The sequence below is a fragment of the Mesorhizobium sp. AR07 genome (assembly GCF_024746815.1).
GTDB lineage: Bacteria > Pseudomonadota > Alphaproteobacteria > Rhizobiales > Rhizobiaceae > Mesorhizobium.
Map to the genome: position 1 here is coordinate 5817641 of NZ_CP080525.1, position 55910 is coordinate 5873550.

At 63.5% G+C, this 55910-nt stretch carries 52 protein-coding genes and 1 pseudogene (2 of these 53 running past the window's edge); 35 read left to right on the forward strand and 18 right to left on the reverse strand.

What is annotated here, in order from left to right:
• A protein-coding gene (locus tag BPNPMPFG_RS28875; protein ID WP_258591971.1) for an extracellular solute-binding protein crosses the window boundary here: on the forward strand, window positions 1–424 show its final stretch. 707 nt of this gene lie to the left of the window's left edge; 424 of the gene's 1131 nt are visible here — the last part of the coding sequence; its start codon lies off the left edge, out of view; it ends in the stop codon at window positions 422–424.
• A gap of 10 nt (window positions 425–434) precedes the next feature.
• On the opposite strand, the gene BPNPMPFG_RS28880 is transcribed toward BPNPMPFG_RS28875, so the two are convergent.
• On the reverse strand, window positions 435–1256 hold the full coding sequence (locus BPNPMPFG_RS28880) for an IclR family transcriptional regulator (RefSeq protein ID WP_258591972.1): 822 nt from the start codon (window positions 1254–1256) through the stop codon (window positions 435–437).
• A 78-nt stretch (window positions 1257–1334) separates the two neighbouring features.
• On the opposite strand from BPNPMPFG_RS28880, the gene BPNPMPFG_RS28885 reads away from it, so the two are divergent.
• Window positions 1335–2465 carry a mandelate racemase/muconate lactonizing enzyme family protein gene (locus BPNPMPFG_RS28885; RefSeq protein WP_258591973.1) on the forward strand — a complete coding sequence of 377 codons (1131 nt, stop codon included), beginning with the start codon at window positions 1335–1337 and terminating at the stop codon, window positions 2463–2465.
• A gap of 3 nt (window positions 2466–2468) precedes the next feature.
• On the opposite strand, the gene BPNPMPFG_RS28890 is transcribed toward BPNPMPFG_RS28885, so the two are convergent.
• From BPNPMPFG_RS28890 to BPNPMPFG_RS28905, 4 genes and pseudogenes are all read right to left on the reverse strand, one after another.
• On the reverse strand, window positions 2469–3638 hold the full coding sequence (locus tag BPNPMPFG_RS28890; protein WP_258591974.1) for a mandelate racemase/muconate lactonizing enzyme family protein: 1170 nt from the start codon (window positions 3636–3638) through the stop codon (window positions 2469–2471).
• A gap of 7 nt (window positions 3639–3645) precedes the next feature.
• Complete coding sequence (locus BPNPMPFG_RS28895) at window positions 3646–4401, reverse strand: SDR family NAD(P)-dependent oxidoreductase (protein ID WP_258591975.1); 756 nt, start codon at window positions 4399–4401, stop codon at window positions 3646–3648.
• A gap of 178 nt (window positions 4402–4579) precedes the next feature.
• A pseudogene (locus tag BPNPMPFG_RS28900) lies at window positions 4580–4762 on the reverse strand (aldehyde dehydrogenase family protein); the annotation flags it as partial.
• Window positions 4763–4819: 57 nt separating this feature from the next.
• Entirely contained in the window at window positions 4820–5458 is a 639-nt protein-coding gene (locus BPNPMPFG_RS28905; protein ID WP_258591976.1) for a TetR/AcrR family transcriptional regulator, read from the reverse strand.
• A gap of 396 nt (window positions 5459–5854) precedes the next feature.
• Between BPNPMPFG_RS28905 and BPNPMPFG_RS28910 the strand changes: the two genes are divergently transcribed.
• From BPNPMPFG_RS28910 to BPNPMPFG_RS28940, 7 genes are all read left to right on the forward strand, one after another.
• The gene (locus BPNPMPFG_RS28910; protein WP_258591977.1) at window positions 5855–6964 is read left to right on the forward strand and encodes a sugar ABC transporter substrate-binding protein; all 1110 of its coding nucleotides are present in this window, start codon (window positions 5855–5857) and stop codon (window positions 6962–6964) included.
• 111 nt (window positions 6965–7075) lie between these two features.
• Window positions 7076–8041, forward strand: a complete 966-nt coding sequence (locus BPNPMPFG_RS28915) for an ABC transporter permease (RefSeq protein ID WP_258591978.1) — start codon at window positions 7076–7078, stop codon at window positions 8039–8041.
• Between the two features lie 6 nt (window positions 8042–8047).
• Entirely contained in the window at window positions 8048–9553 is a 1506-nt protein-coding gene (locus BPNPMPFG_RS28920) for a sugar ABC transporter ATP-binding protein (RefSeq protein WP_258591979.1), read from the forward strand.
• Between the two features lie 14 nt (window positions 9554–9567).
• On the forward strand, window positions 9568–10512 hold the full coding sequence (locus BPNPMPFG_RS28925) for an ABC transporter permease (RefSeq protein ID WP_258591980.1): 945 nt from the start codon (window positions 9568–9570) through the stop codon (window positions 10510–10512).
• A gap of 17 nt (window positions 10513–10529) precedes the next feature.
• Window positions 10530–11549 (forward strand): zinc-dependent alcohol dehydrogenase, encoded by a 1020-nt coding sequence (locus BPNPMPFG_RS28930; RefSeq protein ID WP_258591981.1) that lies wholly within the window; start codon window positions 10530–10532, stop codon window positions 11547–11549.
• An 86-nt stretch (window positions 11550–11635) separates the two neighbouring features.
• A complete protein-coding gene (locus BPNPMPFG_RS28935) occupies window positions 11636–13135 on the forward strand; it encodes an aldehyde dehydrogenase family protein (protein WP_258591982.1) in 1500 nt (499 codons plus the stop codon).
• Window positions 13132–14733, forward strand: coding sequence for a GMC family oxidoreductase (locus tag BPNPMPFG_RS28940; RefSeq protein ID WP_413776814.1), 1602 nt, complete (start codon window positions 13132–13134; stop codon window positions 14731–14733). The genes BPNPMPFG_RS28935 and BPNPMPFG_RS28940 overlap by 4 nt, the downstream gene beginning before the upstream one ends.
• A gap of 68 nt (window positions 14734–14801) precedes the next feature.
• Here the strand turns inward: BPNPMPFG_RS28940 and BPNPMPFG_RS28945 are convergent, their stop codons facing one another.
• Window positions 14802–15620: an aldo/keto reductase gene (locus BPNPMPFG_RS28945; RefSeq protein WP_258591984.1), complete on the reverse strand. Its 819-nt coding sequence runs from the start codon at window positions 15618–15620 to the stop codon at window positions 14802–14804.
• A 207-nt stretch (window positions 15621–15827) separates the two neighbouring features.
• On the opposite strand from BPNPMPFG_RS28945, the gene BPNPMPFG_RS28950 reads away from it, so the two are divergent.
• The 3 genes from BPNPMPFG_RS28950 (at window position 15828) to BPNPMPFG_RS28960 (ending at window position 18584) form a co-directional block, all read left to right on the forward strand.
• Complete coding sequence (locus BPNPMPFG_RS28950) at window positions 15828–17420, forward strand: acyl CoA:acetate/3-ketoacid CoA transferase (protein ID WP_413776815.1); 1593 nt, start codon at window positions 15828–15830, stop codon at window positions 17418–17420.
• Window positions 17420–18190 (forward strand): enoyl-CoA hydratase/isomerase family protein, encoded by a 771-nt coding sequence (locus tag BPNPMPFG_RS28955; RefSeq protein WP_258591986.1) that lies wholly within the window; start codon window positions 17420–17422, stop codon window positions 18188–18190. The genes BPNPMPFG_RS28950 and BPNPMPFG_RS28955 overlap by 1 nt, the downstream gene beginning before the upstream one ends.
• A gap of 82 nt (window positions 18191–18272) precedes the next feature.
• Window positions 18273–18584: a Dabb family protein gene (locus BPNPMPFG_RS28960; RefSeq protein WP_258591987.1), complete on the forward strand. Its 312-nt coding sequence runs from the start codon at window positions 18273–18275 to the stop codon at window positions 18582–18584.
• 123 nt (window positions 18585–18707) lie between these two features.
• On the opposite strand, the gene BPNPMPFG_RS28965 is transcribed toward BPNPMPFG_RS28960, so the two are convergent.
• Window positions 18708–19175: a MaoC family dehydratase gene (locus BPNPMPFG_RS28965; RefSeq protein WP_258591988.1), complete on the reverse strand. Its 468-nt coding sequence runs from the start codon at window positions 19173–19175 to the stop codon at window positions 18708–18710.
• Window positions 19172–20188: an aldo/keto reductase gene (locus tag BPNPMPFG_RS28970; RefSeq protein WP_258591989.1), complete on the reverse strand. Its 1017-nt coding sequence runs from the start codon at window positions 20186–20188 to the stop codon at window positions 19172–19174. Before BPNPMPFG_RS28970 ends, BPNPMPFG_RS28965 begins: the two co-directional genes overlap by 4 nt.
• Window positions 20189–20352: 164 nt before the next feature.
• On the opposite strand from BPNPMPFG_RS28970, the gene BPNPMPFG_RS28975 reads away from it, so the two are divergent.
• The 4 genes from BPNPMPFG_RS28975 to BPNPMPFG_RS28990 are packed head-to-tail and all read left to right on the forward strand — an operon-like array spanning window position 20353 to window position 24330.
• Window positions 20353–21498, forward strand: a complete 1146-nt coding sequence (locus BPNPMPFG_RS28975) for an acyl-CoA dehydrogenase family protein (protein ID WP_258591990.1) — start codon at window positions 20353–20355, stop codon at window positions 21496–21498.
• Window positions 21495–22277: a 3-ketoacyl-ACP reductase gene (locus BPNPMPFG_RS28980; RefSeq protein WP_258591991.1), complete on the forward strand. Its 783-nt coding sequence runs from the start codon at window positions 21495–21497 to the stop codon at window positions 22275–22277. The genes BPNPMPFG_RS28975 and BPNPMPFG_RS28980 overlap by 4 nt, the downstream gene beginning before the upstream one ends.
• Window positions 22278–22311: 34 nt before the next feature.
• On the forward strand, window positions 22312–23460 hold the full coding sequence (locus tag BPNPMPFG_RS28985) for a dihydrodipicolinate synthase family protein (RefSeq protein ID WP_258591992.1): 1149 nt from the start codon (window positions 22312–22314) through the stop codon (window positions 23458–23460).
• Between the two features lie 9 nt (window positions 23461–23469).
• A complete protein-coding gene (locus BPNPMPFG_RS28990) occupies window positions 23470–24330 on the forward strand; it encodes a sugar phosphate isomerase/epimerase family protein (protein ID WP_258591993.1) in 861 nt (286 codons plus the stop codon).
• A 175-nt stretch (window positions 24331–24505) separates the two neighbouring features.
• Here BPNPMPFG_RS28990 and BPNPMPFG_RS28995 read toward each other — a convergent pair whose 3' ends face one another.
• Both BPNPMPFG_RS28995 and BPNPMPFG_RS29000 read right to left on the reverse strand, forming a co-directional pair.
• Entirely contained in the window at window positions 24506–25180 is a 675-nt protein-coding gene (locus BPNPMPFG_RS28995; protein ID WP_258591994.1) for a GntR family transcriptional regulator, read from the reverse strand.
• Between the two features lie 184 nt (window positions 25181–25364).
• Window positions 25365–26918, reverse strand: a complete 1554-nt coding sequence (locus tag BPNPMPFG_RS29000; RefSeq protein WP_258591995.1) for a winged helix-turn-helix domain-containing tetratricopeptide repeat protein — start codon at window positions 26916–26918, stop codon at window positions 25365–25367.
• Window positions 26919–27107: 189 nt separating this feature from the next.
• On the opposite strand from BPNPMPFG_RS29000, the gene BPNPMPFG_RS29005 reads away from it, so the two are divergent.
• Window positions 27108–27809, forward strand: coding sequence for an alpha/beta hydrolase (locus tag BPNPMPFG_RS29005; protein WP_258591996.1), 702 nt, complete (start codon window positions 27108–27110; stop codon window positions 27807–27809).
• A gap of 179 nt (window positions 27810–27988) precedes the next feature.
• Window positions 27989–28153: a hypothetical protein gene (locus tag BPNPMPFG_RS29010; protein WP_258591997.1), complete on the forward strand. Its 165-nt coding sequence runs from the start codon at window positions 27989–27991 to the stop codon at window positions 28151–28153.
• A gap of 120 nt (window positions 28154–28273) precedes the next feature.
• On the opposite strand, the gene BPNPMPFG_RS29015 is transcribed toward BPNPMPFG_RS29010, so the two are convergent.
• The 4 genes from BPNPMPFG_RS29015 to BPNPMPFG_RS29030 form a co-directional block, all read right to left on the reverse strand.
• Window positions 28274–29278: a LacI family DNA-binding transcriptional regulator gene (locus BPNPMPFG_RS29015; RefSeq protein ID WP_258596963.1), complete on the reverse strand. Its 1005-nt coding sequence runs from the start codon at window positions 29276–29278 to the stop codon at window positions 28274–28276.
• Between the two features lie 178 nt (window positions 29279–29456).
• Window positions 29457–30470 carry a zinc-dependent alcohol dehydrogenase family protein gene (locus BPNPMPFG_RS29020; RefSeq protein WP_258591998.1) on the reverse strand — a complete coding sequence of 338 codons (1014 nt, stop codon included), beginning with the start codon at window positions 30468–30470 and terminating at the stop codon, window positions 29457–29459.
• Window positions 30471–30510: 40 nt separating this feature from the next.
• Entirely contained in the window at window positions 30511–31281 is a 771-nt protein-coding gene (locus BPNPMPFG_RS29025) for an L-iditol 2-dehydrogenase (RefSeq protein WP_258591999.1), read from the reverse strand.
• Window positions 31282–31507: 226 nt separating this feature from the next.
• Complete coding sequence (locus tag BPNPMPFG_RS29030) at window positions 31508–32827, reverse strand: ABC transporter substrate-binding protein (RefSeq protein WP_258592000.1); 1320 nt, start codon at window positions 32825–32827, stop codon at window positions 31508–31510.
• Between the two features lie 308 nt (window positions 32828–33135).
• Between BPNPMPFG_RS29030 and BPNPMPFG_RS29035 the strand changes: the two genes are divergently transcribed.
• The gene (locus BPNPMPFG_RS29035) at window positions 33136–34122 is read left to right on the forward strand and encodes a tagatose kinase (protein WP_258592001.1); all 987 of its coding nucleotides are present in this window, start codon (window positions 33136–33138) and stop codon (window positions 34120–34122) included.
• Window positions 34122–35402: a D-tagatose-bisphosphate aldolase, class II, non-catalytic subunit gene (locus BPNPMPFG_RS29040; protein ID WP_258596965.1), complete on the forward strand. Its 1281-nt coding sequence runs from the start codon at window positions 34122–34124 to the stop codon at window positions 35400–35402. Before BPNPMPFG_RS29035 ends, BPNPMPFG_RS29040 begins: the two co-directional genes overlap by 1 nt.
• 76 nt (window positions 35403–35478) lie before the next feature.
• Here BPNPMPFG_RS29040 and BPNPMPFG_RS29045 read toward each other — a convergent pair whose 3' ends face one another.
• From BPNPMPFG_RS29045 to BPNPMPFG_RS29060, 4 genes are read right to left on the reverse strand one after another with little or no spacing between them, the layout of a single operon-like run.
• Window positions 35479–36180, reverse strand: coding sequence for an RraA family protein (locus tag BPNPMPFG_RS29045; RefSeq protein WP_258592002.1), 702 nt, complete (start codon window positions 36178–36180; stop codon window positions 35479–35481).
• Window positions 36180–37295 (reverse strand): mannonate dehydratase, encoded by a 1116-nt coding sequence (locus tag BPNPMPFG_RS29050; RefSeq protein ID WP_258592003.1) that lies wholly within the window; start codon window positions 37293–37295, stop codon window positions 36180–36182. The genes BPNPMPFG_RS29045 and BPNPMPFG_RS29050 overlap by 1 nt, the downstream gene beginning before the upstream one ends.
• Window positions 37296–37299: 4 nt before the next feature.
• A complete protein-coding gene (locus BPNPMPFG_RS29055; RefSeq protein WP_258592004.1) occupies window positions 37300–38085 on the reverse strand; it encodes an SDR family NAD(P)-dependent oxidoreductase in 786 nt (261 codons plus the stop codon).
• Between the two features lie 13 nt (window positions 38086–38098).
• Window positions 38099–38815 carry a FadR/GntR family transcriptional regulator gene (locus BPNPMPFG_RS29060; RefSeq protein ID WP_258592005.1) on the reverse strand — a complete coding sequence of 239 codons (717 nt, stop codon included), beginning with the start codon at window positions 38813–38815 and terminating at the stop codon, window positions 38099–38101.
• A 209-nt stretch (window positions 38816–39024) separates the two neighbouring features.
• On the opposite strand from BPNPMPFG_RS29060, the gene uxuA reads away from it, so the two are divergent.
• The 15 genes from uxuA to BPNPMPFG_RS29135 all read left to right on the forward strand — a co-directional run.
• Window positions 39025–40209 carry a mannonate dehydratase gene (uxuA, locus tag BPNPMPFG_RS29065; RefSeq protein ID WP_258592006.1) on the forward strand — a complete coding sequence of 395 codons (1185 nt, stop codon included), beginning with the start codon at window positions 39025–39027 and terminating at the stop codon, window positions 40207–40209.
• 109 nt (window positions 40210–40318) lie between these two features.
• The gene (locus BPNPMPFG_RS29070) at window positions 40319–41467 is read left to right on the forward strand and encodes an ABC transporter substrate-binding protein (protein WP_258592007.1); all 1149 of its coding nucleotides are present in this window, start codon (window positions 40319–40321) and stop codon (window positions 41465–41467) included.
• Window positions 41467–42318: an IclR family transcriptional regulator gene (locus tag BPNPMPFG_RS29075; protein WP_258592008.1), complete on the forward strand. Its 852-nt coding sequence runs from the start codon at window positions 41467–41469 to the stop codon at window positions 42316–42318. The genes BPNPMPFG_RS29070 and BPNPMPFG_RS29075 overlap by 1 nt, the downstream gene beginning before the upstream one ends.
• A 28-nt stretch (window positions 42319–42346) precedes the next feature.
• Window positions 42347–43378: a sugar ABC transporter substrate-binding protein gene (locus BPNPMPFG_RS29080; RefSeq protein WP_258592009.1), complete on the forward strand. Its 1032-nt coding sequence runs from the start codon at window positions 42347–42349 to the stop codon at window positions 43376–43378.
• A gap of 121 nt (window positions 43379–43499) precedes the next feature.
• Window positions 43500–44483 (forward strand): ABC transporter permease, encoded by a 984-nt coding sequence (locus tag BPNPMPFG_RS29085; protein WP_258592010.1) that lies wholly within the window; start codon window positions 43500–43502, stop codon window positions 44481–44483.
• Window positions 44473–46005 (forward strand): sugar ABC transporter ATP-binding protein, encoded by a 1533-nt coding sequence (locus tag BPNPMPFG_RS29090; protein WP_258592011.1) that lies wholly within the window; start codon window positions 44473–44475, stop codon window positions 46003–46005. The genes BPNPMPFG_RS29085 and BPNPMPFG_RS29090 overlap by 11 nt, the downstream gene beginning before the upstream one ends.
• A gap of 63 nt (window positions 46006–46068) precedes the next feature.
• Window positions 46069–47064, forward strand: coding sequence for an ABC transporter permease (locus BPNPMPFG_RS29095; RefSeq protein WP_258592012.1), 996 nt, complete (start codon window positions 46069–46071; stop codon window positions 47062–47064).
• A gap of 1 nt (window position 47065) precedes the next feature.
• Window positions 47066–47851, forward strand: a complete 786-nt coding sequence (locus tag BPNPMPFG_RS29100; RefSeq protein ID WP_258592013.1) for an SDR family NAD(P)-dependent oxidoreductase — start codon at window positions 47066–47068, stop codon at window positions 47849–47851.
• Between the two features lie 21 nt (window positions 47852–47872).
• Window positions 47873–49078: a CaiB/BaiF CoA transferase family protein gene (locus tag BPNPMPFG_RS29105; RefSeq protein WP_258592014.1), complete on the forward strand. Its 1206-nt coding sequence runs from the start codon at window positions 47873–47875 to the stop codon at window positions 49076–49078.
• Window positions 49079–49080: 2 nt separating this feature from the next.
• Complete coding sequence (locus tag BPNPMPFG_RS29110; protein WP_258592015.1) at window positions 49081–49869, forward strand: enoyl-CoA hydratase/isomerase family protein; 789 nt, start codon at window positions 49081–49083, stop codon at window positions 49867–49869.
• Window positions 49866–50882 carry an aldose epimerase family protein gene (locus BPNPMPFG_RS29115; protein ID WP_258592016.1) on the forward strand — a complete coding sequence of 339 codons (1017 nt, stop codon included), beginning with the start codon at window positions 49866–49868 and terminating at the stop codon, window positions 50880–50882. Before BPNPMPFG_RS29110 ends, BPNPMPFG_RS29115 begins: the two co-directional genes overlap by 4 nt.
• Window positions 50879–52666 carry a CoA-transferase gene (locus BPNPMPFG_RS29120; protein ID WP_258592017.1) on the forward strand — a complete coding sequence of 596 codons (1788 nt, stop codon included), beginning with the start codon at window positions 50879–50881 and terminating at the stop codon, window positions 52664–52666. The genes BPNPMPFG_RS29115 and BPNPMPFG_RS29120 overlap by 4 nt, the downstream gene beginning before the upstream one ends.
• A 10-nt stretch (window positions 52667–52676) precedes the next feature.
• Window positions 52677–53522: an SMP-30/gluconolactonase/LRE family protein gene (locus BPNPMPFG_RS29125; RefSeq protein ID WP_258592018.1), complete on the forward strand. Its 846-nt coding sequence runs from the start codon at window positions 52677–52679 to the stop codon at window positions 53520–53522.
• A gap of 115 nt (window positions 53523–53637) precedes the next feature.
• Window positions 53638–54648 carry a LacI family DNA-binding transcriptional regulator gene (locus BPNPMPFG_RS29130; RefSeq protein WP_258592019.1) on the forward strand — a complete coding sequence of 337 codons (1011 nt, stop codon included), beginning with the start codon at window positions 53638–53640 and terminating at the stop codon, window positions 54646–54648.
• A gap of 32 nt (window positions 54649–54680) precedes the next feature.
• Window positions 54681–55910, forward strand: partial view of an ABC transporter substrate-binding protein gene (locus BPNPMPFG_RS29135; protein WP_258592020.1) — the 5' portion only. Its footprint extends 90 nt past the window's final position; 1230 of the gene's 1320 nt are visible here — the first part of the coding sequence; its start codon is at window positions 54681–54683; its stop codon lies beyond the right edge, outside the window.

The window sequence follows — 55910 nt, forward strand, 5'->3', positions numbered from 1 at the left end:
GACCTATGCCGAGGCCGACCAGCGACGACCGCTGCGCTTCCACGATTTCCCCGGACCCAACGGGCCGGCCGGCTCGACAATCGGCGGCACCGGCCTCGGCGTGTCGGCGCACACGCGCCATCGCTCCGAGGCGCTTGCCTATGCGCGCTTCGCCGCAGAGCAGGCCACGCAGCACGCTTTCGCCCTGCATCACGGCCAGCCGGCGCGCCGCGATGCCTGGCAGGACGAGGCGATCAACGAACGCTTCGGCGGCTGCTACCGGCAGACGATGGCGACCATGGAAGCCTGCTGGACCAGGCCGCGCTACCAAGGCTATCTGGCGTTCCAGGAAAGGGCCGGCGACCTGATCGAGGCGCATCTGCGCGGCAGCGTCACGCAAGACGCGCTTCTCACCGAACTTCAGCGCTTGCACGCCGCCGGATAGGATGCCGCCGTCAGCCGAGCCGTCGCGACAGCTTTTCCGCCGCCTTGATGACGCTGACGATCAGATAGTCGCGATTGGGTTTGACCAACCGCTGTTCGGGCGCAACCACGCTCAGCGCCGCGACACATCGACCGGATGCATCGATGACCGGCGCGGCGACGCAGCCGGCATGTTCGTTGGTCTCGTTCAATTCGGTGGCATAGCCCTGACGGCGGAACCGCCGGATCTGGGCGATAAGCTTGCTGACGTCGGTGATGGCCCTTCCGGTTGGTGATTGGCGGATTGTGGCGGTCAGCAAGGTCGTCAGCGCCTTGTCATCCATGTCGGAAACCAGCAGCCGCCCGGCCGCTGCCCAGTTGACCGGAACGCGCGAGCCGACATTGCTGATGATGCGCAAGGGGCGAATGCCTTCCTCCTTCAGCAGCACCATCATCAGATCGTTGTCGAGAACCGAGAGCTGCACGGTCTCGCCCGTTTCGTTGCGCAACTCCTCGGCGATCTGGCTGCCGTCCTTCAACAGATCGACATGGCTGCGATAAGCCATGCCGAGTTCGAACAGCTTGCGGCCAAGAAACAATCCGCTGCCCTTGCCCGACGGAGCCAGATAATCCCCTTCCGACAAGGTGCGCACCAGTTCGTAGGCTGTCGACTTCGGGATCGAAAGCTCGGCGATGATCTGCGCCACGGTAACGGGTTCGCCTTGCCGCAGCATCAACTCGAAGATGTCGAGGGCGCGCCGGACGCTGCGCGAACCCGTGCTCTCGTCATCGGCGGCGTCCCGTCCGGGTTCATCGGGATTTTTCGCGGCGGCTGGTTTTATCGAGGTGCGCATTTGGATGTTCCGGCATTGTGGACTATCGTCCGGTATTTGGAAATGTTACCTTGCGTGAGTCTGCGGGAGGGGTGGATCATGAGAATCATCGACATCGAGGTCATCGAACTGCGTGTACCCGGCTGGACCGGCGATACCTTCGACGGGTCATACGACAATTGTCTCGTTCTCGTCCACACTGACGAAGGTCTTACCGGGATTGCCGAGGTGGACAGCGTTCCCTCGGTGATCCGCGCCATCGTCGACGCACCGCGCTCCCACACCCATGCCATGGGCCTGAAGGAAGCAATCCTCGGCGCCGATCCATCCGATGTCGAGGGGCTGTGGGATCGCATGTACGACCTCACCAGCTACTACGGCAGGCGCGGGGCGGTCATTCACGCCATCTCCGCCGTCGACATTGCTCTGTGGGATCTGCGCGGCAAGACGCTCGGCAAGAGTGTCGGCCAGCTTCTCGGCGCGCGTCGGCGCGACCGCGTGTTGGCCTACGGGACCGTTTATCCGCTTGGCGAAACGGCCGACGATGTGCGCAAGAATATCGACCGTGGGCTCAAGCTCGGGCTGAAGGCGATCAAGATCGTCGCCGACCCGTTCTGGCGCGAGGACGTGGACAAGACGGCTGGACTCATACGGGCGGCGCGCGAGCATGTCGGACCCGACATCCGTTTGATGGTCGACGCCGCGACCGCCTGGGCCAAGGCCGAGGAGGGGCTGCCGTTGATGCCGATCTTCAAGGAGCATGATTTCTTCTGGGTAGAGGCGCCATTACCGATCGACGATCTCGACGGGCATGCGCGTTTTCAAGGATTTGATGTGCCGATCGGCGGCGGCGATCTCGGCTTGACCACGCGCTTCGAATATGAGGAAGCCTTTGAGCGCGGCAAGATCGACATCGCCCAACCCGACGTGACCATGGCCGGCGGCATCACCGAACTGATGCGGATCGCCGAACTGGCGCAAAGGCTCGGCAAACGCGTGGTCACGCACGGTTACAAATCGAACATAACCATCGCGGCGAACCTCGCTTTCCTGTCGCAGCACTGGATGGACGAGCCATGTGAATATTCCACCAGCCAGTCGCCGCTGCGCTGGCATCTGACGAAGGAAAATTTCCCGATCGGCGCCGATGGCCGGATCGCCATTCCGCAAGGGCCGGGACTGGGTGTGACCCTCGATCCGGAGACCGTGGCAAGATTTCGGGTCGGATGAGGCCTATTTGCCGTCCGTGCGCCAGCGGGAAACAAGCTCTTCATTCAATTCGATGCCCAGGCCAGGCCCGGTGGGCAGTTCCATCAGCCCGTCGACGACGGCTGGCTCGGGAGAAACCAGTTCGCGCCGCAAGACGCTGTCAAACACATGCGGCGAAACATATTCGAAGACCGGGCTCGCCTGACAGGCGGCCTGGAAATGCCGGCCGGCCGCCGACGTGATGCCGGTCTTCCAGCCATGCGGCACGACTTCGGCGCCGTGAAGTTCGCACATGTCGGCAATCCGGCGCATCTCGGTCAGTCCGCCGCCGCGTCCGATGTTTGGCTGGACCACCCCGACCCCGGCAACGGTCAACCACTCCCGAATCTCGAAACGGGTGGCGGCGGCTTCCGCGCCGCCAATGCGGATTGAACTCCTCTCCGCGAGCCGAGCATGGCCCGCGAGATCGTCGTGCTGCAGTGTCGCCTCGGCAAAGAAGATGTCGCAGTCGGAAATTCGATCGAGGACGAAAAGTGCATCATGCCAATTGTGCCAGCGATAGCCGAAGTCGACAGCCATCAGGATGTCGTCGCCAAGCATCCGGCGACCTTCACCGATGAGCCCGGCAAGCTCACGATCGGTCACCAGATCGTAGAACAGCACCTCCATCTTGACCGCTCGGAAACCTGCCTGGAGCGCGGCGTCGAATTGCCGGCCGATTTCCCGCATCAGGTCCCTGATGCCGCGACCCTGCGCGAGGCCCGGAAAAATGGTGCAGTAAGGTCTCAATTTTTCGCGACGCGCCCCGCCCATCAGCTTGTAGGCCGGTACGCCGAACTGCTTTCCCGCAAGATCGTGAAGGGCGATGTCGATGGCGGAGATCGCATGGATGCCGATGCCGCGCCGGCCGGGCCAGAAAGTGCCGTCATAGAGTTTTTGCCAGATTGCCGCGATCTCGATCGGATCCTCTCCAATCAGGATCTCACCTGCATTGCGGCTCCACAGATGAGCAGTCGGCATTTCGAGGAAGCTTTTGACAACGGATGGCGGCGCGTCGGCCTCGCCGAATCCGTAGCGACCGTCCTCGTCGTGGATCTTTATGATCACGGTGTCGGTCGTGCCGTCGAGATCGCCCGCGGAAACGACCGACGAAACGACCGGGATGACTTCGAGCCGCGCGATCTTGCTTGTCATGATCTGCTCAATAGGTTGCGCGGCCGCCGGAAAGATCAAAGGTGAAACCGGTGGTGAAACTGCAGGCGGGGGAAACGATCCAGGAGATCATCTCGGCGGCCTCGTCGAGCTCGCCGCAGCGTTTCATCGGAATCTTGTCGGTCATATAGGTGACCTGTGCATCCGGCATCGCCGCCACCATCGGCGTGCGGATGACGGCGGGCGCCAGCGAATTGATGGTGATGCCGGTCTCGGCATAGTCTTTGCCCATCGACTTCACCATGCCGATCAGGCCCGCCTTGGTCGCCGAGTAGGCGGTCATGCCGGCATTGCCTTCCTTTCCGGCGATGGAGGCGAGATGAAGGATGCGGCCATAGTTTTTCGATAGCATGTGCGGCAGCACCGCCTGCGAGACAAGAAGCGCGCCAAGCATGTTGATCTTGTAGACGACATCGAAATCGTCCGGGTCGACCTGATGCGCCTTGAGATTGGTCTGCCCGGTGATGCCGGCGCAATTGACCACCGCGTGCAATTGCCCGGTTTCGCGGATGACGCTGTCCCATACCGCGCTGTTCGATATCCGGTCGGTGATATCGATCGGATAGGCCGACGCCTCGCCACCGGTTGCGAGGATTTCGTCGGCCGTGGCGCGAGCACCTTGGCCGTTGCGGTCGAGGCAGATGATCTTTGCGCCGCGACGAGCCATAAGGGCGGCGGCAGCCTGCCCTATGCCGCTTGCCGCGCCGACGACCGCTATCGCGTAGGGCGTCGAAAAAGTGCTCATTGCATGCCTCTTGCTGGTGATGAATTGACGCATCATGCGCGGCCGTTCGATCTCGTCAGGTTAGAGTATTCCGCTTTTGCAGACAATAGTCCGCAATGACGGAAAATGCAGCATGACCGTTGAGTGGGGCAACAACGTTGGAGCGGTCAGGCCGGCATCACCTGAATATCGACACACCTTACGCCACGTCCAGGCAGAGATACTTCAGATCGGTGAAAGCTTCGAGCCCGTGGCGCGACCCCTCGCGGCCGATGCCGGATTGCTTGACGCCCCCAAAGGGGATCGGCGCGCCGGTTATCTTGACACGGTTGATGGCAACCATGCCGTAGTCGAGCGCGCGGCCCATACGCTGCTGCCCCCCGTGCTCCCTGGCCAGGGCATGCGCATCGGCGCGTCCGTGCGCCCATTCCTGCAAGACCTATTTCAGGCAGACAAGTCGCCTGATTGTCTCAACGTTGAATTGTATGCGTTCCTCCAGCGCTGCCGGCGCCATGAGATCGCGCTCAAAGATGATCGAACCGGTAAACCGGTTTGTCAGGTAGTAGTAGCCGATCGCCGCGATCGTGATGTTGAGCTGGACGGGATCGACGCCCTCGCGGAAGTCGCCGCTCCGCGCGCCGCGTTCCAGAAGCGATCCGACCATGTCGAGAAAGCGCCGGCTCACCTGGTGGATGACCTCCGACTTTTTCAGGTGCTTGGCCTTGTGCAGGTTTTCACTGTTCACCAGGGTTATGAATTCGGGATTGCGGAGATAATACTCCCACGTGAAGCGGACGAGGCGTTCCAGCGCTTCGGGTGGGGAGACGCTCGCAAGTTCGAGTCTCTGCTCCGCTGTCCGGATATCGACATAGGCGTCTTCCACGACCTTCTGAAACAGCTTCTCCTTGCTGTCGAAGTAGTGGTAGATCATTCGCTTGTTGGCCTTTGCGCGTTCGGCGATCACATCGACGCGCGCCCCGCCGAAGCCGCTTTTTGCGAACTCCTTCTTGGCAGCGGCAAGTATCCGCTTTTGAGTGGCATCCGCATCGCGGATTCTCGGCTTCCTTGCCTTCGTCACCAACATCTCTTTCCCTAACCGGTCCATTTCAAATCCAGCAAATCTCTATCGGATATGACGCAGTAACTGGATCGTGCCTAGGACAGCCTGCGAAATTGTCGAAACCCGATCCCGCGGGAGCCAGGAACCGGTACAGCGGCAAATCGCAGGGGCTTCCCTTAGCCGCCGAGCTTCTGAGAAGAAGCCCGGTTCTCAACTAACCCAATAGTTACATAGAGGCACCGGCAGTGCAATCGGCCGGGTTGCGGAACACCCGTATCATGGCTCGCGGCCGCTATCGGAGCTCAGTTGACAGGTCGGCGTTAAGAAAGTAACTAGATGGTGCATAAGAATTTGGTGGAGCATGCGTCATGGGAGGATGCACGCCCCGATCCGGATCACTTGGGAGAGAGAAAAATGTCGTTCATCAAGAAATTCATCGAGCAGGAAACCATCAATCGCCGCAATCTGCTTCTCGCATCGGCCTACGGGCTTGGCGGCGCTGCCGCGCTGCGCACCTTGGGTGCGACACCGGCGCGCGCGACAAGCGCAAATCCGACGATCGCGTGGAGCTACCGCGACCGTACAAACCCGTACTGGAACTACATCGTGTCGGGCGGCGAGGCCTTTGTCGAAAGCCTCGGCAAGCCGAAGAGCGCGCTCGTCAACCTGATCAATGAAGGATCGAGCGAGAAGTCGCTCGCCGACGTGAAGGCGCTTCTGGGCAAGGAGGGCAGCAACCTCGCGCTTGCGATCGATGCGAACGACGCCCCGAACTGCCGTCCGGTTGTTGAAGCCGTCGCCGCCGCCGGTGCCTATGTCTCCACCATCTGGAACAAGACAGACGATCTGCACCCATGGGATTTCGGCGACAATTACGTGTCGCACATGACCTGGTCGGACGAGGGGCCTGCCGAGAAGACCGCTCGCATCCTGTTCGATGCCATGGGCGGTAAGGGCGGCGTGGTTCATCTCGGTGGCATTGCCTCCAACAATCCGGCGATCGAGCGCCTGAACGGTCTGAAGAATGCGCTGAAGGACTATCCGAACGTGCAGTTGCTGGACGCCCAGCCCGCCGACTGGGATACGCAGAAGGCAAACCAGATCATGGCGAGCTTCCTGACCCGCTACGGCGACGAGATCAAGGGCGTGCATTGCGCGAACGACACCATCGCCTATGGCGTCATCGAGGCGCTGCGTGCCGAAGGCATCGAAGGCATGCCGATCGTCTCTTATGACGGCAACCAGCAGGCTGTCGAACTCGTGGCCAAGGGCGAGATTCTGGCAACCGTCTTCACCAATCCCCATTGGGGCGGCGGTATCACGGCGGCACTTGCCTACTACGCGGCAACGGGCGTGTTCAAGCCCTCGGCCGAACCCAAGGAACATCGCGAATTCTACGGCCCCACCGTCCTCATCACGCCCAAGGACGCGGCCGAGTTCAAGGCGAAGTATCTCGACAGCACGCCGAAATACGACTGGAAGGACTTCTGGGGTCCGGGCAACGGTCAGATCAAGTACAAATAATCAGCCCGCCGGCGGACGCGCACCGGCAGCGGCGCGCGTTCCGATCAGGCGGCCTGCCATTTGCTTGCGACGGCGACCCGCTTCGCCGTCCTTTGCCCGCGGGAGAAGAGCGTGGACAATTTCTTGACCAGGGACAATCTGCAGAAATGGGCGCCGCTTCTGGTGCTGCTCGCGCTCGTCCTGTTTTTCTCGGTCGCCAATCCGAATTTCCTTTCCATGCGCAATTTCGCGCGCATTTCCATTCTGTCGACCCCGTCACTGATGATCGGCATCGGTGTGACTTTCATCATCCTCATGGGATCGATCGACCTCTCCATGGAAGGGGCCGTGGCAGTCTGCGCGGTGCTGTTCGCCGCCATGTTCACGGCATTGGGCGGGAGCCTGGCAGGGTGGGGATGGCTGGCGATCGTTGGCGCGGTGGTCGTCGGGGCTCTGTTCGGCCTGGCCAACGGGTTGGTCCATGTCGTGCTGAAAATACCGTCCTTCATGGCGAGCCTGTCGATGGGTTTCGTCGGCATCGGCCTGTCGCTGCTGATCACCGGCGGCGACCGGATCCGCGTCGAAGACCCACTCTTCCGCTCGCTGCTTACCTATCGGCTGGGCGGCTTTCCGCTGATGGTCTATGTCGCGCTGGCCGCGCTGCTCATCGCTGGCTTTATCCAGGGACGGACGAAGATCGGGCGCAATTTCTATGCCGTCGGCGGGGGTGAGGATCTCGCCCATGCATCCGGCCTCAACGTGGCCAGGGTGCGCATCATCGGCTTCGCCATCGCCGGGGTCTTTTACGCACTCGGCGCAATGTTGGCGGTGGCACAGATCGGCATCGCTGAAACAGTTACCGGACGCAACCTGATGTTCGTCTCCATCACTTCGGTTGTGGTGGGTGGCACGGCGCTTTGGGGAGGCTCCGGCGGCGTGTGGAACACACTTGTCGGCGTCCTGATCGTCAATGTCATCGGCAACGGCATGGTGGTCATGGGATTGCCAAGCTACGTCCAGGACGGCGTGCTCGGCCTGCTGGTCATCATCGCGGTCTATCTGTCGACCGACCGTCGCTCCCTGTCGTTCGTGAAGTAACGCGCCATGTTCGAGCTTCAGAAGGTCGAGAAGAAATTCCCCGGCGTACACGCCCTGAAAGGCATCGACTTTTCAATCAAGCGCGGCGAGATCGTCGGTCTTGTCGGTGAGAACGGCGCCGGCAAGTCGACGCTGATGAAAGTCATCTATGGCGCTTATCAGCATGATGGCGGACAAGTGCTCGTCGATGGACGGGCGGTGCGCTTCCACAACCCGCGCCAGGCCATGGATATGGGCGTCGGCATGGTGTTCCAGGAACAGTCGCTGATCCCGAACCTGACCGTGATGGAAAACATCTTTCTCGGCTTCGAGCAGCAGTTCGTGCGCCTGGGTGTCGTCAATTGGAAGAAGATGGCGACGGCGGCCCGCCATCAGCTCGACAAGGTCAAGCTTTCGATCGACCCGGCGATGGTTACCTCGAAGCTGTCCTTCGCACAGCGGCAGCTGGTGGAACTCGCCAAGGTGCTGACTCTGGAAGAGCGTGTGCAGGGCGATCTGGTCATCCTGCTCGACGAACCGACATCGGTGCTGGCCAAGGAGGAGATCGAACTTCTGTTCAGCCTGGTGAGGGAGCTGCGCAAGCGCGCCTCCTTCATCTTCGTTTCGCATCGGCTGGACGAGGTCGTCGAGCTATCCGACCGCATCTACGTGATGAAGGATGGCTCCGTGGTCGATGTCGTCGATGGCAAGGATGCCGATGTCGCGTCGATTCAGCACAAGATGGTCGGGCGCAACATCAGCAGGGAATATTACCGCGAGGAGAAGCAGCGGCCTTTCGACGCCACAAAAGCCCTGCTCGAGCTCGACGGGATCAGCCTTGCGGGCCGCTACAAGGACATTTCGCTCAAACTGCATGCCGGGGAGGTTCTCTGTCTGGTCGGTGTCGAGGGTTCGGGGCGCGAAGCGATCTTGCGCACCATCTTCGGCCTGCAGAAGCCGCATCTCGGCCACGTCACCCTCAAGGGCCGGCGCGTCGAGAATTTCAGCGCCGCGCACGGCGTCGAATGCGGCGTCGGCTATGTACCGCGCGAGCGCAAGATCGAGGGCATGGTCGGCGGCATGACCGTCTACGAAAACATGACGCTGTCGCAGATGCGCAATTATTCGAATACGGGCGTGTTGGACATCGCCAGGGAAAGGGAGCTTGCCCGCGACTGGATCAAGCGGCTTTCGATCAAGGCATCTTCAGAGAACGTCGATTGCGCCAATCTCTCCGGCGGCAACCAGCAGAAGGTGGTGCTCGCCAAATGGCGGAGCGGCGGCTCCGATATCATCCTCCTGGACCACCCGACCCGCGGCCTGGACATCGGCGCCAAGGAGGACGTCTACGATATGGTGCGCGCCATGTGCGATGACGGGGTCGGCATCGTCCTTGTCGCCGATACGCTCGAAGAGGCAATCGGCCTCAGTCACACCATAGCCGTCGTCAGGGATGGCGAGATCCGCAAATGGTACGACTGCCCGCCGGGTGGAAAGCCGTCTCTGTATGATCTCATCCACTACATGACATGACCCAGGAGCGTGCAATGTCATTAGGTCGGCTCAAGCGACATTTTCCCTGGATCACGCTGATGGTGCTGGTGCTCATCGTCGGCACCGTTCACCCGAGTTTCCTGCGGCCGCAAAACCTGATCGAACTCGCCGGAGACATCGTACCGCTGTTCATCATGGCGCTTGGCATGACGCTCGTCATCTACATCGGCGGCATCGATCTTTCGGCCCAGTCGGTGGCGAACATGACAACGGTGCTCGCGACTATATCGCTGCCGTTGCTCGGTGTGTTCAGCGGTCTGCTCGTCATCCTGGCAGGGCTGGTGTTCGGCGCCCTTTCCGGTTTCGTGACGACACGGCTCAAAGTGCCGTCCTTCATTGCCACGCTCGCGGTGGGGGGCCTGGCGCTGTCCGTCGGGCAATATGCTTCCAGCCAGCGCGCGCTTTACATGGATGCCGGCGAACGCGACCGGGCCTTCGGGTGGATGGTCGGCAGCGGATGGAGCGGCGTGCCGCATGAACTGATCCTGGCCCTGGTTCTGGTGGTGCTTGCCTGGTTCCTGCAGAACCGCACCACGACGGGGCGAGCCCTGAAGGCTATCGGCGCCGGCGAGCCTGCCGCCGTCGCTTCCGGCCTGAAAGTCGAGCGCTACAAGATCCTGGCTTTTGCCTTCTCCGGCATGCTTGCGGCGATTGCCGGGCTGCTCTTCTCCGTCAAGCTTTCTGGTGGTTCGCCGACGCTTGCCGAAGGCTTTCTGCTGCCGGCGATTGTCGCCGTCCTGGTTGGCGGCACGCCGCTGACCGGTGGCGTCGGCGGCGTGCTCAACACGTTGGTCGGTGTGCTGATCGTGGCGGTCGTGCGCGCCAGCATGCTGTATTTCGGCGTGCCGGCGACAAGCCAGCAGATCGTCTTCGGCCTCGTGCTGATCGCCGCGATCGCGCTGACGATCGACCGTTCCAAAATGCGCATCGTGAAGTAGGTCCGGCCATGGAAACGATGAGAGCAGCCGTCCTGGTTGCGCCGCGGCGCTTCGAGGTCAGGGAACTGCCTGTCCCTGCCTGCGGACCCGATGACGTTCTCATCCAGGTTGATCACTGTGGGATCTGCGGCACGGATATCCACATGTTCAATGGCCACTATGCCGTCGAACGGCTGCCCATCGTCCCCGGCCATGAATTCACAGGCACAATCAGCCGGATGGGCGACAGGGCAGGCCCATTGGTCCTCGGGCAACGGGTGGTGGCCGACATCAATATCGGCTGCGGCCGGTGCTATTACTGCCGCAGGAACGAGGTTCTCAACTGCGCCGAGGTTCGCCAGGTGGGCATCTCGCGCGACGGCGCATTCGCGCAATATGTCTCGATCCCGGGCCGACTTGTCATTCCAGCTCCCGACGACGCCGCGCCGTCCATGCTGGCGTTGGCCGAGCCGGTCGCCTGCGTCGTGCGCGCCGCGCGCAAGGCCGAGGTGCGTTTTGGCCAGTCCGTTGTCGTGCTTGGTGCCGGCCCGATCGGCAATCTTCACATCCAGATGATGCGGCTGGTCGGGGCGGCGCCCATCATCGTGGTCGAACTGTCTCCGGAGCGCGCCCGGCTTGCTGAGCAGGCAGGCGCCGATACGGTCGTGACCGATCCTTCCAGGGTGAAGGACACCGTACTCGCCATGACCGGCGGGCGTGGCGCCGATATCGTCATCGAAAGTGTCGGCCTGCCGCAGCTCTACGCTCAAGCCTTTGATCTAATCCGGCCCGGGGGTCATGTCGCCGCCTTCGGTATCGCCGGTCCCGGCGACAGCATTCCGCTTGCGCTGCTCGACACCGTGCTCAAGGAAAATTCGGTGAAGGGATCGGTCGCGGGCATGGGAGAGGACATGCATGACGCGCTGACCCTGCTGCTGCATGGCCGGTTCGATGTCACCCCCTTCGTGAACACCACCTACGAACTCACCGCGATACAGGAGGCGTTCGAGACGCTGAAGGACCGGCCGGATGCTCTCAAGACGCAAATCGCGATCTGAGCGACCGGGAGGCGACGGCAGTGGTGCTTGAAATAACCAAATAGTTACTTATAGTGTGGTCGCGGAGGCGACCGGAGGAGAAAACCATGGATCATCAGCCCGCCAATTTCTTGCTGCCGTCCGATCCGCGCACGTTCGGCTTCTTTGTCGACGGCAAGGTCGTTGAAGCCGGGTCGCGCCCGTATTTCGAACGGCAGAGTCCGGGGCATGGCGTTGCGGTCACCCGCATCCCGAAATGCACTAAGGATGATCTCGACCTTGCGGTTGCCGCGGCGCGGCGGGCGTTCGAGGATGGGCGCTGGTCGCGCATTCCGTCGGTCGAACGGGCGAGCGTACTGCTGCGGGCAGCACAAATCATCCGCCGTCGTGCCGAAGAGATCGCCCTTTGGGAAACGCTCGAGAATGGCAAGCCGATCAGCCAGGCCCGTGCCGAGGTCGATGGCTGCGCCGGCATCTTCGAATACGCGGCTGGTGCTGCCCGCGCCCTGCATGGCGATGCTTTCAACAATCTGGGCGACCGCCTGTTCGGGCTCGTCACGCGGGAGCCGATCGGGGTCGTCAGTCTCATCACGCCCTGGAATTTTCCTTTCCTCATCCTGTGCGAGCGCGTGCCGTTCATTCTTGCGGCCGGCTGCACGATCGTCGCCAAGCCGTCCGAAGTAACCTCGGCAACAACGCTGATCCTCGCCGAGGTCCTGGCGGAAGCCGGCCTGCCGGCAGGCTGCTACAATGTCGTCACCGGGTCGGGCAGCACGATCGGCCAGGCGATGACGGAGCATATGGACATCGACATGCTGTCCTTCACCGGCTCGACCTCCGTTGGCCGGCGCTGCGTCCAGGCGGCCACCGGAAACTTCAAGAAGCTTGGCCTGGAACTCGGCGGTAAGAATCCGCAGATCGTCTTTGCCGACGCCGATCTCGAGGACGCCGCCGATGGCGTCGCCTTCGGCATCGGTTTCAACACCGGTCAGTGCTGCGTCAGCGGCAGCCGGCTGATCGTCGAACGCTCGGTGGCGCGGGCGTTCGAAGAGATGGTCGCGGCGAAGTTCGCCAAGGTCAAGGTCGGTGACCCGCTTGATCCGGCAACCCAGGTCGGCGCCATCACCACCGCCGCCCAGAACGACACCATCATGACCTACATCGAGAAGGGCAAGGCGGAGGGTGCAAGGCTGGTCTGCGGTGGCGATCAGCTCGACTTCGGCCGAGGCCACTACATCGCACCGACCCTGTTCGGCGACGTGACCGGCGACATGGCGATCGCGCGCGACGAGATCTTTGGGCCGGTGCTCAGCATCATGCCGTTCGATACGGTCGAGGAGGCGATCGCCATCGCCAACGACACTGTCTATGGACTGGCGGCCAGCGTGTGGAGCAAGAACATCGACAAGGCGCTGACGGTGACGCGGCGCGTGCGCGCCGGACGCTTCTGGGTCAACACGACGCTTGCCGGCGGACCGGAACTGCCGCTGGGCGGCTTCAAGCAATCAGGCTGGGGACGCGAAGCCGGAATCTATGGTGTCGAGGAATACACTCAGATCAAATCCGTGCATATCGAACTCGGCAAACGTGAGCCTTGGGTATCGTGACACGCGAACGCGGATACGATTTCGTCATCGTTGGCGGCGGCTCGGCGGGCTGCGTGCTCGCCGCGCGTCTGTCGGAAAATGCGGATGCGCGCGTGCTTCTGCTCGAAGCTGGCGGCCGTGACACCAACCCTTACATCCACATGCCGGTCGGCTTTGCCAAGATGACCTCCGGCCCTTTGACCTGGGGCTTGAAGACCGCGCCGCAGAAGCATGCAAACCAGCGCGAGATTCCCTATGCCCAGGCCAAGGTGATCGGCGGCGGATCGTCCATCAACGCCGAGGTCTATACGCGCGGTCATCCCGCTGACTACGACCGCTGGGCGCGCGACGAGGGCGCCGAGGCGTGGTCGTTCGCCGACGTGCAGCCCTATTTCCTGCGCTCGGAAGGCAACACGACGTTTTCTGGAGAGATGCACGGCACCGATGGCCCGCTCGGTGTGTCGAACATCCCGGACCCGCAGCCGACCACCCGTGCCTTCGTGCAGGCATGCCAGGAATTCGGCATGCCCTACAATCCCGACTTCAACGGCAAGGCCCAGGAAGGCGCCGGCATCTACCAGACGACCACCAGGAATGCGCGCCGCTGTTCGGCAGCGGTTGGCTATCTCAAGCCGGCCGAAAGTCGTCCCAATCTGACGGTCGAGACCGGCTGCCTTGTCGATCGCATCATGTTCGAGGGCGTTCGAGCCATCGGCGTGGCATACCGCCGTGCCGGCGAGATGCGCGTTGCGCGTGCCGATAGCGAGGTGCTGGTTACAGCCGGCGCGATCGGCTCGCCAAAGATCATGATGCTGTCCGGAGTTGGGCCGGCGGCGCATCTCAAACAGCACGGCATCGAGGTCGTCCATGATCTGCCGGGCGTCGGCGAGAACCTCACCGACCATTATGGTGTCGATATCGTCGCCGAACTGAAAGGTCCGACAAGCCTCGACAAGTACAACAAGCTTCACTGGATGCTCTGGGCTGGCCTTCAGTACAAGCTGTTCAAGAGCGGCCCGGTGACGTCGAACGTCGTCGAAGGCGGCGCGTTTTGGTATGGCGACCGGTCTGCCGCCATCCCTGACCTGCAGTTCCATTTCCTCGCCGGCGCCGGCGCTGAGGATGGCGTTCCGAGCGTCCCGTCCGGTTCCGGCATCACGCTCAACTCCTATACGCTGCGGCCGAAAAGCCGTGGCACTGTCCGGTTGCGTTCGGCCGATTCCGCCGACAAGCCGATCGTCGATCCGAATTTTCTTGCCGATCCCGCCGATCTGAGAATCTCGGCGGAAGGGGTGCGCATCAGCCGCGAGATTTTCCAGCAGCCGTCCCTGCAAAAATACATCAAGCGCCTGCATCTGCCGGGCGAGGACGTCAGGACGCAGAAGGACTATGAGGACTATGCGCGCCGCTATGGCCGCACCTCCTATCATCCGACCTGCACTTGCAAGATGGGCGTCGATGCCATGGCGGTGGTCGACCCGAAGCTTCGCGTGCGGGGGCTGGAAAACATCCGCATCTGCGATTCGTCCGCCATGCCCAGCCTGATCGGCTCGAACACCAATGCTGCGACGATCATGATCGGCGAAAAGGCATCGGATCTGATCCGCGGCAACAGGTAGCCATAATCGCTGCTTGCTCGGTGGCAGTCGTGCAGGCTGCCGCATCGGTTCCAAGCTTGGCTGCCCCGTCAATCCCAGTCGGGCGCCCACGGCACCAGGTCGGAACCGACGATCCGCTTGTTCGTATGGGTGAGCGCATCGATGCGCGCCATGTCGATGCTGGAGAGCGTGAAATCCATGATGTCGAAATTCGCCCGGATATTCTCGGGCTTGGTCGACATGGTGTTCACTGAAACGCCCTTCTGCAGGATCCAGCGCAGCACCACCTGGCCGGCGGATTTGCCGTAGGCTTCGCCGATTTCGGCGAACTGCGGATATTTGAACACTTCGCCACGGGCAACGGAGGTGAAGGACGACAGCGGAATGCCGGTCTCGTTCGCCGCCCCGAGCAGGATGTCCTGGTTGAGAAGCGGATGGAACTCGACCTGATTGGTAACGATCGGGCCATCAAGGATGTCCCGCGCTTCGCGCATCATGCTGGCGGTGAAATTCGACAGGCCGATGTGCCGCGCCAAGCCCTTGTCCTGCGCGCTTTGGAGCAGTCCAAGGGGTGACGCAATGTCGCCGTCGAGCGGCGGCCAGTGCAGGAGCAGCGCGTCGACATAGTCCAACCGCAGATCCTTCAGGCTCTGTTCGACCGAAGTCAGGAACAGCGCCTCGCCATAATTATCGGGATGGACCTTGGTGGTGATGCACAGGTCCTGACGCGGCGCCCCGGTCTGCGCCAGGGCTTCTCCGACATCAGCCTCGTTGCCATACATCTGAGCGGTGTCGAATGCCCGATAGCCGACCTCAAGTGCGGTGGCGATCGCGTCCATGCAGGCGTCACGGCGCAACGGGAACGTGCCGAAAGCCCTCTGATGCGTCTTCTGGAAAAAGATGTTCATGGCTTTGCCTTCCCCAACGTCGCCGGCATCTGTAAATAACTGAATAGTTACTTATATCATTTCGCTCGCCGTTGGCAAGATCGCCGGTCATCGGTTTCGGGCGATTTGGGCAGCGGTGGACGCCGCCGCCGCAGATCGGTCTTGACCAAATCCGGTGGCATGGTAATAACTAAACAGTTACTTTACTAGATGCAGGCGAGCGGCTTCATGTCCAAGGTTACGAGTGCAGCGAATGCGGCGAGGGCGATCAAGGACGGCGCTGTCGTTGCCGTCAATTCGTCGAGCGGATTGTGCTGTCCCGATCTGGTCCTGAAGGCGCTCGGCGAGCGCTACCGCGATGAGCGCCATCCGGCCGGGCTGACTATGGTGCACCCGATCGCGGCCGGCGACATGTTCGGCACCAAGGGCATCGACCACCTGGCTCAAGATGGCATGATCGACACCATCATCGGCGGGTCCTATCCGTCAGGACCGTCCTCGTCCGAACCGCCGCTGATCTGGCAGATGCTCGGCCAAGACCGGATCGCTGCCTACAACGTGCCAAGCGGCATCATCTTCGACATTCTGCGTGAGGCGGCCGGACATCGCCCGGGCGTGATCACCAAGGTCGGCCTGGAGACATTTGTCGATCCCGACCTGGACGGCTGCGCGATGAACGGGCGCGCACGCGCGCGACCGATCGTGCGCAAGATCGAGTTCGAGGGCGATGAGTGGCTGTATTTCCCGTCGATCAAGCCGGATGTTGCGATCATCCGCGCCACGACCGCCGACGAACGCGGCAACCTGACGTTCGAGCATGAAGGCGCCTATCTCGGCGCGATGGAGCTTGCGCTTGCCGCGCACAATTGCGGCGGGCTGGTGATCGCCCAGGTCAAGCACGTCGCACAGGCCGGCACGCTGCGTCCGCACGACGTGCGCGTGCCGGGCGTTCTGGTCAACATGATCGTTGAGGATCCGGACCAGATGCAGACCACCGCGACATCCTACGATCCGGCCATTTCGGGCGAATTGTTCAGGCCACTCGATACCTTCCGGCTGCCGGCATTCGACGCAGCCAAGACGATGGCGCGTCGGGTTGCGATGGAGCTGCAGCGGGGATGGGTCGTCAACATCGGCTTCGGCATCTCGGCCAACGTGCCGCGCATCTTTCTCGAGGAAGGCCGGCACGGCGAAGTGACCTGGGTGATCGAGCAGGGCGCGGTTGGCGGTATTCCGCTGCTAGATTTCAAGTTCGGCTGCTCGGCCAATGCGGAGGCGTTCGTCGCGTCACCACACCAGTTCACCTATTTTCAGGCGGCGGGCTTCGACGCGTCCTTGCTCTCCTTCCTGCAGATCGGTGCCGACGGATCGGTCAACGTCTCGAAACTGTCGGCGCGGCCGCACGTCACCGCCGGCGCCGGCGGCTTCGTGGACATCACCTCGCGGGCAAGGAAGATCGTCTTTTCCGGCTACTTCAACGCCGGAGCAAAGCTCTCGGTCAACAACGGCAAGCTCTCGATCGACAAGGAAGGCAAGGCCGCCAAGCTGGTGCCCAGCGTCGAGCAGGTGTCCTTCTCGGGCAAGCGAGCGACGGCGCAGGGTCAGGATGTCACCTATGTCACCGAGCGCTGCGTACTTCGGCTCATCGACGGCAAGGTCACGGTGACCGAGATCGCGCCCGGAATCGATCTGAACCGGGACATCCTTGATCAGGCGGCGTTTCCGCTGGCGGTCGCCGATACCGTTCGTCCGATGTCGGGACATCTTTTCATGCCCGACCGCATGGACGGCAATTTTCGCCCTGCCGTGGCTGCTGAGTGATGTCGGAGGGCCAGGTCAGTCTTGAGATCGACGGCCAGGTCGCGGTGGTGACACTCGACCGTGCCGAAAAGCGCAACGCGCTGAATGCGGCGATGATCGACGGGCTTGCGGCGGCTTGCAGGACCATCGAGCACAATGCGGCGGTCAGGGTCGTGATCTTGACTGGCGCGGGCAACAGGGCCTTCTCGGCTGGCGGCGATATCCAGGCCTGGAGCGATAAGACACCGGACGATTTCGGACGCTTCTGGCTGCGCGAAGGGCATGATGCCTTTGCGGCCGTCGCCCGGCTTAGGCAGCCGGTGATCGCGGTCCTCAATGGGGATGCATTCGGCGGCGGACTGGAATTGGCGGCTTGCGCGGACCTCCGGATTGCCGAGCCGCATGTCAGGATCGCGCTACCGGAAACCGGGCTCGGCATCATTCCGGGTTGGTCGGGCACACAACGCGCGTCCCGCCGTTTCGGCGCTCAACTGGTGCGGCGCATGGCACTGTTCGGTGAGGTCTTCGATGCGGACGCAGCGCTTCGCCTCGGCATCGTCGATCATATCGTGGAGAGCGGTGCTGGAATGGCCGGGGCACGACAGATCGCCACGCAGGTCCGCGGTCGCGCGCCGCTTGCGACCGAACTGACAAAGATGCTTGTCAACGCCGCCGAAGGCGAGGAATCGGAACGCGTTCTGGAGGCGATGGCAGGCATTGCCGCGGCGCGGTCGCAGGACCTTAGGGAAGGGCTGGCTGCCTTCCGCGAGAAACGGCCAGCACGGTTCTGAGGACAGCACGGTTCTGAGGATGGCCAAATTGCCGGCCGGCGGATGCCCGGCCAGGACAATGAGGGCAGGGAGAGAGGTTCGGATGATCCGCCATTTTGTGCTGCTGCGTTTTCGCGCCGATGTCAGCGCCGAAACCAAAGCCGGGCTCTACGAGGACTTGGGCCGTTTGCGGGACCACCTGCCGGGCATTGTCGCCTTTCACGGCGGGCCGAATGTCAGCGTGGAAACGGACCTGATCCGCGGCAACTACGACGCGTTCTGGGTCGATTTCGCGGATGAAAATGCGCGCGACGATTATCTTCGCGATCAAAGGCACCAGGAGGCCGGTGCGCGGATCGTGGCCCACACCGAAGGCGGCATTGATGGCGTAACGGTGGTCGATCTTAGGTTCTAAAGCGCGTTGCGTTGAAACGGATTCAGGCAACGCGCTTTGGATATTGTTTCTATGCATGTAGTTCTCGCAGAACCGACATGCCTTGGCGCATGGCGTCAGATCGACTGATCAGCGCGATACGGCCTAGCGATAGACCATCAGTTTGTTCTCTCCGGACTGGACCGTTTCGCCGCGCTGGTTGGTGACGACGAAGTCCAGGGTCAGAATCCCCCGCCGCGCATTCCGCGTCTCCCGTTTGTTCGCAACGACGATGCGTGCTCGGATCTCATCGCCGGCAAGGACAGGCGTCACGAAACTCCAGTCCCAGCCCAGCGAGGCGATTGCCCGAAACCCGGCCTGTGCCTGGTTCTTCAATCCGTCCACCAGCGAGAGCACCAGCAATCCATGTGCGACGCGGGCCTGGAAGCCGTGGCGTTTCGCGCCAGCCGTGCTCATATGGATTTCGAAACGATCGCCTGTCAGTTCGGCGAAAGCGTCGATCGTCCGCTCCGTGACGGCCACGGCATCGGTCTCGAACCAGTCGCCGACAGCGATGTCCCCATAGGACAAGCCTTGAGCCGTCAGGCGACCCGCCGCAATTCCCGCCATCATGCCGGCACCGGGGCATCCTCCCGGATCAGCCTGCGATGCTTGAGGTCGGCCCAGAACTCGGCCGGGATCGGATGGCTGAACCAGGCGAGGTTCTGGGACAACTGCTCCACCGTTCGGGTGCCGGCACAGAAGGATGGTATGGCGGGGTGGGCCACGACGAATTGCAGGGCGGCGGCGGGGAGCGGCACATCGTGATCACGGCAGACGGCTTCGATCCAGGCGACCTTCTCCATGACCGCCGCCGGCGCCGGCGCATAATTGTACTTGGCGCCCTCGACCGCGCCTGTCGCCAGGATGCCTGAGTTGAACCCGCCCCCGACGACCACCGCGACATTGCGCTTTTCGCACAACGGCAGGAACTCGTTGAGCGCCTCCTGTTCCAGGAGGGTATATCGCCCCGCCAGCAGGAAGCAGTCGAAGTCGCGTTGCCTGAGAGCCTCGAGACAAACCTCCCACTCGTTGACTCCAACGCCGATCGCCTTGACCAGACCTTCGGACCGCAACGTCTCCAGGGCGCGCCAGCAGCCATCCATCGCCTGCGCGAACACTTCCGGTTGGGCGTCGCCGCGCGTGAAGCGATCGATGTCATGGATGAACAGCATGTCGATATGCTCCAGCCCCAGGCGCTGAAGCGAATCCTCGAACGACCGCATCGTCCCGTCATAGCTGTAGTCGAAGATCATCTCGTTGGCCGCGGCGTTCGCCCACGGCGAAAAGTCGATCTCGGACCGTTTCTTCGCCTTCAGTACGCGCCCGACCTTAGATGCGAGCACGAAATCCGCGCGGTTCTTCCAGCGCAGCGAATGACCGACACGCAGTTCCGAAAGCCCATGGCCATACATCGGCGCGGTGTCATAGAAGCGGACGCCGGCGTTCCAGGCATGCTGGACCATGGTATCGGCCGTGGCCTCGTCGATCTCCCTGAGAAAGTTTCCGATCGGCGCGCTGCCGAAGGCGAAACTTGTGACGTCGAGATCGACCCGGCCAAACCTGCGCCTGCCTGAAGGTTGCATTCGATTTCCTCCCGTTAGTAACCATCCGGTTATTTTTTATAGTAACTTCCCACGCTGGGCAAGCCGCAGTTGCGCAGGTCGATCGGACGCTTCGATTTTCCGCGCTTGACGGGGAAGCTGCATCCGCGTTAGAAGTAACTAGATAGTTACAAACGATGGACGCGATGCTTATCACAGACACCCAGCGCCAGGTGCGGGACATGGCCCGCCAGTTTGCCGACGAGGTCATCAGGCCGGTGGCCGAGGCTCTTGATCGCGACGAGCGTTTCCCGGTGGAAATCTACGAGCAGATGGGCGCTCTCGGCCTGTTCGGCGTTGGCGTTCCCGAGGAGATGGGCGGCCCCGGTTTCGATACGCTCACCTACGCGCTGGTGATGGAGGAGCTGTCGCGGGGCTACGCCTCGGTCGCCGACCAATGCGGCCTCGTCGAACTGATCAGCACGCTGTTGGTGCGCCACGGCACGCCGTCTCAACGTGAGCAATGGCTGGGTTCGGTGATGCGTGCCGAAACCAAGGTCGCTTACTGTATCACCGAGCCGGAAGCCGGCACCGACGTTTCCGGCATCCGCACCACGGCAACGCGTGATGGAAGCGGCTGGCGGCTGAACGGCGGAAAAATCTGGATCCACAACGCGCCGGTCGCCGATGTCGGGTTCGTGCTGGCCCGCACCGACAAGGCCGCCGGGCACCGCGGCATGAGCATCTTCATCGTCGACCTGCATGCCAAGGGCGTCGAACGCGGCCCCAAGGAACACAAGATGGGCCAGCGCGCCAGCCAGGTCGGCGCGCTCAATTTCGCCGACGTCACGCTCGGTGAAGAGGCTCTGCTCGGCGAGGAGGGCAAGGGCTTCCACATGATGATGAGCGTGCTCGACAAGGGGCGCGTCGGCATTGCCTCGCTGGCGGTTGGAATCGGCCAGGCTGGCCTGGAGGCCGCCGTCGACTATGCGCAACAGCGCAGGCAGTTCGGCAAGGCCATCGCCGAGTTCCAGGGCGTTCAGTGGCTTCTCGCCGACATGGCCAAGGACATTGAGGCGGCACGTCTTCTGGTGCAAAGCGCGGCTGCCAAGATCGACGCCGGCGAGAACGCGACCAAGGCCTGTTCGATTGCGAAATGCTTTGCCGGCGACATGGCCGTCGCCCGCACCGCGGACGCGGTGCAGGTCTTCGGTGGCTCCGGCTACATCAGAGGTTTCGAGGTCGAGCGCCTCTATCGCGATGCGAAGATCACGCAGATCTACGAAGGCACCAATCAGATTCAGCGCATGATCATCGCGCGTGAACTGTTGAAGCACGGGGCACGGGCATGAGTGCCGCACCGCGCCATGCAGTCCTGATCACCGGCTCGAGCCGCGGCATCGGCCTTGCCGCGGCACTTGAACTGGCTGAAATCGGATTCGCCATCGCGCTCAACGGCCCTGCCGACGACGACGAATTGCGCGAGGCCGAGGCGACGGTCGCGGCGACCGGCGTTCCGGTGGTCCGGGTGGCCGGCGATGTCGGCGATCTTTCATCGCATGATGGGTTGCTCGACCAGGCCGAGACTGCGATCGGCCCGTTGTCGACCCTGATCAACAATGCCGGCGTGTCGGTGATCGATCGCGGCGATCCGCTCGACGTCTCGGAAGCGAGCTATGACCGCTGCCAAACGGTGAACGCCAAGGCACAGTTCTTCCTCGGCCAGCGCTGGGCCCGGCGGCTGCTGACGCGCCGGCGCGACGACGGCCGCTTCTACAGCCTGATCAACGTCTCGTCGTCCAACGCGTCCGCGGTGGCCGAGCCGCGTGCCGAATATTGTGTCTCCAAGGCCGCTTCCGCCATGATCAGCAAGGTGTTCGCGGTGCGGCTCGGGCGCGAGAACATTGCCGTCTACGACATCCAGCCCGGTCTGATCGAGACGGCGATGACGAGGCCCGTCTCGCAGACCTATCAGCGGCGGATCGATGACGAGGGCCTGACCCTGATCCGCAGGCTAGGACAGCCGCAGGATGTTGGTCGCATCATGGCGACCCTGGCGTCGGGCGCGCTGCCCTATACGACCGGACACGTCATCTCGGCCGATGCCGGGATGCTGGTGCCGCGTTTCTAAGCTCCCGAGACCCTGTGAGACAGGAGACGACCCGATGATGATCAGTCTTCCCGACACAAACGGCAGCTTCTGCGATTATCGCATGAGCGGAAAGACCGTTCCGGTGGCCAGGCTCTCGCCGGGTTCCGCGCGCGTGGTCTTTTCGGCCGCCCATGTCGTTGCCGACCCGTTCACGGACAACGATCCGATGGGGCCGGCCACCGTGGACTGGGACGCCACCATGGCGTTCCGGCGCTACCTCGCCGATATGGGCCTCGGCATCGCCGAAGCGATGGACACCGCCCAGCGTGGCATGGGGCTCGATTGGCCCGGCGCGCTGGAACTGATCCGTCGCACCACACGGGAGCTTCCCGCGGCGCTGGTGTTCAACGGTTGCGGCACCGATCATCTCGATCCCGCCGCCACGCGCTCGCTTGACGACGTGCGGCGCGCCTATTTCGAACAGGTCGAGGCCATCCAGGCGCTTGGCGGCCGGCTGATCCTGATGGCGAGCCGCGCTCTGGCGGCGGTCGCTTCCGATCCAGATGATTATGTGTCGGTCTATCGCGATGTGCTTGCCCGCTGCGACAAGCCGGTGATCCTGCACTGGCTCGGCGACATGTTCGATCCGGCACTTGCGGGCTACTGGGGAACGGACAGTTTCGAACAGGCGATAGAGACGGTGCTTGCCATCATCGCCGAAAACGAAAGCAAGGTGGACGGCATCAAGATCTCGCTGCTCGACAAGGACAAGGAGGTCCGGATGCGCCGCCGGCTGCCGGCAGGCGTCAGGATGTATACGGGCGATGATTTCAACTATCCCGAATTGATCGCCGGCGACGAGCACGGCTTTTCGCATGCGCTGCTCGGGATTTTCGACCCGCTGGCGCCGGCCGCTGCCCATGCGGTGGCAAAGCTGGGAGAGGGCGATGTCAGGGCGTTCCGTGACACGCTGGACCCCACCGTTCCGCTGGCGCGACTGGTCTTCCGGGCGCCGACACAACATTACAAGACGGGGGTTGTCTTTCTCGCCTGGCTGAACGGCTTCCAGGATCATTTCGTGATGCTGGGCGGTGCGCAGGCGAAGCGCCCGCTGCCCTATTTCGTCGAGACCTTCAGGCTCGCCGACGCTTGCGGGCTCCTGCGCGATCCCGACATGGCGGTCAGCCGCATGCGACGATTGCTGGCGCTCTACGGCGCTTGAGCCGGGCCGATGCGCGATTTTTCAACCGACCACTCAGCGCTGGCCCTCAACACGGCCACGCTCGGTCATAATGTCGACGGGCACGGGGCCGGCTGGCCGGTCGAGCGGGTCATAGATGCCTGCGCCGAGCGCGGTTTCGGCGGCATCGTCTTCTGGCGGCGCGAGATCGGCAGGCGAGGTGCCGAGATTGGCGCCCGCGCCCGCGCAGCCGGGCTCGCCGTGGCGGGCCTCTGCCGGGCGCCATTCCTCGTCGGTCCTCTGGCGCTGCCGACGAGATCGGCGATCATGGACGATTTCCGCGCCTCCATCGCTATGGCGGCGGAACTTGGAGCTCCAGTCCTGACGATTGTGGCCGGCGGCGTTGAGCCCGGCACGCGCGGCGTCTCCGAAAGCCTGAAGCGTGTCGCGGACCGCGTCGCCGAGGCGGCGCCCTATGCGGCCACACACAAAGTGAAACTGGCGCTTGAGCCTCTGCACCCTGTCTATGGCGGGGATCGCTCGTGCCTGGTGACCATGCGCGACGCGGTCGATCTCTGCGAAGCCATCGGGCACGCCAATGTCGGGGTGGCTGTCGATGTCTACCATGTCTGGTGGGACACCACACTTGGTGTTGAATTGGAACGTGCCGGCGCCGGGCGCATCCTTGGCTATCATCTGTGCGATTGGCTGGCCGAGACACATGATGTCCTGGTTGATCGCGGCATGATGGGCGAGGGCGTCGCCGATCTGAAGGCGATCCGGGCTGCCGTCGAAGCGGCCTGCTACCGCGGCTTGTGCGAAGTCGAAATATTTTCGGCTGCGAACTGGTGGAAACGCGATCCTGCCGAAGTGCTGGACGCTTGTGTCGAACGCTTCCGAACGGTCTGCTGACAGCGAAGCGCGAAGCGGTTCGCTCACAATTCGCCGTTCACATAGCCCGTACCGAACAGAATGCGCTCGATGTCAGCAAACGCCGTCAAGGTTGGCGGCGCTGCCGGGCTCGAGGACAGCGCCGGGTGCCCAATTCGCATGTGCTGATTGTGTCCGGTTGCTGACGCGCGCGGCTTCAGCTGAGAAGGTCGGCGGCGACTTCGAGCGTGTTGCGGAGGGACGTCTCGAGATGCTGTTCCATCGCTTGCGCCGCGCCCTCGGCGTCGTGACGCTTCAGGGCGTCGAGAATGGCTTCATGCTGCTCGATCGTCTGCTCGCCATAACCGGGCTTGGGAATGGCGAGATAGCGGCCGCGATCCATCTGCGCCTTGGAGATGTCGACGGCTCGCCAGATCATAGGCAGGCCGCAGATCTCGGCGATGGTGCGATGAAAGACGTCGTCGAGTTGTATCGCGGTGGCATACCGGCGCCGCGATATGGCAAGCCGGTGGGCCGCCATATTGTCTTCCAGCAATTCGCTGGCTGCCGGCGTCAGCTTGACAGCCGCGCGTCTGGCACTCTCCATCTCCAGTGCCCGCCGGATGACATAGGCTTCCTCGAGGTCGGCCCGGCTGATCGGGGCGACATAGATGCCGGTCTGCGCCAGAATCTTGACCAGACCTTCGTCGCTGATGCGCTTGACTGCTTCGCGCACGGGAGTGCGCGAGACGCCCAGCGCCTCGGCGATGGCCACCTCGTTGATGACTTCGCCAGGTTTCAGCCGTCCGACGACGATCAGATCGCGAATCTTGTGATAGATCTGATCGCGGAGCGGAAGAGCCCGATCGAGGGTCGAAGGATCCAGGTCCATGGGAAATCCCGCGTCTTCGTTCACCTGAAATGATAAGATTATATTAGAATGTCAAACAGAATGCAGCCGAAGCGCGCGCCAGCGGTGATCGATGCCGTGCGGTCACGGCTGTGGATTCGGAGCTCCGCTTTCGCTGCTTGCAGAGGCAGCGTTCGCCCCGCGAGCCGGCATGCGCCTTTGTCGGCTATGCCGGCAAGCCTGCCATCCGCATGGCGTCGGTCACGTCATCGATGATATCGGGCGCAATTCCCACGGCGGCGGACCAGCGGCCGATGGTGAATTGCGGGTCGAGCGACAATAGCCGCGTGGCCGCCGCCGTCGCCTCGTCGAGCCGCCCGAGCCTGGCCAGCGGTGCCGCCAGCCATCCGTGCAGCATGCTGAAGCCAGGGTTCATCTCCACCGCCCGCCGGCCGGCTATGACGGCTTGCTCGTGTCGGCCGGACAAGAAGTTGCCGAATCCGATCATGCCCTGCGGCACACAGCTCATGGCGTCGAGGGGGTTCAGCCGTAACGCCTGCTCGCCCCAGTCGATCGCCCGCGCCGCATCGCCGCCATAGGCCACCGACACGCAGCCAAAGGCATAGACGAAGGCGCAAGATGCGCTGAGCGTCAAAGCCTGCGCAAACGCCTCGTCGGCCAGCCGGCGGTTATGTTCCACGATGCCGATGGTGAACCCCGCCAAAGCGAGCGCCATGGCGTCGCCCGAGCCGTGCTGGATCGCCGCATGGGCATGGCGGATCGATCTTTCGTGGTTCTCCGGCTTCATGCCGCCGCGCACAAACAGCGACTGATGCGCCCATGCGGCAAAGCCATGGGCAAGCGCATAGGACGGCTCGATGGCTAAGGCCTGGTCCAGCAGCGGCAGCGCCTTGGCGGCGCCCTGCGGCATGAAAGTGTAGACATCAGGCAGTGCGCGAAGCAGGAGATCGTAGGCATCGAGGCTATCGGGGCGCCTGCGACGGACGCGCTCGATCTCGGCCCGGCGCAGATTTGGCTCTATTGCCGCGATCACGCTGACAGTGATCTCGTCCTGCAGAGCGAACACGTCGGTCAGTTCGCGGTCGTAGCGTTCGGCCCAGAGATGGCTGCCGTCCTCGGCATCGATCAGCTGGCCGGTGATGCGCACGCGGCTTCCGACCTTGCGCACGCTGCCTTCCAGCACATAGCGCACGCCGAGCTCCTGCCCAACCTGCTTCACGTCCACCGCGCGACCCTTGTAGGTGAAGCTGGAATTTCGCGCGATGACGAACAGCCACCGGATCCGCGATAGACCGGTGATGATGTCCTCGACCATGCCGTCGGCAAAATAGTCCTGATCCGGATCGCCGCTCATGTTCACGAAGGGCAGCACGGCGATGGACGGTCTGGCGGGAATGCCCAGGCCAGGCTTCGCTTGCTCCACCGTCGCCGTCGCCCCAGCCACCGTCGCCGCCTCGCGGACGGTGCCAACGAAGCGAAAGCCCCGGCGCAGGATGGTGCGGATGAGGCGCTGCTCCTCGCCACTGTCGTGGAGCGCATTGCGGGCGGCGTTGACGCGGCTGGCGAGCGTGGCGTCGGAAACGATGCGCCCCTGCCACACCGCATCGATCACGTCGTCCTTGCTGACCACCCGGTCGCGATTGCGGATCAGATATTGCAGCAGGTCGAACACCTGCGGTTCGACAGGGACCAGCTCATCGCCGCGACGCAACTCGCGCCGATCCCCGTCCAGAGCAAAATCCTCAAAATGATACGGCAACTTGCTTGCTCCGGACCGCGCGGGAATTGCGACTCCCGACACTGTAGCCGCGTCGTGGGCGCAAAATCAAAGCGATCTCAATGCAAAATCAACATGTCCTGAAGGTCGCCTCAAAGCGCGCCCGTCAGCCCTGCCGCATAGTTCTCCTGCAACCAACGCTCAACCAACGATTTGAACAGGAGAACTCAAATGTCGAACACTGCAGCAAAGTCCGTCGTCCTCGTGCATGGCGGCTTCGTCGATGGCTCCGGCTGGGACGGGGTCTACCAGATCCTCAAGAAGGACGGCTATGACGTGACCATCGTCCAGAACCCGACGACCTCGCTCGCCGACGACGTCGCCGTCACCAAACGCGCCATCGCCAACGCTCCCGGCAAGGTCATCCTGGTCGGCCATTCCTATGGCGGCGTCGTGGTGTCCGAGGCGGGCACCGATCCGAAGGTGGCGGGTGTCGTCTATATCGCGGCCTTCGCGGCGGACGCCGGCGAATCGGTTGCGACCCTGATCGCCAACCCGCCGCCCGGAGCGTCGGTGCCGCCGATCCTGCCGCCGGTCGACGGCTTCCTGATGCTCGACAAAGAGAAGTTCGCGGCCGCGTTCGCCGCCGATGTCCGTCCCTCGGTCGCCGCCTTCATGGCGGACTCGCAGGTGCCGTGGGGCGTCGCGGCGCTCCAAGGCAAGGTCACCGCTCCGGCCTGGAGGGTGAAGCCCAGCTGGTATCTCGTCGCCACCGACGACAAGATGATCCCGCCGCCGGCGCAGCGCAACATGGCGAACCGCGCTCAGGCGACGACGATCGAGGTGCCCGGCAGCCACGCCGTCTATGTCTCCGACCCCGCGGCTGTCGCCAGCCTCATCAAGCAGGCGGCTGCCGGCATCGGCAAGAACTGAGCCCGCATCACCTCGATGGACGGCCTGGGCGCATAACGGCGCCCAGGCTCATTGCTCTTCCTGGACCATTCGCCTTCGATCACGTCGAGCGGCGGTGAATTCATTGTCTCCGCGGAACTGGGAATATGTCGGCACGCTCGGCATGGTGACCGGCGACATCTGCATGCTGCTTTGCCACCATGGTTTCAAGAAGATCATCGTCTTGTCCGGCCACGGCATCGGCGCCACGCTCGGCTTCCAGCGCAGGCAAGGCGACGCTGGCCACGAAAGAGATGGGCGAGGACATCCTCAACCGCATCATGCCGGTGCTGGTCGACAAGCTGAAGGCCATCATCGCCGGCTGAGGGGTGCGCATTTGCGAGATGCGCCTTGTTGTCGCCGCCGTCGCGGTGCGCGTGCGACGAGCGGCCCGAGTTCAAAGCGCTGCGGGCCGGATCAGGTGTCGCGATCCGCAGTCCCGGGGGTCAGGCCGAGCTTCGCAGCATCAGTTCGGCGTTGAGCAGAATGCGTTCGCTTCCCGGGTTCGCCGCCTTTTCATCCAGCCTGTGCAGGAGAAGTTCGATCGCCAGACGGCCGATCTCGTTGTAGTTCTGCGCAACCGTGGTGATCGGCGGGCAGGCGTAGCGCGACAGCGGATGGTCGTCGTGTCCCGCGACCCGCATGTCACAATCCGCCCCGTGGCCCACCTTGAGGCCCAGCTGATAGGCGGCCGCGATCACGCCGAAGGCAACACGGTCGTTGGCACAAAGCACCGTCCGGGTCGGAAAACCTTGCCCTTTCAGGATACGAAGCGCTTCATCAAAGCCGAATTTCTCGAAATCCCATGAGCGCGCATCAGTGACGGGCACGATGCTCGGCTTCATCTTGAACTGCTGCATGGCCTCGACATAGGCGTCCTGTCTGGCTTGGGCGTTGTTGTTGACAAGCGGCATGGCGAAATAGCAGGGCAGCTCGCCGGACCTGCAGAGATAATCGACGATGAGCCTGAAGCTCTGCCTGTTGTCGGTGCCGACGAACGACGACGTCTCGTCAAGCGGCGAGTCGACATAGATCAGCGGGATGCTCGATCCGAGTTCCGCCAGGATGCGGTGGTGGGACTGCACGCCGAGCGGCGCGATGATGGCGCCGGCAATGTTCATCGACTTGAATGTCTGGATCGCCTGGTCCTCCATTTCGGCACGTCCGTCGGAGGACAGCACGAACGCCAGGAAGCCGGCTTCATTGGCGATCAGCTCGATGCGGCGCGTCAGCGCCATGTAGAACGGATCCGTCGAATTCGGAATGATGACGCCGAGAATGTTGCTGCGGCGGCGGTTGAGATTGACGGCGAACATGCTGGGCCGGAAGTCGGATTTCTTCAGTGCGACCTCGATGGCGCTGCGCGTGTTTTTCCGCACCGAGCTGGGATCGTTGAAATATTTGGAAACGGTGGTGCGAGACAGACCGACAAAGGCCGAGAAGTCCTCCATCGTCCTGATCGTCTTTGCCATTCATGCGCTCCCTACTCGGCCTAATGCATGTCGCCCAAAAATGCGCAGCGGTTTTGGGATAACGACATGCATGAAACAAAGACTTTATCCATCTTGATAGATGAGTCACCGTTTTGCCGAAAGGCAGAGCAACAGTCTTTCCCGCACATCGCCTGACCTACGCTTCGGCAGAGAACTGTACCTTCATCGTGGTTGGGTCGCCGCTGCTCTTGGCGAAGAACGGCAGCAGTTCGGAAAGCGACAGCTGGTGGGTGACAAGCCGCGCCATCGTGCCGTCGTCCCGGCTGAGAATGTCGAGCGCCTGCGGGATGTTCCGGTTCAACGAATGCGACCCCGCCAATCTGATCTGCCGGCGGAAAATCTCGAACGGGGCGACCGAAATCCTGGCATCGGGGGCGCAGACGCCGAAAACGAGCGCGGTGCCGCCATCGGCGGTGAAGCCGATCATGCTCTCGACCACCTTGGCGACACCGGTGGCATCGGCGACGAAATCGAACCCGCGAGCCCGCGCCGACAGCGCCTGCGATCCGGACACCAGCGGCTCCAGCCCGAGCGCCTCAGTGAAGGCGAGGCGCTGTTCGCTGATGTCGGCGACCGCCACGCTCGCAACACCCTTGGCCTTGAGTGAGAGGGCCAGAAGCAGACCGATCGGCCCGGCGCCGAAGACCAGCGCGGTGCCGGGTGCGTCCTTGCCGGCTTCGATCCCGGCGGCGCCAAGACCATTAAGGACACAAGCGAGCGGCTCGGCGAGCGCCGCCGTGTCGAACGCGAGGTCGCCGATCCCGTGCAGATGATCGGCGGCAACGAGACTGAACTCGGCGAAACCGCCATTCTCGGTCACGCCATAGGCTTTCAGGGTGGCGCACAGATTGGTCAGGCCCTTCCTGCAAGCGGGACAATGCCCGCACGGGATGTTGGGATCGACGGCAACCCGGTCGCCGGGCTTGACCCTGGTGACATCGTCGGCGACCGCCTCGACGGTGCCCGCATATTCGTGGCCGGGAACCAGCGGAAACGCGCCTTCGCCGTAGCGGCCATACAGCACCTCGATGTCGGTATGGCAAAGGCCGGCCGCGTGGACCCGCACCAAAGCGTGTCCAGGCTTGACCTTCGGCAGGTCGAGATCCGCCATGCCGGCAATGCCCGCGGCTGTAAATCGGATGGCCTTCATGTCAGTCTCCCTTGTCTCGGATGACGCGGCCTGGAGCGCGTCAGCTCATCCAGTTGCCGCCGTCGACATTGTAGGTCTGCGCCAGGATGTAGTCGCTGTCGGGGGAAGCCAGGAAGACGGCGAGCCCCGCAATATCCTCGGGCTGGGCGAAACGGCCGATCGGAACGGACCTGGCCACGGCCGCCTTCTTCTCGCCCGGCTTCAGGCCTTCCCAGCGCGCGAAGTGCGCATCGACAACGTCCCAATGCTCGCCATCCACGACGCCGGGCGCGATCGCGTTGACGTTGATGCCGTGCTTGACCAACGCAAGTGCTGCAGACTGTGTCGCCGAAATGATCGCTGCCTTGGAAGCGCAGTAAAGTGTCACCAGCGCCTCGCCGCGGCGGCCGGCCTGGCTCGCCATGTTGATGATCTTGCCGCCACGCCCGCGCGCGATCATCACATTGGCCACCGCCTTCATCATGAACAGCGGCGCCTTGAGATTGATGGCGAACACCCTGTCGTAGCTCGCTTCGGTGATGTCGGTTATCGGCGCCATGTCGAAGATGGCCGCATTGTTGACGAGGATATCGATGCCGCCGAAATCGCGGTCGATGTCAGTGACGATCCTGTCGATCGCATCGAGGTCGGTGACGTCGAGCTTGACGGCGCTGGCCGCCGCACCGATCGCGGCGGCCGCCCGCGTCGCACGCTCGATGTCGATATCGGCAATCACCACCTTGGCGCCTTCGCGCGCATAGGCTTGTGCCAAACCCAGGCCAATGCCGCGCGCGCCACCGGTTATGAGGGCAATCTTATTCTTCAGCTTCATGTCCAATTCCAATTCCGTGAGTTTTTGAAAACGCTACCAGAACGGCCGGATGGCGGCGGGCGCGATAATCATGGGAGAACGTCGCCATCGAATCCCGCACGCCTGCTGGGAAACGCACGGACCCACAGTAGTGGATCCGTGCATTTTCCGGGCCTGCTGCAACGGGAGGTTTTTACAGGCCAGGATTGCCAAGAGACGGCACACGCTCCGCCCCTTGGCTGCTCGCCTACTTGATGTAGCCGGCCTCCGTCATCGTCCGCTCCACCGCGGTCTGGGCGCCATTGAGTGCGTCATCCACCGACTGCTGGCCTGTTACCGCGGCCGCAACCGCCTGACCGACCAGGGTTCCGATACCCTGGAATTCGGGAATGGCGACGAACTGGATGCCGGTATAGGGCACCGGATCCTTGGTCTGCTTGGTCGGATCGGCGGATTCGATCGCCGATAGCACCGTCGCGGCGAACGGCGCCGCCTTCTGGTAATCCGCGCTGGCATAGGTGGACTTGCGCGTTCCCGGAGGTGCCGCGACCCAGCCTTCGGTCTCGCCGACGCGCTGGACATAGGCTTTCGAGGTCGCCCACTTGACGAAGGACTTCGCGGCATCGGCCTTGGTGGACGTGACCGGGATAGCCAGGCTCCATGCCCAGCCCCAAGCCGAACCGTTGGGCGTGACCGCCACCGGCGCCTTGGCGAAGGCAACCTTGTCGGCAACCTTGCTCTGCTTCGGATCATAGACGCGACCCGCCGCGGACGTGGCATCGATCCACATGGCGCAATGGCCGGAGGCGAACAAAGTCTGGTTCTCGTTGAAACCGTTGGAGCTTATTCCCGGAGGTCCATCCTTCTTCATCGTGTCGACATACCAGCCGATCGCCTTCTTCCACTCGGGCGAATTGATCTGCGGCTTCCAGTCCATGTCGAACCAGCGGCCGCCGAACGTGTTCACCAGCGTGCCGACGAAAGCCATGTTCTCGCCCCAGCCCGGCTTGCCGCGCAGGCACAGGCCGTATTGCTCCTTCGACTTATCGGTGAGCTTGTCGGCGAATTCCGTGATCTGGTCATAGGTCGGCTGCTCCGGCATCTTCAGGCCGGCGGCGTCGAACAGATCCTTGCGGTAGAGGGCGAACGAGCTTTCGGCATAGAAGGGCACAGCGTAAAGCTTGCCGTCGACCGTCAGGCCGCTGCGAACCGGCGCGATCAGATCGTCATAGTCGTAGTCGTCGCCGAGATCGTTGAGCGACGTGAGCCACCCGGCCTTGCCCCAGATCGGCGTTTCATAGCCGCCGATCGTCAGCACGTCGAACTGGCCGCCCTTGGTGGCGATGTCGGTGGTGACCCGCTCGCGCAGGACGTTCTCCTCCAGCACCACCCAGTTGACCTTGTTGCCCGTCGCCTTCTCCCATTCCGGCGACAGCTTCTGCATGATGATCATGTCGCCGTTGTTGACCGTCGCAACCGTGATTTCCGCGGACAGGGCGGCACCCGCCGTCAGCACTGAGGCCGTGAGCGACAGGCCAAGAATTCCAATACGCTTACCAATTGGCATTTCGTCTCCTCCTTTACGAATGCGCATGTGTAAGTGAACATGCGTGTATATTTTATTGCGCTTGAAAACGCCCGAGTCAAGCTTCGTGGGCTCGATATTTAGCGTTCGGCCAGGATAGACGCATAGCCACTCGCCATTTGGCGGGATCACGAGAGCCACGCACGGCGCAAATAAAGTGAACATACGTGCAGTTTGTATTGACTTCGCTCTCGACGCGAATTACCTCGGCTTGGTCAGGAGCCATCGTGCAATCCGCACGCCGATACGATCCGCGTCGGCTCCGGCTGGGGAGAGAAGGAATTGCAGGAATGAGCCATTCCCGCCGAAGAGAGATCGCCTCCGAAGCCGCGGGGCCGACGATTGCCGCCGGCGAGATCCTGGCTGAGATCATGGCGACGGAGCGGGGTCTCGGTTTTCTCGAACCGCTGACGCTGGCAGGGCCTTACCCGAGTGGCGCCCCCGCCATATTCATCGATCAGGTCGCAAGACTGGGCGGCGGCGCCGGGATCATCGGCTGCGTCGGCCGCGACGATTTCGGCACGATCAACCTGGAAAGGCTGAGGCGCGATGGCGTCGACGTGTCCGCCGTGTCGGTCAGCGACCGCTATCCGACGGGAAGCGCCTTCGTGCGCTACAGGCCCGACGGCGGCCGGGACTTCGTCTACAACATCGCCGAATCCGCCGCCGGGCAAATCCACCTCACCGGCGAAGCGCGCCATCTGGCGGACAGGGCCGGCCACCTGCATGTCATGGGGTCCACTCTGTCCGTCGCCGGGCTGAAGGAGATCGTCGCCTATGCCGCCAAGGCGGTGCGCGCCCGCGGCGGCTCGACCTCCTTCGACCCGAACGTGCGCAAGGAACTGATCGACGGCGCCGACGGCGCGCAATTTTCAGCACTCGTCGACGATGCGGACCTGCTGCTGCCGTCGGGCGACGAGTTGCTTGCCGCGGCAGGCGTCGACGACGAATGCCAGGCGGTGACGGCGCTGATCGCCAGGGGCGTCGGCGAGATCGTGCTCAAGCGGGGGGCCGCCGGCTCGTCCTGGTTCGGCGCCGACGGCACCAGGGTCGACTGTGCCGGTTTCCTGGTGGAGGAAGTGGACCCGACCGGAGCCGGCGACTGTTTCGGCGCGACTTATTTGACTTGCCGCCGCAAAGGCATGGAGCCTGCCAAGGCGCTGTTCTATGCCAATGCGGCCGGCGCCCGCAACGTCACGCGGCGCGGGCCGATGGAGGGCGTCGCCGGCTTCGATGTGCTTGACGGCTTCATCGCCGGGACCGCGAGGGCGACATGATGGCCAACCCGCTTGCCGGCCTCGCCACCGCGCGCGGAAACGGATCGCCTTACGGCATCACCTCGATCTGCTCGGCCCATCCGCTGGTGATCCAGACCGCCATTAGGCGCGCCGTCAAGGACAAGGAAAGCGCGCTGCTGATCGAGGCGACCTGCAACCAGGTCAACCAGTTTGGCGGCTACACCGGGATGACCCCGGACCTGTTCATCGCCTTCGTGCTGGAGATCGCCAACCGGGAAGGGCTCGAGGCCTCACGCATCATCTTCGGCGGCGACCATCTTGGACCGAACCCGTGGCGCGCCGAGCCGGCCGGGCAGGCGATGAGCAAGGCGGAAGCCATGGTCACCGCCTATATCTGGGCCGGCTTCAGCAAGCTCCATCTCGACGCCTCGATGGGCTGCGCCGGCGAGCCGGCGGCCCTCGATGACAGGACCATCGCCACGCGGGCGGCGCGACTGGCCAAGGCCGCTGAAAAGGCGGCGCGCGCGGCCGGCGGTGCCTTGCCGGTCTACATCATCGGCACCGAGGTTCCCGCCCCGGGCGGCGTCGATCACGCGATCAGCGACCTGAAGCCGACCGAAGCAGCAGCCGCGCGCCGCACCATCGAGGTGCATCGCGAGATCTTTGCCAGGGAGGGTCTGGCGGAAGCGTTCGAGCGCGTCATCGCCGTGGTCGTGCAGCCGGGTGTCGAGTTCGGCAGTCAGAACGTCGTCGCCTACGCGCCCGAAAAATCGACGGCGCTGACCGGATTGCTCGATGAAGAACCGTCGCTCGTCTACGAGGCGCATTCCACCGACTACCAGAGTCGCGCGGCGCTGACCTCGCTTGTTCGCAACGGTTTTCCCATCCTCAAGGTTGGTCCGGGCCTGACATTCGCCTTGCGCGAGGCGCTCTATGGCCTCGACCTGATCGCCAGCGAAATGGTCGCGGATTACGGCGACAGGCCGCTTGCCCGCACGATGGAGCGCGTGATGCTGGCTGCATCAGGCCATTGGCACAGCCACTATCATGGCAGCGAGGCGAGCCTCTATGTGCAGCGTCACTACAGCTATAGCGACCGGATCCGCTATTATTGGAGCAACCCCACTGCCGGCGTTGCCGTCGGCCGCCTGCGCGAGGTGCTGAACGGCGTCAGCATTCCCGAAACGCTGATGCGCCAGTTCCTGCCGATGCTGCCGGCCGGGCTTGGATTGGCGGGGAACCCCGAAGCAATTCTTCACCAAGCGGTCGGCCAGGTGCTGGCCGACTACGATGCCGCCTGCATTGGAGACAGGGCCTGAGGCCACACCGCCATCTCGCCTCTTGAGAACCCCCTGCGCAAGCCGAATCGGCTCTCGCAGAATGCCGGCGCGGCCATCACATAATGCCGAAGGTCCTGTAGGCATCGACCGCGCTCATGCCCTCGCGGATCGCCTTGGCGACCAGCTTTTCGCCGCGCACCTTTTCGAGGGCCAGCCGCACCACCTCTTCCTCCACTTGCCGTGGAATGACGAGGACACCTTCCTTGTCACCGAACAGCAACGTCCCCGGCTCGATCCGCACGCCGCCGATCTCGAGCGCGCAGCGATAGTCGATGACCTTGCCGCGCACGCCCTGATCCTGTGCGTAGTAGCCGGTGCAGAAGCAGGGGAAGTCTAGCGCCTTGATGCCGTCCGTATCGCGTGCAAAGCCGTTGACCAGCGCGCCGTGCGCGCCGAGGATTTTTGCACGCGTCGACATCAGCTCGCCCCACAGCGCGTAGCGGGGCGAGGCGCCGCTGGCGACATAAATCTCGCCGGGCTTGAGATCGTCCAGCGCCTCGAACATCAGCCCGAACGGCTTGGTCATCAGCGGATTGCGCGTCGGCTCGTCGGAGGGAAAGATGTCGGATTCGAGCACCGGCATCGCACGGCCCAGCAAGCGTGTCTTCTCGTCGACCGGCTTGAACACCGGCGGCAGGAACTGATGCTGCAGCCCCAGCGTATCCATCACGTCGCCGACCACCGCGACGAAGAGCTCCTTCTCGAACAGGCGATACATCTCGGCGTCGTCGGCATAGAGGCGCGTCGGTTGTGTCATCAGGATTGTATCCGGCTGTTCGTGGATTGGGTGGTGCGGGAAGGTCCCAGCGCCGCGGCGTGCTGGACCAGAGCGCGCATGTAGCCCAGGGCAAAAGCCTTGCCGGCGTGCCAGGGCGCGTCGCAGGACATTTCCGGCGTGTGATCGGGGATGAGGACGCCTTCATAGGCTTCGTCACGCAGGATGCGGACGATCTCGGCCATATCGATATCGCCGTCGTCGACGAAGGTCTCGTGATAGGTCGGCACCTTGCCGCGCACGTTGCGGAAATGGATGTAGCCGATGCGCTTGCGTTGGGCGAAGCGCCTGACATGCTCGTAAATGTCGTCGGTGCCGGGCATTTCCTGCAGCGAACCGAGGCAGAGCTCAAGCCCGTTGGACGGCGAGTCGACGATGTCCATCAGCCGGTCGTATTTCTCAGGCCGGTTGACGAGCCGCGCGGCACCGCGCAGCGCTTCGGCCGGCGGATCGTCGGGGTGTGCCGCCAGCACGACGCCGGCCGCTTCAGCCACCGGCACGAGCTCGTGCAGGAAGACGCTGAGCCGCTGCCAAAGCTCCTCGCTGCTGACCGTCACCGGTTCGGCATCCGGCCGGCCGGCACGGTAGCGCATGTTCCAGACAACGCCGTCGGGCAGCGGCAGATCGGCATCGATGGCTGCGAGGTCGAGCCCCACCGACATGGCCTCGCCGCGTGCGAACGGCCCGCGCGACCAGCCCCAGACGCCGGCGATGGAAAAGTTGTAGCCGATGCACGGAATGCCGGCGCGACCGGCGTCGCGGACAAGGCGCTTCAACCCTTCGATCTGCTTCGCACGATCGGGGCCGCCGAGCAGCACGTCGGACCAGAAGCGGGGCGAAAGATTCTCGATCGCCGCGATTTCCAATCCGTTGTCGCGAACCGTCTTCACCAGGCCGGAAAAATCCTCGTAGGTCCAAAGCGCGTCGGTGGAGCAGTCGCCCCAGCCTTCCGTTTCGCTGCCGGCCGACAGCGAAGGGTCGCGGCCGCGAAAATAGTTGGTGAGATGGGCAACGATGTGGGTGGCGCCAGCCTGGCGGGCGAAGCGGAAATTGTCCGGGGTCAGCGACTCCCGGTAAAGGCCAAGACCGATCTTCATGGTTCTACTTCACACCAATGCCGGCGGTCAGGCCGCCATCGATTCTGTAGTCGGCGCCGGTGCAGAATCCGGCTCTCGTCGAACACAGGAAGGCGATGAGTTCCGCCACCTCCTCCGGCTCGCCGATGCGTCCGATGGGGTGCGCTTCGCCGAAGCGCTTGTAGGCGGCCTCGACATCGGCATCGGTGCCGTTCTCGCCGCGTGCCGCCTTTTCCAGGATCGGGGTGCGGATCGAGCCCGGGCTGACCGAATTGACGCGGATGCCGGAGCGCGCATAGTCGAGCGCCAGCGAGCGCGTCAGCGTATGGATCGCCCCCTTCGTCGTCGCATAGGCGGCGACATTCTGCTGGCTGGCATGCCCCTGTACCGAGGCGACATTGACGATGGCGCCGCCGCCCCGGCGGATCATTTCCGGAATGCCGAAATGCGCGGTCAGGTAGATCGAGCCGACATTGACCGACATCGCCTTGTTCCAGGTCTCGAAATCGGTGCTGGTTGCTGTTCCATACGGATGGACGGCCGCGGAATTGACGATGATGTCGAGGCCGCCGAACCGCTCGACGCCGGCCGCGACCGCGGCGCGAACCTGATCCGGCACCGAGACGTCGGCGTCGATGACCAGCACGCCTGCTCCGGCGTTTTCCAGATCCGCCTTCATCGCCGCGTTGGCCGCGCGGTCGATGCCGCAGGCGATGATCGCCGCGCCACCGGCCGCAAGGCGCCTGGCGCTTGCGAGGCCAATCCCGGTCGTGCCGGTCACCAGAGCGACCTTGCCGTCGAAATCCTTCATTGCGGGAACTCCATCATTGGCTGTCGGAAGCCGGCTCTTCCGGCAGGAAACGCAGGGCGAAGTCGAGATGGCGGCTGATCAGATAGGCGTAAGCCAGCCTGTCGCGCGCGCGCAGCGCAGCAACGATCTCGCCATGCGCGGTCCTTGTATCGGCCAGCACTGGCCGCATCTCCTTGCCGATGGTCATGATCCGCAGGATCACCGGGGACAGGAAGGAGTACATATCCGTCAGCATGCGGTTGTCCGCCAGCTTGATCAGCGCCATGTGGAAGTTGAAATCGTTCTCGGCCGCCTCTTCGATCGAGCCGCTGTCAACGATCCGGGCGTTGATCTCGTCGAGTGCCTCGATCTGTTCGTTCGAGGCGTTGAGCACGATATGGTCGCCGATGCCGACTTCGATGATGCGCCGGTAGCCCTGTATGTCAGCGAAGGACGAGCGCGAGATGTCCATATGCGCGGCGAAGAAATTCTGGATGGCGATGCTCTGCCCGTCGGCCAGGACGGCGCCGACGCGGGGCTTCGGCTCGATAAGCCCGTAGGTGCGGATGGTGCGCAACGCCTCGCGCACGGTGTTGCGGCTGGCGCCGGTGATCTCGCTGAGCTCGCGCTCGGTCGGCAGCACGTCGCCGACATTCAGCTGCCGCACGCGGATGAGGTCGAGAATCCGCCCGGCCGCCGTGTCGACCGCGGACCGGCCGCTGACGCGCCGGGCAGTGGCGTTCTCGCGCATGGCTTGAGAGCTTTCCAACGTCGAACCTTCCTGAATTGTTGGACCAACATACCGCAGACCTCAGCGAAAACAATCGGTTTTTGATCGGTGATCCCAGCATTTGGATGAAAATCACATCAGGAAGGCTAGACGATCGGCTCGAATTTTTAGTTTGACTCTCATTGTGGTCCAACAATAAGTTGCGCTTCTCTCGCAGAAGGAAAGCGGCAATGGAACAGTGCTGGCGCTGGTATGGACCGGACGACCCGGTGACGCTCGATCATGTCAAGCAGGCGGGCGCGACGGGCATCGTATCGGCCCTGCACGACATCTATGACGGGCGCGCCTGGCCGCTCGAGAGCATTCTGGAGCGCAAGCGCATCATCGAGGCGGCAGGGCTGACCTGGTCGGTCGTCGAGAGCATTCCCGTCCACAATTCCTTCAAGATCGGCGCGCCGGAACGCGAGCGCTACGCCGGCTATTATCGCGACACGATCCGCGCGCTTGCCAAGGCCGGCATCGCCACGGTCTGCTACAATTTCATGCCCGTGGTCGACTGGACCCGCACGGATCTGGCCTACCGGCTTCCGACGACGGGTTATGCGCTGCGCTTCGATGCGATCGATTTCGCGGCCTACGACCTGTTCGTGCTGAAGCGCAGGAATGCCGAGGCCGGCTACAGCGCCGCCCGCATTGCCGAAGCGGAAACGCGCCTGAAGGAATTGAGTGCCGAGAAGATCGACAGGATCGAGCGCAACCTGATCGCCGGCCTGCCGGCTACCGAGCGCAGCTACGACCGCGACAGTTTTCGCGAGGCCCTGGCGGACTACGATTCAATCGGGCCGAAGGAATTGCGCGACAATCTTGCCTGGTTCCTGCGCGAGATCATTCCGGTGGCCGAGCAGGAAGGGGTGCGCATGTGCATCCATCCCGACGATCCGCCCTTCTCACTCTACGGCCTGCCACGCATCGTTTCGACCGCCGAGGATGCGCGTTTCATCCTCAACGCCGTCGAGAGCCCGGCCAATGGCCTGACTTTCTGCACCGGCTCCTATGGGACACGCGCCGACAACGACATCGTCGCCATGGTCAAGGAATTCGCCGACCGCATCCATTTCGCCCATCTGCGCAACATCACCATCGAGGAGGACGGCTCGTTTTATGAAGCCGAACATCTCGAGGGCGGCACCGACATGGCGCATGTCATCCTCGCTTTGATGCAGGAGGAGGCGCGCCGTCGCACGGAAGGGCGTGCCGACTGGCGCATCCCGATGCGTCCGGATCATGGCCATCTGCTCGCCGACGATATCGGCAAGACCAGGATCAATCCCGGCTATTCGCTGATCGGCCGGCTGAAAGGCCTCGCCGAGCTGCGCGGCATCATGCGCGCGGTGGAGACGTTCGGACTGGCTTGAAGCCCTGCAATCTCGGTTTGCATATGTAAAAGTTACTTGTCTATGTGAAAATACCTGTTAGGAGTCGGCGGGCCGGGCGCATGCGCGGTTCAGGGAGGAATTGCCGGATATGACAAGACTGCGCGGTCTTGCGTGGGATCATCGACGCTGCTGGGGTCCGCTCGACGCCAGCGTCGGGCCGTATTGCGCTGGCAATCCTGGCCTCGAAATCGAATGGGATCGCCGCAGCCTCTATGAATTCGGCGAGGGCGCGCTCGGTCCGGTGCTCGCCACCTACGATCTCGTCGTCTTCGACCATCCCTTCATCGGCGACATCGCGCAGGGTCAGTTGATGGAGCCGTTCGACGCCCATCTGTCGGGAGAGCAGATCCGCTTCTTCGAGCAGGATTCAGTTGGCGCGTCCTGGCGCTCCTACGAAAAGAACGGGCGCCAATGGGCGTTGCCGATCGATGCCGCTTGCCAGGTCGCCTCCTACCGTCCTGATCTTCTGCAGCGCTACGGACCCGTGCCGCGCAGCCATGACGAGGTGCTCGAGATTGGCCGGCGGGCGCGCAAGGACGGGAAGTGGCTCGGCCTGCCCCTCGTGCCGACGGATGCCATGTGTCTGCTTTTGACGCTCGGCCATCCGCGGGAGGACGGCGAGCAATTCATCGCAAAGGAAATGGTCGAGCAGGCCATCGGCCAGTTGCGCGACCTTGCGGCGCTGTCGCATCCGAACTCGCCGAAATGGAATCCGATCCGCTGCTACGACCACATGATCGCGCATGACGATGTGGTCTATGTGCCGTTCGCCTTCGGCTATGTGAACTACGCCGCGAAAACCGACAGACCGTATCTGCGCTTTGCCGACGTGCCGACGCAGCACGCCGCCGGCGCCTTGCTCGGCGGTGCCGGCATCGGCGTCAGCGCCCAGTCGAAGCACAAGCAGGCCGCGATCGACTACGCGCTGTTCCTGTGCTCGCCCGAATTTCAGCGTGGCGACTATGTCAGGGCAGGCGGGCAGCCGGGATCGCTGGCCGCCTGGAAGGACGCCGCGGTCAACGATCTTTCCGGCAATTTCTTCAGCGCGACGCTGCGGACGATCGCCTCATCCTATCTGCGTCCGACGCATCCCGGTTTCATCGCCTTCTTCCGCGAATGCGCGCCGCATGCGGCGGCGGCCATCGCCGGCGACATGCCGGCGGACGAGCTCGCCGAACGCGTCAATCGCCGCTACCGCGAAACCAGGCAAGGCCAACCGCAACGGAGCGTTGCGTGATGGCCGCCAGCGTTGCAGAGGCGTTCGACGAGGGCGACAGCGGCCGCAACGGCTATCGCGTGCCGGCAGTGGAGAAGGCGCTCGACGTTCTCGAGTTCATGGCCGCCAGTACCGAAACGCTGACCCAGACCGAGATCGCGACCGGCCTCGGGCGCTCGATCCACGAAATCTACCGCATCCTGCTTTTGCTGGAGAAGCGCGGCTACATCTTCCGTACCCAATCGGACCGCTTCCGGCTGTCGCTGAAACTGTTCGAACTGGCGCACATGCATCCGCCGGTGAACCGGCTGGTCGAATGCGCGCTGCCGGTGATGCGCGAATTGACCGCCAATGCCGATCAGAGCTGCCACCTCGTGGTGCGCGAAGGACAGAACGCGCTGGTGGTGCTGCAGATCGATTCACCGTTGCCGATGCGCTACTCGGTTGCGCTGGGCTCGCATTTTCCGATCCTCGAAACCAGCTCCGGCGCGGTGCTGCTTGCCCATTCGAACCGGGCCGAGCGCGAGCGCATCGTCGAGCGCATCGTCGTTGCCGGCGAAGGCCAGGGCACGCGGGCGGAAATCGAAGCGCGGCTGAACGACGTTGCAAGGCTCGGCTACGAGATGCGCGCCTCATTGGCCGTCGAGGCTTGCACCAACATCTCGATGCCGGTGCGCGATCACACCGGCGCCGTCATCGCCGCGCTCACGGTGCCGCTGCTGCCGCAGAAGGCGGCGCGGTTCGACCGCGAAACGGTTTTCGAACGGGCCCGGTCCGCCGCCGAAAAGATATCGGCGGCACTCGGCTGGGGCGAACCCGCCACCTCTTCACGTGCCGACCCGGAACGGCGGGACTACCCGTTCAGCGATTAACAAGAGCGATAAACCTGGGAGAAGAAACATGTATTGGTCCAAGTCATTCCTGTTTGCATCCGCGGCCGTGCTGGCCTTGAGCACGGCAGCCACGCATGCCGAGAACATGCCCAAGCGCATCGGCTACGTCACCAACTACGCCACCCATGAGTGGTATCAGAATGTCATCAAGGGCATGAAGGCTCACGGCAAGGAACTCGGCATCGAGGTCGAGGTACAGGACGCCAATCTCGACATATCCAAGCAGGTCTCCGCGGCCGAAGACTTCATCGCCAAGGGCGTTGATGTGCTGATTATCACCCCGGTGAATGAGGAAGGTGTGGTGCCGCTGCTGCGCCAAGCCAAAGCTGCCAACATCCCGGTGGTGCTTGAAGGCAACCCGGTCAAGGGCATGACCACGATGGTTGCCATCTGCGACTATGACACCGGCTATTTCTCCGGCGTCGAGGCCGGCAAATATGCCAAGGAAAAGCTCGGCGGCGTTGCCAAGGTGATGAATGTCGGCCTGCCGCTGCTGTCCGCCACGGTATTGCGCTCGCACGGCTTCATGGACGGGCTGAAGACCATCATCCCTGACGCCGTCATGGTCCACGACCTCGACGGCGGCGGCAATCCGGATCGCGCGCTCGAAGTGTCTTCGGCGGCACTGGCCAAGAACGCCGACATCAACATCATCTACGGCATCAACGATTCATCCTCGCTCGGCGGCCTGCAAGCCTGGAAGGCGGCCGGCAAGTCGCAGGATGGCCTGTTGACCGTCGGCACCGGCGGCGAGGGACTTGCCTTCATCAACGCGATGCAGAACGAGCCCTCCTACCGCATCGAAGCCGCGATGTTCCCTGAAAAGGAAGGCTTTACGGCCATCGATGCGGCGGTGAAGCTGTTCAACAACGAGCAAGTGCCGGAGCACATCGTCAGCCCGACCGCGCCGATGAATGGCGAGGACTGGAAGAAGTTCTACGATTACGACGGCACCACCCGCACGATCAAATGGGATGCCGTCAACGCCCTGCAGCCGCCGGCAAAGTGCATGAAGACCTCGGCCGACCTGAAGAAATAAGATTGGTCGACATTTGCCCTTCCCGCGTCGCGGGAAGGGCGGACAGTCATGTGCTGCTGACGGCATGGACAAGGCGTCGGGTTGCGGCGCCTGATGCAAAGCGGCTCGGGAATGGACTGAAATGAGCGAGCTTACACACGCCTCCGCGCCGAAGCGTTTTATCGGCGGCCAGCTTCTGGGCAGCAGCCAGCTCGTGCTGGGCGTCATCCTGGCTGTGCTGTGCATCGCCATCTCGATCGCCGCGCCGCAATTCTATTCGGAGGCCAACATCATCGCCATCCTGCGCCAATGCGCGCTGGTGCTGATCGTCGCCTCGGGCATGACCATGCTCATCATCACCGCCGAGGTCGACCTGTCGGTCGGCGCGTCGCTCGCCTTTGTCGGCTGCATCGGCATGGCCGTGCTCAATTCGACCCACAGCCTGGCGCTCGCCATGCTGGCGGCACTCGCCTTTGCCGGCGGTGTCGGCCTGTTCAACGGGCTGGTCGTCACCAGGCTCAGGGTGAACTCGCTCATCGCCACCATCGGCACGATGATGATGCTGCAGGGCGGCGTCTATCTGTTCACGCGCGAGGCGGTACAGAACCACAACCAGCTGACCAGCTTCACCGATCTCGGCGCCGGCTATGTCGGCGTGGTGCCGGTGCCCGTCATCCTGGCGGCACTGATTTTCGCGGTTGCCTATGTGACGCTGCGCTTCACCACGCTCGGCCGGTATCTCTACGCGGTCGGCGCCAATGAAAAAGCGGTGCGCCTGTCCGGCGTGCGTTCCGAACGCCTCAAGTTGTTTGCCTTCGTCGTCACAGGCCTGTGTGTCGGCGTCGCCGGCATGATCCTGTCGTCGCTGATGAATGCCGGCCAGCCGACCGCCGGGCGCGGCTTCGAGCTGACGGTGATCGCCGCCGTCATCCTTGGCGGCACCAGCCTGCTCGGCGGCCGCGGCTCGCTGTTCGGCACCTTGCTCGGCGTGCTGGTGCTGAAGGTGATCGATAACGGCATCATCATTCTCGGCTGGAACCAGGATCTGCAAATGGTGGTGCCAGGCGTCGTCATCATCCTGGCAACTTATCTCGACATCATCCGGAACAGAGCCAATGTCCGTTGATTTCCTGCATCCTGGCGAAGGCGCGGCCATCGACACGAATGTGCCGGCGCTGGAGCTGCGCGGTATCGACAAGCGCTTCCCGGGCGTCGTGGCGCTGGACGCTGTCGACTTCACCCTGGAGCCGGGCAAGATTCATGCCTTGATGGGCGAGAACGGCGCCGGCAAGTCGACGCTGATCAAGATCATGGCCGGCGTCTACGACAAGGATGCCGGCAGCATCCGCATGCGCGGACGCGAGGTCGACATCAAGTCGCCGCGCGACAGCCTGAAAGAGGGCATCAAGGTCGTATTCCAGGAGATCGCGCTGATCTCCGAGTTCACCGTTGCCGAAAACATCTTCCTCGAAGGCTATCCGACCGGCAGAGCCGGTTCGATCGACTGGAAGAAGATCCGCGCCGATGCAGCAGCACTTTTCAACCGCATCGGCTTCAACGTCGATCCGGCGGCACGCACGGGGTCGCTGCCGGTCAGCCAGCAGCAGATGGTCGAGATCGCCCGTGCGCTCGCCCACGAAGCCCGCGTCGTGGTGATGGACGAGCCGACTTCCTCGCTGACGCCGAACGAAGTCTCGCTGCTGTTCACCGTCATCCGCCGGCTGGCCACCCTCGGCATCGCGGTGGTCTATGTCAGCCACAAGCTCGACGAAGTGTTTGAGATCGCCGACACGGTAACGGTGCTGCGCGACGGCCGCCACATCTCGACCAGGCTGATCGGCGAGCACACCAACGACACGCTGATCCAGGACATGATCGGCCGGCGCATCGACAACCTGTTTCCCCGCCAGCGCGGCGCGGCGGGCAGTAAGGTCGCCCTATCCGTGGACAAGCTCAGCACGGCGAGGAAGCTGAACGACATCTCCTTCGAGGCACGCGCCGGCGAGGTCCTCGGTTTCTTCGGATTGATGGGCGCGGGCCGCACGGAACTCGCCAAGGCGATCGTCGGTTACGATCCGATCACTTCGGGCACGATAACGGTCGACGGCAGCCGGCTGGTTCCGCATGACACGCGCACCGGCGTCAAGCTTGGCATCGGTCTGCTCACCGAGGACCGCAAGAGCGAAGGCCTGATGGGCGAGCTGCCCGTCTACCAGAACGCCAGCCTCGCCTCGCTGGGCACTTTTGCCCGCATGGGGTTTATCGACAAGGCGAAAGAACATCGGGCGGTGCAGGATTATGTCGACCGCTTCCGCATCAAGACCCCCAGCCTGTTCCAGCAGGTGAAGAACCTGTCGGGCGGCAATCAGCAGAAGGTGCTGATCTCGCGCTGGCTGATGCGCGGCCTGAAGGTGATCGTCGTCGACGAGCCGACCCGCGGCATCGATGTCGGCGCCAAGTCGGAGATCTTCGCGCTGATCGACCGGCTCGCCGGCGAAGGGCTGGCGGTCGTCATGATGACGTCCGAGATGCCCGAACTGCTCGGTCTCTCCGATCGGATCGCGGTGATGTGCGAAGGCCGGCTCACCGCGATCATGTCGCGCGACGAAGCCACCCAGGAGAAGATCCTCAATGCGGCGATCGGCTAAGACCATGACGCTTCGCGACATCGCTTCCTGCGATCCAGTCCTCCTTTTGGAAGGGAGCAAGCGATGAGCCTTGCCAGCACCGCTTCCGTGAAAACCCCGCCGTCCCTGCTGGCGCGGCTCTTTGCCCGCCAGGAGCTGGCGCTGCTGGTCTGCCTCATCCTGGTGATCGTGTTCTTTTCCGTCACGGCGGAGAATTTCTTCTCCGTGCGCAACATGACCAACGTGCTCGGGCAGGCTTCGCTCGCGCTCACCGCCGGCATCGGCTGCGCCATCGTCTTCATTTCGGGCGAGGTCGACATCTCGATCGGCTCGCTGCTGGCGACCATCGCCCTGCCGCTGATCATCATCATGAACGACACCAACTCGCTGCTGCTCGGCGTCAGCGGCGCGTTGCTGTTCGGCCTGATCATCGGTGCGGTGAACGGCTATCTCACCGCCTATGCCGGTATCAACTCGCTGATCGTGACGCTGGGCACGATGTTCATCATGCGCGGCGGCGTCTATCTCTATACCGGCCAGCGCGCCATTCCCGACGCCGCCAGCCTCGACAGCTTCATCGCCCTGTCGGATGGCCGCCTGTTCAACATCATCCCGTATTCGGCTGTCATCGCCATCGTCCTGCTCGCCGCCTTCGCCTACATGATGCGGCATCGGCCGTTCGGGCGGCAGATTTATGCCGTCGGCGGCAATCCGGAAGTGGCGCGGCTGGCGGGCTACGATGTGCGGCGCGTCAAATTCATCTGTTTCATCATCAGCTCGCTGCTGGCGACGGTCGCCGGCATCATCCTGGCAGCGCGCGTCGGCTCGGCGCAGCATACGGCCGGATTGAATTTCGAGTTCCAGGTCGTCGCCGCGACGGTGCTGGGCGGGGTGAGCCTCGCCGGCGGCATCGGCAGCCTGACCGGCATGGCGCTCGGCGTGCTGATCCTGCAGTTCCTGTCCAACGGCCTGCGCGGGCTTGGGCTGCCGACCGAATGGCAGCTGGTCATCACCGGCATGATCATCATCGCCGCGGTCGCCTTTGACGAAGCAAAGCGCCGGCGCGCGATTGGAGGCTGACATGGCTCGTCTTGAAGGAAAAATCGCCGTCATCACCGGCGCCGCCGACGGCATCGGCCATGCGATCGCAGAGGCGATGGCACGGGAAGGCGCGCACGTCTTCCTCGGCGATATCGCCGACAGCGCGGGCGAAGAGTTCGCCGCGGCATTGCGCGCGGCCGGCCACCGCGCCGACTATGTGCATTGCGACGTGTCGCAGGAGGCCGACATCATCGGCCTCATCGACAGCGCCGTCAAAAAGACCGGACGGCTCGAGGTGATGGTCAACAACGCGGCCATCGCCATTGGCGGCATGCCGGTGCACGAGATGACCGACGAGCAGTGGCACCGGCTGATCGCCGTCAACCTGACCAGCGTGTTTCGCGGCTGCAAATACGCGCTGCCGCACATGATCGCGCAGAAGTCCGGCTCGATCATCAACATGGCCTCGGCGCAGGGCCATATCGGCCTCGACGGCTGGACCGCCTATGCCGGCGCCAAGGGCGCGGTAATGGCGATGACGCGCCAGATGGCGGTCGAGTTCGGCCCGATGAACATCCGCGTCAACTCGATCTCGCCGGGCACCATCAACACGCCGATGAACGACAGGCTGATCAAGGAGATCGGTGGCAACCTCGCCAGGGCCTGGGTCAAGATGCATCCGCTCGGCCGCATCGGCGAGCCTTCCGAAGTGGCGGAGGCCGCAATCTACCTCGCCTCCGATGCCGCCGGCTTCACCACCGGCACCGATCTGCGCGTCGACGGCGGCCTGACCGCGGCACCCCGCTACGTTCCTGAACTGCTTTGACAACACGAAACGAGACATGAAATGAACAAGGCCCTCGAAGGCGTCCGCATCCTCGATTTCAGCCATCTGCTGCAAGGGCCGTTCGCCACCCAGCTGCTCGGCGACATGGGCGCCGACGTCATCAAGGTCGAGCGTGCCGGCGCCGGCGACATGTTCCGCGGCATGACCTTCTTCGCCAAATGGGTGGGCGGCTCCGAGAGCCCGAATTTCCTCGCCTGGAACCGCAACAAGCGCTCGATCGCCCTCAATCTGAAGAGCCGCAAGGTGCACGCCATCCTCATGGAAATGGCCAAGAGCGCCGACGTGGTGGTGCAGAATTTCCGCCCCGGCGTGCTGGCCAAGCTCGGCTATGGCTACGAGGACTTCAAGGCCGTCAATCCGCGCATCATCTACTGCTCGGGTTCCGGCTATGGCGAGGAAGGCCCCTATGTCGAACGCCCCGGCCAGGACATGCTGATTCAGGGGCTTGCCGGTCTGATCGCCAACACCGGTCGCGGCGATCAGGCCCCGGTTCCGGCCGGCGCCGGTCTCGCCGACCAGATCGGCGCTATGAACATGGTCTACGGCATCCTGTCGGCGCTCTACTATCGCGAGAAGACCGGCAAGGGCCAGAAGATCGAGGTCAATCTGCTGGCAGGCCTGCTGGCGCATCTCAATCAGGAATATGTCGCCGTGCTCAATCTCGGCGAGGACTTCGTCAGGCCCAATTCTGGCATCGGCCATCCCGGCATGCAGGCGCCGTTCGGCATCTACGAGGCGAAGGACGGCGGCTATATCTCGATCGCCATGAGCCCGTTCAAGACCCTGTACGAGGTGCTGGAGGCGCCGCAGCTCGCCGTTTACGACGATCTGAAAACCCTGTTCGACAAGCGCGACGAGGTGTTCGAGAAGGTCAATGCCGAGACGAAAAAGTTCGCCACGCAGGATCTGTTGGCACGGCTGCTCGCGGTCGACATCTGGTGCGCCGAGGTGAAGGATATCCGCCGCGCGGCGGAAGACCCGCAGGTCAAGCACATGGGCATGATCACCAGCTATGATCATCCACGCGGCGGCAAGGTGCGGGTGGTGGCGCCCGCGGTCAAGATGAGCGAGACGCCGGCGACCATCGAGCGGCCGGCGCCGCTGGTCGGCCAGCATGGCCGCGAGATCCTGGCCGAGTTCGGCCTCTCCAAGGAGGAGATTGCAGCACTTGAGGCGTCGGGCGACATGACCGTGGACGCGGCCTGACGATGACAGCCTACCAGACACTCACGGTCGAAATCTCGGGCCGCGTCGCGCTCGTCACCTTCCGGCGCGCCGACCAGCTCAACGCCATGAACCGGCTGATGCAAGGTGAGATCACCGAGGCCTTCGAGGCGCTGTCCGGCGATGCAGGCGTCGGCGCGATCGTGGTGACCGGCGAGGGGCGCGGCTTCATGGCCGGCGCCGACATCAAGGAATACGCCGCGCAGACAGCTCCCGAGTTCGACACCTTCCAGGCTGCCGGCACGCGCATGTACGCGGCGATCGAAAACAACCGCAAGCCGGTGATCGCGGCGGTCAACGGTTTCGCGCTGGGCGGCGGCATGGAGCTGGTGCTGTGCTGCGACATCGTGATCGCCAACCCGTTCGCGAAACTCGGCCTGCCGGAGATCAAACTCGGGCTGATTCCAGGCGGTGGCGGCACGCAGCGCAGCGTCGCCAGGCTCGGCCGCAGCCGCGCCAATTTTCTGCTGATGACAGGCGCCATCGTGCCGGCCTCCGAATTCATCGCCGCCGGCCTGGTCAACGAGATCGTCGATGTCGACAGGCTGGTGCCGCGCGCGCTGGAGCTGGCCGAAATGATCGCCGCCGAGCCCGCTGCTGCGATCGAAGGCCTGAAAGCGCTGACGGCGCATGCCGTGTCGGGTGAGCTAGCCGTTGGCCTCGCCATGGAGCGCGACATATTGGGTGACCTCTACCGCGGCGAGATCGGCCAGCAGCGTGTCAAGGCGTTCGCCGACAAGAGCGGAGCGCAGGTGAAAAAGGCTGGGCGATGAAGGGCAGCGACGACTATCGCGGACTGGGCTGGGCGCATGGCGCGCTGACTGTCCAGCGGCTCGGTGCGATGCTGGCGCCCGTGACGTTCGTACTGGACAACGGCCGGCAGGTCTCGCCGATGCATATCGCGCCCTGGTCGAACGAGCCGGGGGCCGAAGTGCTGCCGGGCATCCTGCGCCGGCTGCGCGGCGAATGGCCGTGCGTGCCGTTTGGCTATTCGGTGCCGGCCGACGGATGGCCGCAGGACTGGGCGCGCGTGATGGGGCCGCCGGAGCCGGATGAAGAAGTGCATGGCTACAGCTCCAACCATGACTGGACCTGGCGCGACAGCGAGAGCGGGTCATTGTCCTTGGTACTTGCCTATCCAACCGGCAGCCCGGTCGAGCGCGTCGAGCGCACGGTGACGCCCGACCCATTGGCGCCGGCCATCGACATCGAATTCAAGATCGTCGTTCGCCGCGCCTGCCGTTTGCCGATCGGCCTGCACCCGGTGTTCCGTCTGCCAGGAGAAGCCGGCGCCGCCACGCTGGAACTCGGCGCCTTCGATGAAGGCCGCACCTATCCACACGATGTCGAACCGGGCGCGGAATTGTTTGCCCGGGACATGAGGTTTTCCGGACTGACCAGCGTGCCGGCGCGCAGAGGGGGTGTGATCGACGCTTCGCAGCTTCCCCTGGCGGCCGATACGGAAGAGTTGCTGCAGATCGAGGGCGTCGACGGTATGGCGGCGCTCGTCAACCACGCGGACGGCTACAGGGTAAAACTCTCCTGGCAAAAGGAACATTTCCCCAGCCTTCTGCTCTGGTACTCCAATCGCGGCCGCAAGGCGGCACCCTGGAATGGGCGTCATGTCGCCATCGGCATCGAGCCGGTCTGCTCGCCCTTCGGGCTCGGCCCGGCGACCGCACTGGCCGACAACCCAATCGCGCAATCCGGCATTGCGACGGCGCTGGAATTCTCGCCGGAAAAACCGTTCGTGACCCGCTACCGCATCGAGGCATCGGCGCTGTGAGCGATCGTACGGGAAGGTCCCTGGTCAAGCCGAACCGGCCGCGCTTCACCGACGTCGAAGGGTTGGCCGCGATGGTTGGCAGCGGTGACGCCTTCGGCGTCGGCGGCCACCATTTCGCCCGGCTGCCGATTGCTTTGCTGCGTGCGATCGCCCGGTCGGGCGACAAGGATCTGCGCTACGTCTGCTGGGCCGGTGGCCTGCCGCTTGAACTGCTGCGAGAAGCGGACGCGGTGGCCGAGATCGACCTATGCTTTTCCAGCCTCGATATCTTTGGCCTGCCGCCGCGGTTTCGGGCCGCTGCTGAAACCGGGGCAATACCCGTTCGCGATTGGACGGCGCTGGCCATGATCCAGGCGCTGCGGGCGGGCCAGCAGAACCTGCCTTCCATGCCGTTTCAGCTTCCCCTGGGGTCGGATATGCTGGCGCGGGTGCCGGGTGCGAGCGTCAGACCCGATCCGATTGCCGGGATTGATACCGGATTTATCCCGGCGCTGCGGCTGGATACGTTCGTCGTCCACGCCCAGCGCGCGGATGAAAGCGGCAATGTGCAAATCATCGGGCCACGGGCGCTGGACTTCGCTATGGCGGGCGCCGCGCGGCAAGTGCTGGTCACTGTGGAGGAGATTGTCCCGGTCGGGGCGTTGCGGCAGGACGGGCGCCAGAGCATCCTCACCCGCAATCAGGTTTCGGCGATAGCGCTCGCGCCGGGCGGCGCCTGGCCGGCCTCGTGCCTGCCGTTCTATGTCACGGATTATCAAGCCCTGTCCGAGGCGTTCGCGACCAGGGAAACGCCTTTGGCGGACAAATTGCGCCTGCCGTCCGAAGGCGTGCCGGAGCGGGTTCGAGAAGCCGCGAAAGTCCGCGCTGAAACGGTCGTCGCCATGCCCGCGCTCGCGCACAGTACAAAGGGTGCATCCGTCGACGAGATCATCGCCGTCCGCATCGCCGCCGAACTCGACAATGAGAGCTTTGCCAGCGCCGGTGCTGTCTCGCCGCTGGCCAATGTCGCCTACCGGCTGGCCAAGGCGACGCACGCGCCGGACATGATCATCGCGACGATGAGCTGCGGCCATCTCGACATCGCGCCGAGCCCGATGATCCTGTCGCTGATCGAAAGCCTGGATTGCGAGACGGCGGTGGCGCATGCCGGCGGCGACGACACCTACTCGACCTATTACCAGGCGGGTGCGGTGACGCATGAGATCGTCGGCGCGGCACAAGTCGACCGGCACGGCCGGGTCAACACCATCGCCCTGCGCAAACCGAGCGGCGGCCTCATCCGGCTGCCCGGGCAGGGCGGCATGGCCGACGTCGCCAACATGCATCGCGACTATCTGCTCTACGTTCCTCGCCATTCGGTCCAGTCGCTGGTAGACAAGGTCGAGATCGTCAGCTCAGCCCGTGGGCTGTTGACGCCGGCTGAGCGCGAGCCGATGGGCTATCGCACCGGCAAGGCGCTGGTCTTCACCGATCTCTGCGTCTTCCGGCTCGACCAGACATCCAGGGAATTGACTGTCATCGAAACCATGCCTGGTGTCACACACCAGCAGATCCGTGATGCCACCGGATTTGCGGTGACGTTCGATGCCGGTTGCCGGGAGATATCGCACCCCTCCAACGATACGCTCGCCGTCCTGCGAAACCGCATTGACCCGCTCGGCCTGCGTCGTCTGGAATTCGTCAGCGCCAAGGAGCGCGGCGCGCTCATCGCCGAGATCCTCGCGGCCGACCGCGCCATGGTCGAGCGCTGCATCGCCGCACAGAGATCGCTCATCGAAAGCTGAGGAACATTCCATGGCAAAGCCGTTGCTCGACATGTCCACCGCGCGCGTCTTCTTCGACGGCATCTTCTCAAGCCCGCGCGTCGCGCACCCTGAGGGCGTGGCCGTCCACCGCGATGGCTCGATCTGGTGCGGCACAGAGACCGGCGATCTCCTGCGGCTGGCCGCCGATGGCGGCTCGGTCGAACGGATGGGCGGCACGGATGGCTTTCTGCTTGGCATCGCCTTCGACAGCACGGGCAACTGTTTTGCCTGCGATCTCAGGCATGCCGCGATCTTTCGCTGGTATGCCGCGACCGCGCGCATGGAGCGCTTCGCTTCGTCCGGCATCCGCGTGCCGAACTATCCTGTCGTCGACGAGGCGAGGGGGTGGCTCTACGTGTCGGACAGCGTTGGCCAGGACAATCGCTCGGGCATTTTCCGCTATGATCTCAAGACGGGCGAGGGCGGCCTGTGGTGCCGGGAGGCGATGGCCTTCGCCAACGGCATGGCGATGGCGCCGGATGGCAATGGCCTCTACATCGTTGAAAGCAACGCGCCCTGCGTCAGTCATGTGCCGATCCTCGCCGACGGCACGGCAGGGCTGCGGCAGGTCGTCGTCGAAGGCGTGCACAATGTTCCCGATGGCGTCGCCTTCGCGCCCGACGGCTCGCTGTTCATCTCATGCTACGAGCCAAGCCGGATTTACCGCTGGCGAAAGGGCAGGGGTCTCGAAGTGCTGATCGAGGATCCGGCGGCGACCACACTCGCGCACCCCACCAACATCGCCTTCAAGGGCGACAAGCTCTACACCGCAAACCTCGGCCGCTGGCACATCACCGAGATCGACCTGGCGGCGCTTTCAAACTCGAACGGTTGAACGAGCCTGTCGGCTCGGCTCTTGGGCCGCTTTCAAAAATCGGAAAAACACCCTCTTGACTCCACGCCTGTGAATCTTCCTTATACGTATCATTGATACGTATAAGGAAGTCACCTTGAAGACCGGTCGGGCCACACAGAAGGACGTCGCGCGGCTGGCTGGCGTGTCGCAAGCGAGCGTTTCCATGGTGATGAGCGGCGGCGGCTCGCCGGCCATATCGTCCGAGACCTGGGAGCGGATCACCAACGCGGCGGCGCAGCTTGGCTACATGCCAAACCGGTTCGCGCAAGCGCTCAAGACCAACCGGACGATGACGATCGCCTGCGTCGTGCCCGACATCACCAACCCGTTCTACCCGGCGTTGATGCGCGGCATCCAGTCGGTGGCCGAAAAGCTCGGCTACGACGTGATCGCGGTCAGCACCGACGGCTCCGCCGAGCGCGAGCAGCATTTTCTCGACTGGTCCCGGCAAGGACGGGTCGACGGTGTGATCGGCGTGTTCTTCACGTTGCGCGCCGCCGACTTCAAGCCGCTGGTCGATGCCGGCGTGCCGGTGGTGCGCATCGAATCGAGCAAGAAACGAGGTGGCGACATCGCCATCGACGATATCTTCATCGACAGTTACGCCGCGGCCCTTGCGGTCACGCAATTTCTCATTGGCCGCGGCCACCGGCGCATCGCCATGGTTGCCGGTCGGGGTGGCCCTCAGGGCGTGCGCGTCGAGGGTTACCGTACCGCCCTGACCCAGGCCGGCGGCACGCCATATCTGGTTATCGACGAGGAGTTCAGCGAGACCGGCGGCGCCCGGGCCACGGAGACGGTGCTGGCCAGCGGCTACGCACCGACAGCGATCTTCGCCGCCAACGACCTCATGGCCATAGGGGTGATGCAGGCGCTGCGCGATCGCGGCATTGCCATTCCGGGCGAAATCGCCGTCGCCGGCTTCGATGACATTTCGGCCGCGCGGCTGGTCACGCCGTCGCTGACCACCGTCTCCCAGTTCCAGGGCGACATCGGGGTCAAGGCAGCACAGATCCTGATGGAAAGGCTGCGCGGCTCCAAGCCGGGCGGCGCCGGAACCGCGCTCGAAATGCCCTTCAGCCTGATCGAGCGCGGCTCGACCTGAAACAAGAAACGAGAAACATCGGAGGAGAAAACATGGAACGCCGTACACTGCTCAAGACAGGCCTCGGCCTCGCCGCCCTGCCATTGCTCCCGCGCCTGGCCTTTGCCGACGACAAGAAACCTGTCGGCTTCTGGTACGAATCCGCCTCGCCGGAAAACCAGGACAACCTCAAGACCCTGCTGATCGATCCGTTTAACGCGGCGCATCCGCAGGACGATCTTTCGATCGACTTCCGCGGCTCCGATCTCGATAAGCAATTGCGCATCGCCATGCTCTCGGGCAGTGGCCCCGATGTCGTCTTTACCGCCGGTCCGAGCTATGTCGCTTCGATGGCGCAAGCGGGGCAGTTGCTGCCGCTCGACGACTATGCCGCAAAACTCGGCTGGAACGACCGGCTGCTGCCGCTGTTCATGGAACTGGGCAAGTACGAAGGCAAGCTCTACGCGCTTGCCAAGACCTATGAGACGCTCGGCCTGTTCTACAACAAGACGCTGTTCGACAAGAACGGCTGGAAGGCGCCAACCACCATCGCCGAGCTCGAGGCGCTTGCCGATGAGATGAAGGGCAAGGGCCTCGTCCCGTTCGGCTCCGGCAACGCCGACTGGCGGCCCGCCAACGAGCACCATGTTTCGATCGTCCTCAATTCGGTGGCCGGCCCCGAGAACGTCTACAAGGCGCTGACCGGCGCCATTCCGTGGACGGACCCGTCCATCCTGGCAGCCATCGATAAGCTCGATGAATGGTGGCAGAAAGGCTATTTCGGCCCGAACTATTTTTCGCTGACGCTGGAGCAGGCATTCGCCCAGGTGGCGACGGGCCAGGCCGGCATGGCGCCGAGCGGCACCTGGAGTTTCACCAACATCCCGACCTATTTCCCGCCCAACAATGCCGAGGCGGCGTTCGTCGGGTTTCCGAGCACCAGCGGCCCGCCGGTCTATGCGCTCGGCATCGGCTCGACACTCTCGATCAACGCGAAATCCGAGAATGCCGACGGTGCGGCGGCGGTGCTCGACTATATGTTCTCGGACAAGTTCTACAGCGCCATGAACTCGGTGTGGCAGGGCGAGTGGAACCTGCCTCTGAAGGATCTGTCGGCGGTGAAACTCTCCGACAAGGTGCTGCCGCTCTACACCGAGGCGATGAAGAACCTGTCGACGGCCGTCGGCGACGGCCAGTACGGCTATACCACCTGGACCTTCCTGCCACCAGCCACCGACACCTATCTCGTCAGCGGCATGGAGGAAGTCTGGCTGAAGAAGCTC

Excerpts from the sequence above, each read along its gene's own strand:
- BPNPMPFG_RS28880 (WP_258591972.1), bottom strand. The coding sequence starts at position 1,256 with ATGCGCACCTCGATAAAACCAGCCGCCGCGAAAAATCCCGATGAACCC.
- BPNPMPFG_RS28885 (WP_258591973.1), top strand. The coding sequence starts at position 1,335 with ATGAGAATCATCGACATCGAGGTCATCGAACTGCGTGTACCCGGCTGG.
- BPNPMPFG_RS28890 (WP_258591974.1), bottom strand. The coding sequence starts at position 3,638 with ATGACAAGCAAGATCGCGCGGCTCGAAGTCATCCCGGTCGTTTCGTCG.
- BPNPMPFG_RS28895 (WP_258591975.1), bottom strand. The coding sequence starts at position 4,401 with ATGAGCACTTTTTCGACGCCCTACGCGATAGCGGTCGTCGGCGCGGCA.
- BPNPMPFG_RS28910 (WP_258591977.1), top strand. The coding sequence starts at position 5,855 with ATGTCGTTCATCAAGAAATTCATCGAGCAGGAAACCATCAATCGCCGC.
- BPNPMPFG_RS28920 (WP_258591979.1), top strand. The coding sequence starts at position 8,048 with ATGTTCGAGCTTCAGAAGGTCGAGAAGAAATTCCCCGGCGTACACGCC.
- BPNPMPFG_RS28925 (WP_258591980.1), top strand. The coding sequence starts at position 9,568 with ATGTCATTAGGTCGGCTCAAGCGACATTTTCCCTGGATCACGCTGATG.
- BPNPMPFG_RS28930 (WP_258591981.1), top strand. The coding sequence starts at position 10,530 with ATGAGAGCAGCCGTCCTGGTTGCGCCGCGGCGCTTCGAGGTCAGGGAA.
- BPNPMPFG_RS28935 (WP_258591982.1), top strand. The coding sequence starts at position 11,636 with ATGGATCATCAGCCCGCCAATTTCTTGCTGCCGTCCGATCCGCGCACG.
- BPNPMPFG_RS28945 (WP_258591984.1), bottom strand. The coding sequence starts at position 15,620 with ATGAACATCTTTTTCCAGAAGACGCATCAGAGGGCTTTCGGCACGTTC.
- BPNPMPFG_RS28950 (WP_413776815.1), top strand. The coding sequence starts at position 15,828 with ATGTCCAAGGTTACGAGTGCAGCGAATGCGGCGAGGGCGATCAAGGAC.
- BPNPMPFG_RS28955 (WP_258591986.1), top strand. The coding sequence starts at position 17,420 with ATGTCGGAGGGCCAGGTCAGTCTTGAGATCGACGGCCAGGTCGCGGTG.
- BPNPMPFG_RS28960 (WP_258591987.1), top strand. The coding sequence starts at position 18,273 with ATGATCCGCCATTTTGTGCTGCTGCGTTTTCGCGCCGATGTCAGCGCC.
- BPNPMPFG_RS28965 (WP_258591988.1), bottom strand. The coding sequence starts at position 19,175 with ATGATGGCGGGAATTGCGGCGGGTCGCCTGACGGCTCAAGGCTTGTCC.
- BPNPMPFG_RS28970 (WP_258591989.1), bottom strand. The coding sequence starts at position 20,188 with ATGCAACCTTCAGGCAGGCGCAGGTTTGGCCGGGTCGATCTCGACGTC.
- BPNPMPFG_RS28975 (WP_258591990.1), top strand. The coding sequence starts at position 20,353 with ATGCTTATCACAGACACCCAGCGCCAGGTGCGGGACATGGCCCGCCAG.
- BPNPMPFG_RS28980 (WP_258591991.1), top strand. The coding sequence starts at position 21,495 with ATGAGTGCCGCACCGCGCCATGCAGTCCTGATCACCGGCTCGAGCCGC.
- BPNPMPFG_RS28985 (WP_258591992.1), top strand. The coding sequence starts at position 22,312 with ATGATGATCAGTCTTCCCGACACAAACGGCAGCTTCTGCGATTATCGC.
- BPNPMPFG_RS28990 (WP_258591993.1), top strand. The coding sequence starts at position 23,470 with ATGCGCGATTTTTCAACCGACCACTCAGCGCTGGCCCTCAACACGGCC.
- BPNPMPFG_RS28995 (WP_258591994.1), bottom strand. The coding sequence starts at position 25,180 with ATGGACCTGGATCCTTCGACCCTCGATCGGGCTCTTCCGCTCCGCGAT.
- BPNPMPFG_RS29005 (WP_258591996.1), top strand. The coding sequence starts at position 27,108 with ATGTCGAACACTGCAGCAAAGTCCGTCGTCCTCGTGCATGGCGGCTTC.
- BPNPMPFG_RS29010 (WP_258591997.1), top strand. The coding sequence starts at position 27,989 with ATGGTTTCAAGAAGATCATCGTCTTGTCCGGCCACGGCATCGGCGCCA.
- BPNPMPFG_RS29015 (WP_258596963.1), bottom strand. The coding sequence starts at position 29,278 with ATGGAGGACTTCTCGGCCTTTGTCGGTCTGTCTCGCACCACCGTTTCC.
- BPNPMPFG_RS29020 (WP_258591998.1), bottom strand. The coding sequence starts at position 30,470 with ATGAAGGCCATCCGATTTACAGCCGCGGGCATTGCCGGCATGGCGGAT.
- BPNPMPFG_RS29025 (WP_258591999.1), bottom strand. The coding sequence starts at position 31,281 with ATGAAGCTGAAGAATAAGATTGCCCTCATAACCGGTGGCGCGCGCGGC.
- BPNPMPFG_RS29030 (WP_258592000.1), bottom strand. The coding sequence starts at position 32,827 with ATGCCAATTGGTAAGCGTATTGGAATTCTTGGCCTGTCGCTCACGGCC.
- BPNPMPFG_RS29035 (WP_258592001.1), top strand. The coding sequence starts at position 33,136 with ATGAGCCATTCCCGCCGAAGAGAGATCGCCTCCGAAGCCGCGGGGCCG.
- BPNPMPFG_RS29040 (WP_258596965.1), top strand. The coding sequence starts at position 34,122 with ATGGCCAACCCGCTTGCCGGCCTCGCCACCGCGCGCGGAAACGGATCG.
- BPNPMPFG_RS29045 (WP_258592002.1), bottom strand. The coding sequence starts at position 36,180 with ATGACACAACCGACGCGCCTCTATGCCGACGACGCCGAGATGTATCGC.
- BPNPMPFG_RS29050 (WP_258592003.1), bottom strand. The coding sequence starts at position 37,295 with ATGAAGATCGGTCTTGGCCTTTACCGGGAGTCGCTGACCCCGGACAAT.
- BPNPMPFG_RS29055 (WP_258592004.1), bottom strand. The coding sequence starts at position 38,085 with ATGAAGGATTTCGACGGCAAGGTCGCTCTGGTGACCGGCACGACCGGG.
- BPNPMPFG_RS29060 (WP_258592005.1), bottom strand. The coding sequence starts at position 38,815 with ATGCGCGAGAACGCCACTGCCCGGCGCGTCAGCGGCCGGTCCGCGGTC.
- uxuA (WP_258592006.1), top strand. The coding sequence starts at position 39,025 with ATGGAACAGTGCTGGCGCTGGTATGGACCGGACGACCCGGTGACGCTC.
- BPNPMPFG_RS29070 (WP_258592007.1), top strand. The coding sequence starts at position 40,319 with ATGACAAGACTGCGCGGTCTTGCGTGGGATCATCGACGCTGCTGGGGT.
- BPNPMPFG_RS29075 (WP_258592008.1), top strand. The coding sequence starts at position 41,467 with ATGGCCGCCAGCGTTGCAGAGGCGTTCGACGAGGGCGACAGCGGCCGC.
- BPNPMPFG_RS29080 (WP_258592009.1), top strand. The coding sequence starts at position 42,347 with ATGTATTGGTCCAAGTCATTCCTGTTTGCATCCGCGGCCGTGCTGGCC.
- BPNPMPFG_RS29085 (WP_258592010.1), top strand. The coding sequence starts at position 43,500 with ATGAGCGAGCTTACACACGCCTCCGCGCCGAAGCGTTTTATCGGCGGC.
- BPNPMPFG_RS29090 (WP_258592011.1), top strand. The coding sequence starts at position 44,473 with ATGTCCGTTGATTTCCTGCATCCTGGCGAAGGCGCGGCCATCGACACG.
- BPNPMPFG_RS29095 (WP_258592012.1), top strand. The coding sequence starts at position 46,069 with ATGAGCCTTGCCAGCACCGCTTCCGTGAAAACCCCGCCGTCCCTGCTG.
- BPNPMPFG_RS29100 (WP_258592013.1), top strand. The coding sequence starts at position 47,066 with ATGGCTCGTCTTGAAGGAAAAATCGCCGTCATCACCGGCGCCGCCGAC.
- BPNPMPFG_RS29105 (WP_258592014.1), top strand. The coding sequence starts at position 47,873 with ATGAACAAGGCCCTCGAAGGCGTCCGCATCCTCGATTTCAGCCATCTG.
- BPNPMPFG_RS29110 (WP_258592015.1), top strand. The coding sequence starts at position 49,081 with ATGACAGCCTACCAGACACTCACGGTCGAAATCTCGGGCCGCGTCGCG.
- BPNPMPFG_RS29115 (WP_258592016.1), top strand. The coding sequence starts at position 49,866 with ATGAAGGGCAGCGACGACTATCGCGGACTGGGCTGGGCGCATGGCGCG.
- BPNPMPFG_RS29125 (WP_258592018.1), top strand. The coding sequence starts at position 52,677 with ATGGCAAAGCCGTTGCTCGACATGTCCACCGCGCGCGTCTTCTTCGAC.